The organism is Proteus sp. G2300 (genome assembly GCF_009915965.1).
Lineage (GTDB): Bacteria > Pseudomonadota > Gammaproteobacteria > Enterobacterales > Enterobacteriaceae > Proteus > Proteus vulgaris.
This window is the reverse complement of the sequence record NZ_JAABNK010000024.1, coordinates 53660-111330: the sequence shown is the minus strand read 5'-3', so window position 1 is coordinate 111330 and position 57671 is coordinate 53660. Positions and strand designations below refer to the sequence as shown.

52 protein-coding genes and 4 tRNA genes (1 of these 56 cut by a window edge) are annotated in these 57671 nt (G+C 38.7%); 33 read left to right on the top strand and 23 right to left on the bottom strand.

What is annotated here, in order from left to right; translation table 11 throughout:
- Positions 1–78 precede the first annotated feature (78 nt).
- The 6 genes from GWI97_RS14965 to ttrS all read right to left on the bottom strand — a co-directional run bounded on the left by GWI97_RS14965 (position 79) and on the right by ttrS (position 7852).
- Positions 79–858, bottom strand: coding sequence for a PhzF family phenazine biosynthesis protein (locus GWI97_RS14965; RefSeq protein ID WP_036935674.1), 780 nt, complete (start codon positions 856–858; stop codon positions 79–81).
- Positions 859–1021: 163 nt separating this feature from the next.
- Positions 1022–2557: a peptide MFS transporter gene (locus tag GWI97_RS14960; protein ID WP_036935676.1), complete on the bottom strand. Its 1536-nt coding sequence runs from the start codon at positions 2555–2557 to the stop codon at positions 1022–1024.
- Between the two features lie 420 nt (positions 2558–2977).
- A complete protein-coding gene (mdtG, locus tag GWI97_RS14955; protein ID WP_036935679.1) occupies positions 2978–4186 on the bottom strand; it encodes a multidrug efflux MFS transporter MdtG in 1209 nt (402 codons plus the stop codon).
- Positions 4187–4459: 273 nt separating this feature from the next.
- The gene (locus GWI97_RS14950; RefSeq protein WP_036935681.1) at positions 4460–5401 is read right to left on the bottom strand and encodes a Kdo(2)-lipid IV(A) acyltransferase; all 942 of its coding nucleotides are present in this window, start codon (positions 5399–5401) and stop codon (positions 4460–4462) included.
- Positions 5402–5475: 74 nt separating this feature from the next.
- A complete protein-coding gene (ttrR, locus tag GWI97_RS14945; protein WP_036935683.1) occupies positions 5476–6078 on the bottom strand; it encodes a tetrathionate respiration response regulator TtrR in 603 nt (200 codons plus the stop codon).
- Between the two features lie 10 nt (positions 6079–6088).
- Positions 6089–7852: a tetrathionate respiration histidine kinase TtrS gene (gene ttrS, locus GWI97_RS14940; protein ID WP_161752128.1), complete on the bottom strand. Its 1764-nt coding sequence runs from the start codon at positions 7850–7852 to the stop codon at positions 6089–6091.
- Positions 7853–8029: 177 nt separating this feature from the next.
- Between ttrS and ttrB the strand changes: the two genes are divergently transcribed.
- From ttrB to ttrA, 3 genes are read left to right on the top strand one after another with little or no spacing between them, the layout of a single operon-like run.
- Positions 8030–8773, top strand: coding sequence for a tetrathionate reductase subunit TtrB (gene ttrB / locus GWI97_RS14935; protein WP_036935687.1), 744 nt, complete (start codon positions 8030–8032; stop codon positions 8771–8773).
- A complete protein-coding gene (ttrC, locus tag GWI97_RS14930; RefSeq protein ID WP_087802132.1) occupies positions 8770–9798 on the top strand; it encodes a tetrathionate reductase subunit TtrC in 1029 nt (342 codons plus the stop codon). The genes ttrB and ttrC overlap by 4 nt, the downstream gene beginning before the upstream one ends.
- A complete protein-coding gene (gene ttrA, locus GWI97_RS14925) occupies positions 9791–12871 on the top strand; it encodes a tetrathionate reductase subunit TtrA (RefSeq protein ID WP_161752127.1) in 3081 nt (1026 codons plus the stop codon). Before ttrC ends, ttrA begins: the two co-directional genes overlap by 8 nt.
- A gap of 261 nt (positions 12872–13132) precedes the next feature.
- Here the strand turns inward: ttrA and GWI97_RS18490 are convergent, their stop codons facing one another.
- From GWI97_RS18490 to GWI97_RS14895, 6 genes are all read right to left on the bottom strand, one after another.
- Positions 13133–13735, bottom strand: a complete 603-nt coding sequence (locus tag GWI97_RS18490) for a response regulator transcription factor (RefSeq protein ID WP_087802133.1) — start codon at positions 13733–13735, stop codon at positions 13133–13135.
- Between the two features lie 284 nt (positions 13736–14019).
- Positions 14020–14274, bottom strand: coding sequence for a biofilm formation regulator BssS (gene bssS / locus GWI97_RS14915; RefSeq protein ID WP_036935693.1), 255 nt, complete (start codon positions 14272–14274; stop codon positions 14020–14022).
- A 211-nt stretch (positions 14275–14485) separates the two neighbouring features.
- Positions 14486–15538, bottom strand: coding sequence for a dihydroorotase (gene pyrC, locus GWI97_RS14910; RefSeq protein ID WP_161752126.1), 1053 nt, complete (start codon positions 15536–15538; stop codon positions 14486–14488).
- A gap of 199 nt (positions 15539–15737) precedes the next feature.
- Positions 15738–15813 (bottom strand) — tRNA-Asn (locus tag GWI97_RS14905).
- A gap of 290 nt (positions 15814–16103) precedes the next feature.
- Positions 16104–16179, bottom strand: a tRNA-Asn gene (locus tag GWI97_RS14900).
- Between the two features lie 332 nt (positions 16180–16511).
- Positions 16512–16587, bottom strand: a tRNA-Asn gene (locus GWI97_RS14895).
- A 298-nt stretch (positions 16588–16885) separates the two neighbouring features.
- On the opposite strand from GWI97_RS14895, the gene GWI97_RS14890 reads away from it, so the two are divergent.
- Entirely contained in the window at positions 16886–17827 is a 942-nt protein-coding gene (locus tag GWI97_RS14890) for an AraC family transcriptional regulator (RefSeq protein WP_087802134.1), read from the top strand.
- A gap of 89 nt (positions 17828–17916) precedes the next feature.
- Positions 17917–18510, top strand: coding sequence for an NAD(P)H-dependent oxidoreductase (locus tag GWI97_RS14885; RefSeq protein ID WP_036935696.1), 594 nt, complete (start codon positions 17917–17919; stop codon positions 18508–18510).
- Positions 18511–18572: 62 nt separating this feature from the next.
- Here the strand turns inward: GWI97_RS14885 and GWI97_RS14880 are convergent.
- Together GWI97_RS14880 and GWI97_RS14875 are read right to left on the bottom strand one after the other, a co-directional pair.
- Positions 18573–18648 (bottom strand) — tRNA-Asn (locus GWI97_RS14880).
- 157 nt (positions 18649–18805) lie between these two features.
- Positions 18806–19312 carry a YlaC family protein gene (locus tag GWI97_RS14875; RefSeq protein ID WP_036935698.1) on the bottom strand — a complete coding sequence of 169 codons (507 nt, stop codon included), beginning with the start codon at positions 19310–19312 and terminating at the stop codon, positions 18806–18808.
- 455 nt (positions 19313–19767) lie between these two features.
- On the opposite strand from GWI97_RS14875, the gene cspE reads away from it, so the two are divergent.
- From cspE to flhA, 17 genes are all read left to right on the top strand, one after another.
- Complete coding sequence (cspE, locus tag GWI97_RS14870; RefSeq protein WP_004243573.1) at positions 19768–19980, top strand: transcription antiterminator/RNA stability regulator CspE; 213 nt, start codon at positions 19768–19770, stop codon at positions 19978–19980.
- A 110-nt stretch (positions 19981–20090) separates the two neighbouring features.
- Positions 20091–20285, top strand: coding sequence for a protein DsrB (gene dsrB, locus GWI97_RS14865; protein ID WP_036935700.1), 195 nt, complete (start codon positions 20091–20093; stop codon positions 20283–20285).
- A gap of 401 nt (positions 20286–20686) precedes the next feature.
- On the top strand, positions 20687–21385 hold the full coding sequence (locus GWI97_RS14860) for an MgtC family protein (protein WP_036935702.1): 699 nt from the start codon (positions 20687–20689) through the stop codon (positions 21383–21385).
- Positions 21386–24981: 3596 nt separating this feature from the next.
- A complete protein-coding gene (flhD, locus tag GWI97_RS14855; protein WP_036935704.1) occupies positions 24982–25332 on the top strand; it encodes a flagellar transcriptional regulator FlhD in 351 nt (116 codons plus the stop codon).
- 2 nt (positions 25333–25334) lie between these two features.
- Complete coding sequence (flhC, locus tag GWI97_RS14850; protein ID WP_006533207.1) at positions 25335–25916, top strand: flagellar transcriptional regulator FlhC; 582 nt, start codon at positions 25335–25337, stop codon at positions 25914–25916.
- Positions 25917–26050: 134 nt separating this feature from the next.
- Positions 26051–26944 carry a flagellar motor stator protein MotA gene (motA, locus tag GWI97_RS14845; protein ID WP_036935706.1) on the top strand — a complete coding sequence of 298 codons (894 nt, stop codon included), beginning with the start codon at positions 26051–26053 and terminating at the stop codon, positions 26942–26944.
- Positions 26945–26946: 2 nt separating this feature from the next.
- Positions 26947–27993, top strand: coding sequence for a flagellar motor protein MotB (gene motB, locus GWI97_RS14840; protein WP_036935708.1), 1047 nt, complete (start codon positions 26947–26949; stop codon positions 27991–27993).
- Positions 27994–28028: 35 nt separating this feature from the next.
- Positions 28029–30191, top strand: coding sequence for a chemotaxis protein CheA (cheA, locus tag GWI97_RS14835; protein ID WP_103004591.1), 2163 nt, complete (start codon positions 28029–28031; stop codon positions 30189–30191).
- Positions 30192–30212: 21 nt separating this feature from the next.
- A complete protein-coding gene (gene cheW / locus GWI97_RS14830) occupies positions 30213–30713 on the top strand; it encodes a chemotaxis protein CheW (RefSeq protein WP_023581802.1) in 501 nt (166 codons plus the stop codon).
- 384 nt (positions 30714–31097) lie between these two features.
- Complete coding sequence (locus tag GWI97_RS14825; protein WP_036935713.1) at positions 31098–32804, top strand: methyl-accepting chemotaxis protein; 1707 nt, start codon at positions 31098–31100, stop codon at positions 32802–32804.
- Positions 32805–32864: 60 nt separating this feature from the next.
- A complete protein-coding gene (locus tag GWI97_RS14820; RefSeq protein WP_036935715.1) occupies positions 32865–34511 on the top strand; it encodes a methyl-accepting chemotaxis protein in 1647 nt (548 codons plus the stop codon).
- 6 nt (positions 34512–34517) lie between these two features.
- Positions 34518–35408, top strand: a complete 891-nt coding sequence (gene cheR, locus GWI97_RS14815) for a protein-glutamate O-methyltransferase CheR (protein ID WP_036935717.1) — start codon at positions 34518–34520, stop codon at positions 35406–35408.
- The gene (locus GWI97_RS14810; RefSeq protein WP_036935719.1) at positions 35401–36453 is read left to right on the top strand and encodes a protein-glutamate methylesterase/protein-glutamine glutaminase; all 1053 of its coding nucleotides are present in this window, start codon (positions 35401–35403) and stop codon (positions 36451–36453) included. The genes cheR and GWI97_RS14810 overlap by 8 nt, the downstream gene beginning before the upstream one ends.
- A gap of 59 nt (positions 36454–36512) precedes the next feature.
- On the top strand, positions 36513–36902 hold the full coding sequence (gene cheY / locus GWI97_RS14805) for a chemotaxis response regulator CheY (RefSeq protein WP_036935721.1): 390 nt from the start codon (positions 36513–36515) through the stop codon (positions 36900–36902).
- Positions 36903–36911: 9 nt separating this feature from the next.
- On the top strand, positions 36912–37568 hold the full coding sequence (gene cheZ, locus GWI97_RS14800; RefSeq protein WP_036935723.1) for a protein phosphatase CheZ: 657 nt from the start codon (positions 36912–36914) through the stop codon (positions 37566–37568).
- 421 nt (positions 37569–37989) lie between these two features.
- A complete protein-coding gene (gene flhB, locus GWI97_RS14795) occupies positions 37990–39138 on the top strand; it encodes a flagellar biosynthesis protein FlhB (protein WP_036935728.1) in 1149 nt (382 codons plus the stop codon).
- Positions 39131–41221, top strand: coding sequence for a flagellar biosynthesis protein FlhA (gene flhA, locus GWI97_RS14790; RefSeq protein WP_036935730.1), 2091 nt, complete (start codon positions 39131–39133; stop codon positions 41219–41221). The genes flhB and flhA overlap by 8 nt, the downstream gene beginning before the upstream one ends.
- A gap of 393 nt (positions 41222–41614) precedes the next feature.
- On the opposite strand, the gene GWI97_RS14785 is transcribed toward flhA, so the two are convergent.
- The 3 genes from GWI97_RS14785 to flgA all read right to left on the bottom strand — a co-directional run bounded on the left by GWI97_RS14785 (position 41615) and on the right by flgA (position 43470).
- Positions 41615–42052 (bottom strand): flagella synthesis protein FlgN, encoded by a 438-nt coding sequence (locus tag GWI97_RS14785; protein ID WP_036935731.1) that lies wholly within the window; start codon positions 42050–42052, stop codon positions 41615–41617.
- 16 nt (positions 42053–42068) lie between these two features.
- Positions 42069–42368 (bottom strand): flagellar biosynthesis anti-sigma factor FlgM, encoded by a 300-nt coding sequence (gene flgM / locus GWI97_RS14780; protein ID WP_036935733.1) that lies wholly within the window; start codon positions 42366–42368, stop codon positions 42069–42071.
- 445 nt (positions 42369–42813) lie between these two features.
- Positions 42814–43470, bottom strand: coding sequence for a flagellar basal body P-ring formation chaperone FlgA (gene flgA, locus GWI97_RS14775; protein WP_036935735.1), 657 nt, complete (start codon positions 43468–43470; stop codon positions 42814–42816).
- A 209-nt stretch (positions 43471–43679) separates the two neighbouring features.
- Here flgA and flgB point away from each other — a divergent pair, with 209 nt between their 5' ends.
- The 11 genes from flgB to flgL all read left to right on the top strand — a co-directional run bounded on the left by flgB (position 43680) and on the right by flgL (position 53826).
- Entirely contained in the window at positions 43680–44090 is a 411-nt protein-coding gene (gene flgB / locus GWI97_RS14770) for a flagellar basal body rod protein FlgB (protein ID WP_006533174.1), read from the top strand.
- 10 nt (positions 44091–44100) lie between these two features.
- The gene (gene flgC / locus GWI97_RS14765) at positions 44101–44505 is read left to right on the top strand and encodes a flagellar basal body rod protein FlgC (protein ID WP_036935737.1); all 405 of its coding nucleotides are present in this window, start codon (positions 44101–44103) and stop codon (positions 44503–44505) included.
- A gap of 12 nt (positions 44506–44517) precedes the next feature.
- Positions 44518–45348 carry a flagellar hook assembly protein FlgD gene (locus GWI97_RS14760; RefSeq protein ID WP_087802136.1) on the top strand — a complete coding sequence of 277 codons (831 nt, stop codon included), beginning with the start codon at positions 44518–44520 and terminating at the stop codon, positions 45346–45348.
- Positions 45349–45375: 27 nt separating this feature from the next.
- The gene (flgE, locus tag GWI97_RS14755; protein ID WP_036935739.1) at positions 45376–46602 is read left to right on the top strand and encodes a flagellar hook protein FlgE; all 1227 of its coding nucleotides are present in this window, start codon (positions 45376–45378) and stop codon (positions 46600–46602) included.
- Positions 46603–46623: 21 nt separating this feature from the next.
- Complete coding sequence (locus GWI97_RS14750) at positions 46624–47379, top strand: flagellar basal body rod protein FlgF (RefSeq protein WP_087802137.1); 756 nt, start codon at positions 46624–46626, stop codon at positions 47377–47379.
- A gap of 19 nt (positions 47380–47398) precedes the next feature.
- The gene (gene flgG / locus GWI97_RS14745) at positions 47399–48181 is read left to right on the top strand and encodes a flagellar basal-body rod protein FlgG (protein WP_036935743.1); all 783 of its coding nucleotides are present in this window, start codon (positions 47399–47401) and stop codon (positions 48179–48181) included.
- A gap of 63 nt (positions 48182–48244) precedes the next feature.
- Positions 48245–48988 carry a flagellar basal body L-ring protein FlgH gene (locus GWI97_RS14740; RefSeq protein ID WP_036935745.1) on the top strand — a complete coding sequence of 248 codons (744 nt, stop codon included), beginning with the start codon at positions 48245–48247 and terminating at the stop codon, positions 48986–48988.
- A 14-nt stretch (positions 48989–49002) separates the two neighbouring features.
- Entirely contained in the window at positions 49003–50109 is a 1107-nt protein-coding gene (locus tag GWI97_RS14735; RefSeq protein WP_036935747.1) for a flagellar basal body P-ring protein FlgI, read from the top strand.
- Complete coding sequence (gene flgJ, locus GWI97_RS14730; protein ID WP_036935749.1) at positions 50109–51095, top strand: flagellar assembly peptidoglycan hydrolase FlgJ; 987 nt, start codon at positions 50109–50111, stop codon at positions 51093–51095. Before GWI97_RS14735 ends, flgJ begins: the two co-directional genes overlap by 1 nt.
- A gap of 118 nt (positions 51096–51213) precedes the next feature.
- On the top strand, positions 51214–52857 hold the full coding sequence (flgK, locus tag GWI97_RS14725) for a flagellar hook-associated protein FlgK (protein WP_036935751.1): 1644 nt from the start codon (positions 51214–51216) through the stop codon (positions 52855–52857).
- A gap of 24 nt (positions 52858–52881) precedes the next feature.
- On the top strand, positions 52882–53826 hold the full coding sequence (gene flgL, locus GWI97_RS14720; protein ID WP_087802138.1) for a flagellar hook-associated protein FlgL: 945 nt from the start codon (positions 52882–52884) through the stop codon (positions 53824–53826).
- Between the two features lie 457 nt (positions 53827–54283).
- Here the strand turns inward: flgL and fliR are convergent, their stop codons facing one another.
- The 6 genes in view from fliR to fliM are tightly spaced (at most 14 nt apart) and all read right to left on the bottom strand, a layout consistent with a single transcriptional unit that may run on beyond the window.
- On the bottom strand, positions 54284–55066 hold the full coding sequence (fliR, locus tag GWI97_RS14715) for a flagellar biosynthetic protein FliR (protein WP_036935755.1): 783 nt from the start codon (positions 55064–55066) through the stop codon (positions 54284–54286).
- Positions 55067–55071: 5 nt separating this feature from the next.
- Positions 55072–55341 carry a flagellar biosynthesis protein FliQ gene (fliQ, locus tag GWI97_RS14710; RefSeq protein ID WP_036935757.1) on the bottom strand — a complete coding sequence of 90 codons (270 nt, stop codon included), beginning with the start codon at positions 55339–55341 and terminating at the stop codon, positions 55072–55074.
- Positions 55342–55355: 14 nt separating this feature from the next.
- On the bottom strand, positions 55356–56126 hold the full coding sequence (fliP, locus tag GWI97_RS14705) for a flagellar type III secretion system pore protein FliP (protein ID WP_087802139.1): 771 nt from the start codon (positions 56124–56126) through the stop codon (positions 55356–55358).
- Positions 56126–56572, bottom strand: a complete 447-nt coding sequence (gene fliO, locus GWI97_RS14700; protein WP_036935761.1) for a flagellar biosynthetic protein FliO — start codon at positions 56570–56572, stop codon at positions 56126–56128. Before fliO ends, fliP begins: the two co-directional genes overlap by 1 nt.
- Before the next feature lie 3 nt (positions 56573–56575).
- The gene (fliN, locus tag GWI97_RS14695) at positions 56576–56986 is read right to left on the bottom strand and encodes a flagellar motor switch protein FliN (protein WP_006533153.1); all 411 of its coding nucleotides are present in this window, start codon (positions 56984–56986) and stop codon (positions 56576–56578) included.
- Positions 56979–57671, bottom strand: the 3' portion of a protein-coding gene (gene fliM / locus GWI97_RS14690; RefSeq protein WP_023581831.1) for a flagellar motor switch protein FliM. Its footprint extends 339 nt past the window's final position; 693 of the gene's 1032 nt are visible here — the last part of the coding sequence; its start codon lies off the right edge, out of view; its stop codon occupies positions 56979–56981. The genes fliN and fliM overlap by 8 nt, the downstream gene beginning before the upstream one ends.

Here is a 57671-nt window from a genome sequence, read left to right as displayed (position 1 = left end):
TGTAGGGAAATTCCCCACAGTATAAAATAGAGTAAATTGAAAGCAAAGTAGATGAATAGCTGATTATGCCGTCAGTAATTAAAAGGTAATTTTACCGGTTAGAAAAAGAGTAGCATCACCTGTCAGTAAAAGACGATTATTTTTTAATTCGCAGTTGATATTTCCACCTCGTTTTGAGACTTGTCTTGCATATAACTGTGTTTTATTGAGTTTGTTACCCCAAATGGGCGCTAATACACAATGTGATGTGCCTGTAACGGGATCTTCATTCACACCTTTTACGGGGGCAAAGAAGCGAGAAATAAAGTCAAAAGGAGCATGACCGTTAGCGGTAATAATAACGCCAGGTAAAGGCAACTGTGCAATCTGAGTGAAATCCGGTTGGTAGTTAATGACAGTCTCTGGATCAGACAAAAAGCAAACATAACGATCATGCGCTTGCCAAACTTCATCTATTTGTAAGGCTAATTTTTCTTCAAGCGATGGTTTTATATCGTTATTTAATGTTGCAGGAATGGTTGGAAAATTAAGTGTAAAGAATGTGTCTTGGCAAGAGACCGTGAGCTCACCTGAAAGCGAATGAAATTTAAAGAGATTATCTGGGGCGTGTTTGACCGTCTTTAATACAAATGCAGTGGCTAATGTGGCATGTCCACACAGAGGTACTTCAATTTTTGGGGTAAACCAACGAATGTGATCACCAACTAAAAACGCAGTTTCGGGTAAATTAATCTCATTAGCGAGAGTAATTAAGGTGGTATCGTCTAACCATTCCTCTAACAAAACGACGGCTGCAGGATTTCCTGAAAAAGGTGTAGAGGAAAAGGCATTAACATAATAAATGGGAAGAACAGTCATCGCATTACCTTAATGATAAACTATCAATAAATCGAAGATAATCAGATTAAGTGTTTTAAATTCTAGGTGCAATACATAAAAATTCCTTTTAAATAACAAAGACAAAAAACAAAAAGCCATGCCTAAATGAATGAGGCATGGCTTCAATAATGAACGCGTAAAATTAAGCTTGTGCTTTTTCTTTGTTATCTGCGCTTTGTAAAATCTTACGAACAGGAATAATTAGTGCAGCCAGAACAACAGCACAAATAACCAGAGCGATAGAAACATGAGAGAAGAAATCAGGCATTACATCAAGTTTATCAGGGCGAATATTTCCTCCCATTAAACCTGCTGCTAAATTACCTAACGCACTTGCACAGAACCATAATCCCATGACCTGGCCACGCATTCTTGCTGGGGCTAAAATAGTCATTGTCGCAAGCCCTATTGGGCTTAAGCATAATTCACCTAATGTCAGTAATAAGATGCTACCAATTAACCAAAGTGGTGAAACACCTTGTCCTGTTGCGATAACGCTTTCAGAAGCAAACATCATGACCGTGAAGCCACCTGCGGCAAATAAAATGCCAATTACAAACTTAGTCATACTGCTTAAGTTTATATTCTTACGTGCCATCATTGGCCATAACCAACTAAAGACCGGTGCAAGAATAATAATAAACAGGGCGTTAACGGACTGGAACCAAACCGCTGGGATCTCAAAGCCCATAAAGTTTAAGTCTGTATAGTCATTCGCAAATAAGTTAAATGATGTCGGTTTTTGTTCGAATGCAGACCAGAAAAGGGCTGCTGAAACCAATAATAGGAAACAAACAAATAAGCGAGAACGGTCACTACTACTTAATCCAGCAAATAGGAATAAATAGATAAAATATGCGATAACACTCCCTGAGATCACATAAACCATAAAGTTAGCAACCATAACCGGGTTAAATGGAATAACGCCTGAAATGATAAGACTAACAATCGCAATAAGAACAACGGATAAAGCTAAAATCCATTGACCGACATTACGACGAACAACCGTAGGGCGATCCCAGCTTGAATCTAACCCAACTTCACTATCAAAACGACGCATTGTGGGTACTGCATAGAAGCGAAAGATCAGTAACGCAACAAGCATACCAATACCACCAATACCGAAGCCCCAGTGCCAACCGTAATCACGAACTAAGAAGCCTGTGATGAGTGGTGCAATAAATGAGCCCATATTTATGCCCATATAAAATAAGGAGAATCCGCCATCACGGCGAGTATCATCCCTTTTATATAAGGTTCCTACCATCACAGTGACACATGTCTTAAATAGCCCTGTACCTAAGACAATCAGCAGTAGGCCGATAAAGAATAGGTTTTGTGACCAAAAAGCAGAAAGTGCAATAGAAAGATGCCCTAAGGCGATAAAGATAGATCCATACCATACTGCTAGGCGTTGACCTAACCAGTTATCAGCGAGCCAACCTCCTGGTAACGATGTTAAATACACACCGCCCGCGAAAATCCCCACAATAGCAGATGCCTGCTCTCTGGGGATTTCCATGCCACCTTCATAAACGGTAGCTGCCATAAATAAGATTAATAATGGGCGAATACCGTAGAAAGAAAAGCGTTCCCACATTTCAGTAAAGAAAAGGGAGCTTAATGGATAGGGGTGGCCAAAGAAAGTTCGGCTAGATTTTGAGTGAGTAGATTGCATCTTAAATTCCCAAAAAAAACCTCTACAGGTCGTTTGCAAGTAAAAAGAACAAAATAGTAGCAGGTGGCTAAACAGAGGTGTTTCATTCTGTTATCATTTTCCACTGCATTTAATTAATATATTTTTAACATACTTTTGTCAGGATTTAGTGACTAAAAGCATATTTCATACTTTATAAACCATTTTTTGGTGCAAAAGTCGATAAAAATCTCATTTTACAATAGTTAACCTTGCATTTTTTTGAAAAAATAGGACAAGTAAATTTTACTAGACTTAACAAATGGGTGTTGGGAATATTCTTAATAAACAGTGAATTACAAAAAATAGAATAAAAAAAATAACAATTAGGCCTTTAAATGTAAAAGTGTAATTTTTTGAAGAAAAAAAACTATTAACTGATCTTATTTGTGGATTTTTTGACTACTTTTCTTGTGGCGTTCTAAAGCTTAACCAAGAATAAATGAGATTAAAAAAGACAACCGCGGCGGTGAAATAAAAAACAGCTCTAAATCCATAACTTGCTGCAACAAAAGCCCCCATTAACGGTCCTGTAACATTACCCACATCCCTTAATGCTTGGTTATAGCTAAAAATTCGTCCTGCAATTGCTGGGGTAATATTGTACAAAATAAGGGTTTGTACCGCAGGTAGCATGGCCGCATTTACGGCACCTAATAAAAATCGTAATGCACCTAATTCCCAATAATTGCTGACAAGTGCCATCGGAATTAGCATAAAAATAGAAAGCCCAAGCGTAAAAATAAGGACTTTATCGGGGCCAATTCTGTCACCTAATTTACCGAAGCGAGGGGCGCTAATGAGGGCTGCAATACCAGGTACTGACGCAATAACACCACTGATAAAAGCAAGATTGCTAATAGAGCCCGCTAACTCGCGGATATAAAGTGTCAAAATAGGTGTGACAGAGCCTGTTGCAACTTGAATAATCATGGTGGTAAAAAATAAGCAAACAACCAGCCTTTTGTTTTTTAGTGATGAAAACACTTGTTTTGTCGTTAGTGCATCTTTTTTAGAGACAGGTGTAAAGTTTTCACTCACAAAAAAGAGGGTAACTAAAAAGCAAATAAATAAAACGGCAGAAGTAATAAAGAAGACGGGACGTAACCCATAGAGATCAGCAAGCATTCCTCCAATTAAAGGGCCAATTAATGCACCACTCACCGCGCCTGTTGAAAGCGTTCCTAATGCCCAACCACTTTTTTTCACTGGAACTTGTGTAGCGATTAATGCATTCGCATTAGGAACAAAACCACCTAATACACCCAATAAGGCGCGTAACACTAATAACTGCCATATATTTTGTGCAAAACCAATTAATACCATAACAATTGCCATGCCCAGTGCAGAGCGCAATAGCATTAATTTACGGCCTTTTCTATCTGATAGTTTTCCCCAAAAAGGGGCGGCAATTGCGGAAAAAAGGAAAGTAATACTAAAAGCGACACCTGTCCAAAGATTAAGCTCTTCATGGTCTGTTATGCCGAGTTCTTCTACATATAAAGGGAGGAACGGCATAATTAAACTAAAACCGGCGCCGGTGAGAAAACAGCCAAACCAGACAATATAAAGATTTCGTTTCCAAGAGTTATTTCGGGGCTTGAGATCCATGTTACTCCTTTAGCCGAGAAAGAGAGAGTAAACCAAGAAAATAGATTAAATATAACCGTAACGATGTTGACAGCGACAACAGCGAGTCGGTTTTCTTCTTTTTATAGAGAATAAGAATATAGCCATGATACAGAATAAGTGCGATAGGTCTTGCTCTTATAATGTGTTTTGCAGGAGTCTACAGCTTATGCTGTTATTTATTGGTATTATTATTTTTTATATTGTTTAATGCGTAGTGTGTGGCTGTTTATGGTTAAAACAGCCACTTGGTTATCAATGTACTTTTTTTATCTCGTTATATAAAGACGGTTCACCTTCAGGACGAGTTTTAAAACGACGATGTAGCCACATATATTGGTCAGGAGCACGTAAAATTTCTTGCTCTATCACTTTATTCATTGCATTAGCGGCATTTTCTTCACTATCAAGTGGAAAGTCAGCTACAGCCGGTGAAATGATCAATTCATACCCTTTGGCTTCTGGTAATCGCTTAGGGGTAAATGGAATTAAAGCCGGGTTTCCTGTTTTTGCTAGAATATAGGTACCTGTTGTTGTGGCTGCTTTATCAACAGCAAATAATGGAACAAAAACACTTTTACGCGGGCCATAGTCATGATCTGGTGCATACCAAAGGATTTCACCAGCCTTGAGATTGCGGATCATTCCTTTTAGATCTTTTCTATCAAGCATAAATTTGTTGGAGCGTAACCGGCCCCAAGTCTGTAGCCAATCCATAACAGGATTATCATTTGGACGATAAACACCAATACCAGGATTTAACATACCAAAAATACGTGCGCCTAATTCTAAAGTCAGAAAGTGGATCCCAACAACAATAATTCCTTGGCCTGTTTCTTGTACTTTTTGGATATTCTCTCTACCACTGACTTTAAACCAGCGTCTTACACGCCAATCCGGCCAAAACCAAGCCATGCCTGTCTCAAATACCCCCATCCCCACAGACTCGAAGTTTTTATTTACTAAAGCTTCGCGTTCGCTTTTTGGCATTTGTGGAAAACAAAGTTCGAGATTACGTTCTGCTATTTGGACGCGTTTTTTGAGAAAAACTTTAGATAAACGACCTAGTCGTGTGCCTAGCCAATAAATGACAGGATAAGGAAGTAGAACCAGAATATAGAGTAATCCGATCCCAAACCAAGTCAGCCAATATTTAGGCTGCAAAAATGATTTTTTAAATGGAGGTGACTTTATCATAAGCCTATCTATTTACTATTTTTCCAATGAATATCTTATATTGTGACACTTTTTGGTGCAGATAAGAAATTTTGTCATAAATTAGGTGAAATTATTTCAATGCCTTGTAAAGCAGTCACTAATTCAGCAATATTTTTAACGGCCATCTTATCCATCACTTTGGCTCGATGAACTTCAACAGTTCTTATTGAAACGCAAGCAACTTCAGCAATTTCGCGATTCATTAAACCTTGAATAACATAATAAGCAATATCTTTCTCTCTTGGGGTTAATGAAGCATAACGACGGCGAATATCATGAGCTGTAAAACGGGCCTTTGTTTCAATAAATGCTGTATCTAAAGCGGATAACAGCGCATTGCTATCAACGGGTTTTTGTAAAAAATCAATAGCGCCTTTTTTGATTTCTTCAACGGCCATCGGAATATCACCATGGCCGGTTAAAAAAATCACAGAAAGTGTACTGTGTTTATCAATTAAATGCTGGTGGACTTGCCTACCATCGGGGTTTGGCATACGCATATCTAATAATACAACCCCTTGTTGATAGAGATTGACATTATTGATAAAGAATTCGCTATCATTCCAAACATGGGCTGAATAACCTAAACTTTCTAATAAAAACTGACAAGCATCAGTGACAGCAAGGTCATCATCAACAAGATGAATCGTGGGCATTTTTTCTCCATTATTTATTTTTATTAGGGAAAATAAGCGTGATTTTTAATCCAACGTTATTTTGCTCGTTTTGTTGATTTTCAATATGAATATCCGCACCTTGAGAATGCAATAATCTCTGGCAAATTACTAAGCCTAATCCAAGCCCTTCTGTTTTGGTTGTTTGGAAGGGGGAAAAAGGGTGTTCAAGCTGATTATGACTCATTCCTCCAGCATCATCTTCAATCACCACAAGCAATCTATCAGGTGCTTTATGTGTACTTATTTTCAGGTTTTTCGCACCCGCTTGCAGGCTATTAGTAATTAAGTTTGATAAAATTTGCTCTAATAAGGTTTCAGGTAAATACAGGCTATCATGCTCATTAATCTCAGTTTTTAGTGAAACATGAGGGTATTTATCTTCTACGCGTAATAGTTTCCAAATATGTTGGATACATTCCGCAATATTTTGATGAGAAAGCGGAATAATATCTGTGTTAGGTGTTTGTTTTCCAACCCATAAGCGTAGATTTCTAATGATATCAGCCCCTCGTTGTGCTTGCTTGTCTATTTGTTGCAATGCGGGTAACAGGGGGTGTGACTCATTTTCTTTTTTAAGGCGAATAACACTGCCTTGTGCGTAACTTTTAATGGCAGAAAGAGGCTGGTTAAGTTCATGAGCAAATCCAGACGCCATTCCTCCCAATATATTTAAGCGTTGAGCATGTTCTAATTCTTCTTTTTGCTGTCTTAATCGATTATGTGCATGCTCTAATTGTCGACTGCGACGCCTCACTAAATAGCTTATCCACACTTGGTTTAAAATAAGGAAAAGAATCGCCATCAATGAAAGGCCAATTATAAATTGATGCTGAATCGCCCAACTTTTTGCATCTTGCCAAAGTTGTCTTTGTCGAGGATGTTGGTTGACTTCTCTGAGTAAGTTTTCAACCTGCGTATGTGATGCAGGTGCTCCCCATTTCATCGGTTTGCTATCATCAGTGAGTAAAATACGAGTGACTTTATCAACTAACTCATCAGGGACGGTATCTAGTGCTGCAAATGACCAATTAGGGTAAAGCGGTGTACTGGTTAAACAAGGTGTATTGGTTTGATAGGAAATCACCGGTCGGTAATCACTCTTTTTTATTAATCCTTCACTGTCCATATTTTCCAACAAACAGACGGGGATAATTGCGGCATTAATATCTCCATCTCGTAAAAGATAAAGCAAAGCATCAGCCGGAAAACCAGTGAAACGTAGTGTGAAATCTTTATCTGGATCGATACCTTCTTCGCGCAACGCTTTATAACCTAAAAGATAGCCACCAAAAGCATCGGGTGCTATGGCGCCTACTCTTTTTCCTATTAACGCTTGAACGGATGTAATCGGGCTGTCATTACGAACTAAAATCAAGCTACCAATCACATTTCGTGTTGTGTTATCAGGCTCATAGCCAGAGTGTAAAGAGAGTAACCAACGTAATGGGAATGCATTATCTAATTGAATAAATTGCGCAGGATTTGTCAGTAAGAAATCAACGTTTTTTTTTGCTACTGCTAATTTCATTTCTTCAAGATTTAAAGGAACTAATACAAAGTTTTCTGTCGGGAGATGTTTATTCAATGTATCAACAAGTGGGGACCAATGCCTTTGAGTTGATGCATCTCCTCGTAGTGCTAAAACGCCGATCGTCCACACTTTTGCTGTGGCTTGTAAAGGAAGCATAAAAAAGAGCAGTAATAACCCGATGTTTACTGCTTGTTTTATCCCAATTGTCTGTTTTATCGTCATAAATATCTAATGTTAAATATTGTTTTGGATCAAGTTCACACTGGGTATGTGGTAAACCACAATAGGTGTCGTCTTCAGTAATTTTTACAATGCCCTTATAACAAAACACATACTTTTTACTTTCTATTTCCTTCACTCATTGTGAGATTGGGTTATTGAGTGATACTGGAGACAAATATGGATCTTGGAAAACGAAAATTTTTACAACAATTAGGGGTCCTTACTGCAGGTGCTTCACTAGTTCCTTTAGCGGAAGCAGGCATTAAATTATCACCTGAGCGTCGTGAAGGCTCGGAGGATAAACGCTATGGCATGCTGATTGATTTACGTCGTTGTGTAGGATGCCAGTCCTGTACTGTGAGCTGTAATATTGAAAATCAAACACCTCAAGGGCAATTTAGGACGACAGTAAACCAATATCAGGTTGCTATCAAGGGGCAAGAAGGGATAACCAACGTCTTACTGCCTAGACTATGTAATCATTGTGATGAGCCACCATGTGTTCCAGTTTGTCCTGTTCAAGCGACTTTTCAACGTAAAGACGGCATTGTTGTTGTTGATAATGAACGTTGCGTAGGTTGTGCTTACTGTGTTCAAGCATGCCCTTACGATGCACGTTTTATTAATCATTCGACTCAAACTGCGGATAAATGTACTTTCTGCGCACATCGTCTTGAAGTCGGTTTATTGCCTGCTTGTGTCGAATCTTGTGTTGGTGGTGCACGTATTATTGGTGATATGAAAGATCCAAATAGCACTATCAGCAAAATGCTACGTACCCATGAAAAAGAGCTGAAAGTATTAAAACCTGAAAGTGGTACGTTGCCACAAGTTTTCTATCTCGGCTTAGATGATGCATTTGTACAACCATTAGTTGGTCAGGGGCAACCCGCATTATGGCAGCAGGAGGTTCACTCATGATCCCGCAAGTTTCTCAAATTCAAGAAATCATGGCGATCCCGCAAGAATATTTTTGGTTACCTTGGGCTGTACAGTACTTTTTTTTCATTGGTATTGCTTGCAGTGCAACACTTTATGCATGTTGGCAGTGTTGGAAAGGTCGTTCAGGTAATCAACGTTTAGAAGCTGTTGCGGTATTTATTGCTGTGACAGCAGGGATCACGGCGCCTCTTGCTTTAACGGCTGATTTACATCAAACAGCACGTGTGTGGCATTTCTATGCTTACCCAACACCATGGTCATGGATGGCATGGGGCTCATTATTATTACCACTATTTTCAGTCTTTAGCATGCTTTACTTTGTGGCAATGGTTGTTCGCTTAGTCTGGAAACGTGAATATAAATTAACGCGCTGGGTTGCATTAGCGTGTTCATTAACTGCGATAGGTCTGCTGTTATACACAGGGCGCGAAGCTTCTATTTTGAAAGCCAGACCGGTGTTGTACACATATTGGCTACCCATCTTGCTGTTCTTTAGTGCAATGCAAGTTTTACCAACATTGTTGGCGTTAGGAACGCGTCGTGAACCCGCTCACCAACGCGAACTGGCGATGTGGTTTGTTAGCTCCTTGATACTATTGGCAGTATGTACCGGTTTTTGGCTTGCTGGTAATACGATTTCAGGCCAAGCAATTCGTCAACAACTTGCAATAGGAAGTCTTGGCTGGTGGAGTGCTATGGGGGTAATTATTCTGTGGATCATCTCTGTTGTCATGGGACTTTTGATGGCAAAACAGGCACGTTCAGTGGCATTTATTACCATTATGGCATTTGTATCAATGGGGCTTGCATGGGTATTACGTTGGTTAATGTTGATAGGTGCCCAATACATTCCAAAATATAACATAATTACAAACCCTTATGAGTTTACGCTCGGTAATGATGGGCTGATGGCAATTGTTGGTACATTTGGATTGTGGATAGCATTAACCATTATATTTAGAGAAAGTATTCGTTGGGTTGTCAGGAGAGTGCAGCATGGCTAAGTTTACAAGACGTCAATGGCTTAAAGGTGGGTTAGTTATCGGTGGTATTGCCGCATTTGCTGCCAGCTACCGTGATGTTGCTAAACGTGCCGTAGATGGCTTAGTTGATGGCACATCAGGCAAAGTGACACTTGATAGGATCAATGGCAATTCATTATTACCTGAAGGTAAGGTTGTAAAAGAGGCCAAATGGCAAGCGAATACCGCCCAATCTGTTTGTATGACGCAATGTTTTGGTTGCTGGACACAATGCGGTGTTCGTGCTCGTGTTGATAGAGCAAACAATAAAGTATTACGTATTGCAGGTAATCCTTATCATCCCCTTTCTCATGATCATCACTTTGGCTACAACATGCCAATTAAAGAAGCATTTGAAAAAATGGGAGGAGAAAGTGGGTTAGAAAATCGTTCTACAGCTTGTGCTCGTGGAGCAACCATGATGGAAAGCCTTGATAGTCCAACACGTATTCTTGAACCAATGAAACGTGTAGGTAAACGTGGTGAAGGCAAATGGAAACGCATCAGTTTTGAACAATTGATCCAAGAAATTGTTGAAGGTGGTGATTTATTTGGTGAAGGTCATGTCGATGGTTTACGTGCTATTCGTGATTTAGACACGCTGATTGACCCAAAACAACCTGCATTAGGCCCTAAAGCTAATCAGTTATTAATGACAAATGCGGGTGATGATGGACGTGATACTTTTATTCGTCGTTTCGCTCAAAATTCATTTGGTAGCAAAAATTTTGGTGCTCATGGATCTTATTGTGGATTAGCATACCGTGCTGGCTCTGGTGCGTTAATGAATGATTTAGATAAAAATGCCCACGTTAAACCAGATTGGGATTATGTTGAATTTGCTTTGTTCTTAGGAACTTCGCCAGCACAATCAGGTAACCCATTTAAACGCCAAGGTCGCCAACTAGCTAATGCGCGTATTCGTGATTCATTTAACTATGTTGTTGTAGCGCCTGCATTACCGTTAACCACTACACTAGCGAACGATCATGGTCATTGGGTTCCTGTTCAGCCTGGAACAGATGCCGCTTTAGTCATGGGAATGATCCGCTGGATCATTGAAAACAAACGCTACAATGCAGACTATCTGTCTGTACCTAGCGAAGTTTCAATGAAAAATGTTGGCGAAAAAAGTTGGACAAATGCAACGCATCTTGTGATCAGCGATGAAAATCATCCACTTTCAGGACAAATGCTCACAACGGCACACTTTAATGATGTTGCTGAAGGGGAAGCGCAAAATTTAGTGTTATCACAAGGTGGTGAATTAGTTCCTGCAACACAAGTTGATAAAGCACAATTATTTGCTACGTATAAAATCACTTTAAAAACGGGCGCAGAAGTCACTGTGAAATCAAGTTTTCAATTACTTGATGAAGCTGCTAAACGTATGACATTGGCAGAATATAGTGAGCGTTGTAAAGTACCAGAAACGACCATTGTCGCATTAGGTCGTGAATTTACCGCGTATGGACGAAAAGCTGCGGTTATCTCTCATGGCGGTATGATGGGAGGAAATGGGTTCTATACAGCGTGGAGCGTTGTTATGCTCAATGCACTAATCGGTAACTTAAACCTTAAAGGTGGGGTATCTGTTGGTGGGGGTAAATTTAATGGTGCAACTGATGGTCCATGTTACAAAATGGAGAGCTTTAAAGGTAAAGTGAAGCCAAAAGGCATGGTGTTATCACGTAGCAAAGCTGCATATGAGAAATCTGATGAATACCGAGAGCGTGTTGAAAAAGGAGAGTCACCATATCCTGCAAAAGCACCTTGGTATCCGTTTGCTGCCGGGCAGCTAACTGAGCAATTAGGATCTGCATTAGCAGGTTATCCTTATCCATTAAAAGCATGGATCACGAATATGACCAATCCTGTTTATGGGATTGCGGGGATTCGTCAAGTGATGGAAGAGCGTCTTAAAGATCCGAAGCATCTACCTTTAATTATTGGTATTGATGCCTTTATGAATGAGACAACGGCACTGGCAGATTATATTGTTCCTGATACACATAATTTTGAAAGTTGGGGATTTAGTGCACCTTGGTCTGGTGTTCAAGTCAAAGCCAGTACTGCACGTTGGCCGATTATTGAACCTCGTGTTGCTAAAACAGCAGAAGGCCAACCTATCTCAATGGAAACATTCTGTATTGCTGTGGCAAAAGCCTTAGATTTACCAGGTTTTGGTAATAAAGCGATTGAAGATATGGATGGGAATTTCTATCCAATTAACTGTGCAGAAGATTACTATTTACGCGTTGCGGCTAATATGGCATTTATGGGGGAAAAACCTGTTTCACCTGCGACTAATGAAGATATTTTGTTGAGTGGGGTGGATAGAATTCTACCAGCAATGACTTCTACGTTAAAACATGAAGAAGTACTGCGGGTTGCATATATTTATACCCGAGGCGGTCGTTTTGCGCCTTATGATAAAGCATGGAATGGCAATGAGACTGGGCCTCAGTGGAAAAAACCATTACAAATTTGGAATGAAGAAGTTGCGAAAAACCATCATGCGATAACGGGTGAACGTTATAGTGGTTGTCCAACTTATTATCCACCACGTCTCTCAGATGGTAGTGATATTCATCAGTACTACCCTGAAAATCAATGGCCATTAAAACTAATGTCCTTTAAGTCTCATGTGGTGAGCAGTTCAACCGGTATGATCCAACGATTGAGAATGGTGAAACCGAGTAACTTGGTCGCAATTAACCCGCAAGATGGTAAAAAATGGGGTGTGAGCCATGGTGATAGGGTTCGTATTGTAACACCGGGAGGGCAAGTCGAAGCTGAGATTAGTTTACTTGATGGTGTTATGCCTGGTGTTTTAGCCATTGAACATGGTTATGGCCATCAAGAATTAGGCTCTCGCCAACATTACTTAGATGAACAACCTTTGCCGATGGACAAAGGCATTGGCAAGGGTATCAACCTGAATGATTTGGGATTTGCGGATCCAACAAGGGAGATAACTAATACTTGGTTAGACTGGGTATCTGGCGCTTCTGTTCGGCAAGGTTTGCCCGCTAAAATTGAACGTATTGCCTAATTATTGACCTCCAGTTTTAAAGCATTACTTCACTCTTCAAAATGGAGAGTGAAGTAATGACATAATAAATAAGCTGTTTTTATATTATAAAATAGATACAAGATTAGTTTAATTATTTTAATATCATATGTACCCTACCTACATAATATTATAATAAATTTAAGGTGACAAACACGCCTATTAGTCACCATATTTACAGAGAGTAATAATAGGAATCGGACTCCTTTTTCTTTTTTTATTTTATAATGTAAAGATATTAGACTACTTTTCATATATGTATTTTAAAATGTTATATATGAAAAATAATTCAATTCTATTTTTTACGTTAATTTTTTCAGTAATATGCCTTTTATGTGAATATACTGTACTGCTACTGATACATAGTTTTTTAGCTATTTGGTGGTTTGGTAATTCATTCATCCAGTAATTAATGATTTTTTGCTCTTGTGTACTGAAAATAGAACACAAAGAGTGTTTATAGGTTGGAAAAAAAACTTGGCATCGCGAGGTAAATAAAGCGGTTTTTTCTAGCACCCACGGAAGTATTCTCTTTGGGAGAATAAAACAGTTATTTGTCAATGCGATAGGCCTTTCTTTATCGGGGTAGTTCGCATCAAGATAAAGATAAAGTCGGCAATTTTTTGTTGAAATGAAAAATAATTGTAAATGTTGGCAGTGTGCTATTTCTCGGCAATATCGGGTAAGGTCAATGAATATAATATCAGGCATAGAATGATTAATATAATTATTTGCTTCTTGTATAGATGATATATCAATAATTTCATGTCTTATATTTCTTTTGGCAAAATAATGTTTTATACCATTACGAGTAAAGAAACACTCATCAATAATTAATACTTTCACAAATAACTTCCTTGTTTGCCATTATTTTATTAATTTATTAAGTTAAAGATAACTTGATTATGTGTCAATTCGGCTTATATATTGTTTTTTTTAAGATATATCGAATAAAATCATCATTATTGCTCTTGTATTAAATAATGTTTTACTTATTAATATAATTAATTATTTTTCATGATATGAGTTTGGCAAATGGATAAAATTAAAATATTGTATGGAGTTATAAAAGAGAACAGGAGTACATTGTACTCCTGCTTTGCGTTCGCTATCTTTTGTCGATCTTTTTATTAATGCTTGGTGTTGTCTGAAACAAGATCTTCAGATGATTCAATTTTATCAATACCAGCTTGAAGAATATGAATCAGCTGTTTAGCTATATCTGTTGTTAGCCAAAGTGTTTTATCTACAACGGCGTTTTCAGGATGATGCTCATTTTCAGGAAGATAATGTAAACGCAGCATCATAGCATCGTAGATATCAACAGTACTGATGTCCCAGCCTACAACAGGGTGTGTCTGAATAACTTCATTTTTTCTACTCATAATACCTCCTAATCATACAACCGGTTTTGACTAAGAGAGAAGTTCCCACACAATGTGGTTACTTTTCAGTATACGAGATTTATCGTGATTAAAAAGATAAATTTTTGTTGTAACAAAAAAATGTGTACTAGCTCTGATAAAAGAGTAATGCACCATTAACAGTCGAACAAGTGTTATATGGTGCATTTTAGATAAAAATCAAGGGGCGAGATTAATCAACAGTAATATCCCAGTGAATATCTTCATTGGCTAAGAACGGGATAAGCGCTTCATTGCCACAAAGAATTTGAGCCGGTGCTTCAACCGTTTTTTCTGTTAGTGTAATAGTACCTTCATTTATAGGTAATCCATAAAAACGTGGCCCATTGAGTGAACAGAATGCTTCAAAGTGCGCTAATGCATTAAGTTCTTTAAAAACAGTTGCATAGGCTGCTAATGCTGTAGGGGCGTTAAATACACCCGCGCAACCACAAGAGGACTCTTTTCGATGTTGTAAATGTGGTGCAGAGTCTGTCCCTAAGAAAAAGCGAGAATTGCCTGATGTGACAGCTTGTCTTAAGGCATCTTGATGAACATTACGCTTAAGAATGGGGAGGCAATAGAGGTGAGGTTTAACACCTCCGACTAACATATGATTGCGGTTAAACATCAAATGTTGTGGAGTAATGGTGGCACCGAGAAATTCATTTCCTTCTAACACATACTGAGCGGCTTCTTTGGTTGTGATATGTTCAAAAACTATTTTTAGCTCAGGAAATTGTTTGCGTACAGGAGACATAACGCCATCAATGAAACGCGCCTCTCTATCAAAAATATCAATATGTGAAGCAGTCACTTCGCCGTGAATAAGCAATGGCATGCCGATTTTTTCCATCACACTTAAGATAGGATAAATCTTTGTAATATCAGATACACCATGGCTTGAGTTTGTTGTTGCATTTGCAGGATAAAGTTTACAAGCAGTGAAAACACCTTGTAAAAAACCTTGTTCTACTTCTGAAGGCAGTGTGCTATCCGTTAAATAGCAAGTCATTAAAGGGTCGAATTTATCCCCAGCGGGGATAGCCGCTTTTATACGATCACGATAAGCGCGAGCAGCGTCAATGGTTGTAACTGGTGGGACAAGGTTTGGCATAACAATAGCTCTGCCAAAATAACGACTGGTATAAGGAACAACAGTTTTTAGCATGTCATCATCACGAAAGTGAACATGCCAATCATCAGGACGGCGAATAGTGAGGGTGATAGGTTGTGCAGTGGTCATATACCGGCTCCGTGTGTCTTAGGAAAATCGAAAGATCAAGGATTGGATTGGACTAAATAGTCAAGCCGGAAACGAATGCTAATACGAAAACGATTAAATAGCTACCATTTAATCGCATTTTTTTATTATGTATTAAAGAGTGGTGTAAGGGAAAACAGAGAATAAAATCAAATGGTTACGAGGGTGACACAAATAGAAATGGCTCCTCCAACTGGACTCGAACCAGTGACATACGGATTAACAGTCCGCCGTTCTACCAACTGAACTATGGAGGAATAACACTAAGTGGCGTGTATCATATAGCGGTCGTTTTGAGATGTCAAAGGACAATCTGCGATATTTGTTTAAGTGCGTAGATAAGCAACATTTTGTGTATTTCTAAAACAGATGCTCTAATAAAGCGGTGAGATTTTCAGCAATAAGGAATAAAAATAAAGAGACAACACATTTAATAAAAAAGTGGAGATCTTAAAAAAGACAAATTAACGAAAAAAGAGCGATGTGAATCATACAGAGTAGAGAAAGCAAAAAGCCCGCACTGTAATAGCGCGGGCTTTTCTAAATTTGGCTCCTCCAACTGGACTTGAACCAGTGACATACGGATTAACAGTCCGCCGTTCTACCGACTGAACTATGGAGGAAGCGAGTTCTCGTGAGAACGGGGAGAATAATAGCGAGAGTGATGAACTTTGTAAAGTAAAAAAAGTGAAAAAACAGTTTAAGTGGCTAAAAAATAACTAATTTATAGGCTTAAAATTAAATCAGACACTTCAAATTGAAAAATTATTTAATAAATCATATTGGGTAAAATAAAATACGTAAAAATTGGCCTTGAGATTGATGACAGAGTTATGAAAAGTTATTGATAAAACTCAGAGAAAAAGGCAAATAAAAATAAAGAGAAATACCGCAGGAGAACAAAAGACTAGAAAGCAAAAAGCCCGCACTGTAATAGTGTGGGCTTTTCTAAATTTGGCTCCTCCAACTGGACTTGAACCAGTGACATACGGATTAACAGTCCGCCGTTCTACCGACTGAACTATGGAGGAAGCGAGTTCTCGTGAGAACGAGGCGAATAATAGCTATCCTCGCTCACCTTGTAAAGTAAAAAAATGAAAAAAAACACCGTTTGCTCAAGAGTGCATCAAGTTGTTTCTTTTTTGATGAAAATGTATAAAAAATAAATAGTTATCAGGAGATATTATGCTTCAATAGGACATTTCTATTATGCGGTGTAATTCTAAAGTCGATAAGAAGCAATAAGAGGTCTTTTCAAAAGAAAGTTTTTCATACTATTTAATAATACAATGTAAGGAATGCAGAGGTTAAATAGAAGATCCAGAGATAATGAACACTACCGATTTATCAACGCCGATTTTAATTGAGTTCGATGAATTTAAAAAAACGCTCCTTTCCCATACGAAAGATAAAGAAGGAGGTTGGGATACGGCTGTTTCTGGATTAGCGCTGTGTCACTATACAACAACGACAGAATCAGAAGGGTGGATGTATGAGCCAAGTTTGGCTATTGCTGCTCAAGGTGCAAAACAAATAACAATAGGTTTAGAAACAAATTGTTATCGCCCCATGAATATGCTTTTGACATCGTCTGACATACCTACTTTTGCTAAAGTATGTGAAGCATCTAAAGAGGCACCATTTTTAGCTATCTTACTTAAATTAGATCTCTCTTTATTACCTGAGTTGTTAGCTGAGAATAAATTTGAATTATTGCAAGAAAGTAATCAACATAGAGCTCAACAAGTCGTTCCCGCCACTGCACCAATATTACAAGCAGTCACTAGACTTATTAAACTGATTGATACACCAGAAGATGTGCCTTTTATTGCTCCTTTGATCCAAAAAGAGATCCTTTATTACTTATTACGATCAAATGATGGGGCAAGGCAGCAGTTATTGGCATCGCAACATCCTCAATGTCGCCAAATTAATCATGCTCTTGATTGGGTTAAGCTGCATTATCGAAACACTATTCGTATTGAAGATTTGACCACGTTAGTAGGAATGAGTACCTCTTCATTTCATTTCCACTTTAAAAATCGAACGGGGATGACACCATTACAATATCAAAAATGGCTACGTCTTAATGAAGCCCGACGCATTATGTTAATTGAAATGGCAGACGTTTCTGAAGCTGCATTTAGAGTGGGATATGAAAGTCCATCACAATTTAGTCGTGAATATCATCGATTATTTGGCTTTGCCCCTTTAAAAGATATCCAACGATTAAAAGAATCTGACACTGAAAGGGTATCTTTGGATAATTAGGCAAGAATAATGGAGAAATGAGTTAAAGCAATAATGAGTCATTGAGTTACAGTCAAGCTATTAGATATCTGTATATAAAGGAGTTTGACGTGGCTAATGTATTTATTATTAATGCCTCAAAAGAATTTGATGGCTCTGAAGGAAAACTCAACGATTATTTAACGCAAGTTGCTACCACTTTGCTGTCTTCACATCAGATAAATGTGCAATCAACTCGTATTGATGATGGCTACGATAATGATGACGAAGTTGATAAATATTTATGGGCTGACGTTATTATCTATCAAATGCCAGCTTGGTGGATGGAAGGGCCTTGGATCTTAAAAAAATATATTGATGATGTCTTTAGTGCAGGCCACGGAAAATTATTCATAGATGATGGTCGTACACGAAAAGATCCTTCAAAAAAATATGGCTCGGGTGGGTTGCTACAAGGTAAAAAATATTTACTCTCCGTGACTTGGAATGCACCCTTTGAATCTTTTGAAGAACAAGAACAGTTCTTTGATGGGAAGGGGATTGATGCCGTGTATTTTCCATTCCATAAGGCAAATCAGTTTTTAGGGATGGAGGGATTAAAAACCTTCGGAATGTTTGATGTAGTGAAACAACCTCAAATTGAAAAAGATATTGGGGCATATAAAAAACACTTAGAACAAGAAATTGTGGTTTTGCATCGCTAATTTTAATAGGGAAATATAATAGCAAAAAGCCCGCACTGTAATAGCGCGGGCTTTTCTAAATTTGGCTCCTCCAACTGGACTCGAACCAGTGACATACGGATTAACAGTCCGCCGTTCTACCGACTGAACTATGGAGGAAACGTGTTCTTCTTGAGAACGAGGCGCATAATAACGATGATATATCAGAGTGTCAACGCTAAAAGTGGATTTAATCTCTATTTGGTTGGTTTATCGACAAAGTGGTTAAATAATAGAAGTTATTCTCCGTGTTTTTGTCATCAACACGGAGAATGAATCAGGCTTGGGGGGATAATTGTGACGCTGAAATCGATTGTTGGACAGGATCGAACGCCATTAAATACACATCATAAAAATGTATTTCTTGTTTTTTGCTAATAATCTCACGAATGTCTTCTTTTATTTGTGGTGAGATTGCGGGGTGTTGCTGAATTTCATTTACTGCTTCATCAGAAAGTTTTTCGAAGGTATACCATTCACCGTTATAGCAAACTCTTAAATCAAGTACGCCAATATCTTCAAATTTATAGATAGGTTTAATATCAAATAGCAATACACCAGCCATAACAAGGAACATTACAGTGAAAAGAACCAGTGAAATAATGCCAAAATAAGGAGAGTAGATGAGTAATGCTGCAAGCAATATATAAGAAAGAACCATGCTGATGCATAACCAGATATGGTTTTTTAAAAATTGACTATTAAAATGTGGTTTTCCGTCTCTTTTTTCCGCTTTATTGATCCGGTCTAAATCACGCTCTAAGATTTCTTTTAATACATTCATTGTAAACACCTTAAGAGATGAATGTTGCAAACTTGTTTCTTGTTACTAGATTATCACGGAGACGAGATAAGCAGGTAGAACAGTTTTTTTAAATTCGGGCATTAACTGTTATTGTGATGCCATTAAGACTATTCTTAGTTGCTGTTAATAATAGAGATAAAATATCAAATAAATTTTATACACAGTGATGAAAATAGAGGAAGAATTGTATTTTTAATGTGCAATTCGCATTTTTTTAATCTTTAGATGCATAAAACTATTGCTATTAAACTTGTCTCATGCGTTAATGAGTAAGGCCTCAATACAGACCTGATTTATGATTGACATTCTAAGTTAATGAGTTTTAAACAGCATCGCTTTTTGACCGTTTTCTTCATGTGTGCCCATAAGTTATAGGTAGTTCAGGCCAGTAGATGCCGAGAAGGCAACGTTTTATTGATATATAGGAAAGTCACATGTCTGACAAAATGAAAGGTCAAGTTAAGTGGTTCAACGAGTCTAAAGGCTTTGGTTTTATTACTCCAGCAGACGGAAGCAAAGACGTATTCGTTCACTTTTCTGCCATTCAAGGTAACGGTTTCAAAACTCTGGCTGAAGGTCAGAACGTAGAATTCACAATTGAAAACGGTGCAAAAGGTCCAGCAGCAGCTAACGTAACAGCTCTGTAATTTAAAGCCTTTTAAAAATTTTCTTCAAGCCTGTCACCTTATGGTGGCAGGCTTTTTCTTTATGGGTAAAATAAATAAAAAGAGAATGATAATATTTATCAGGAGAAAAGATGCAGATTAATGATAGGGTTGTTGTGAAGACGGATGGTATTGATGATCGTGAAGGGATCATCCTGCTTATTGAAGAATTTCATGAAGGTATTATGTATTTAGTATCACTTCCCGAGTATCCAAAAGGAATTTGGTTTTTTAATGAAAAAGAGGGCGGAGAAGGTACATTTGTTAGACCAATACAACAAAAGTGATTTGTGTTTAGGTTCGGTTCATTTACATTTTTAAACTGGCTACTTATACTTTTGCTAAATTTTAGTGAGGAGAAGTCATTTTGGATACGCAAAGTTGTCGGTTAACAACAAATCAGTTAACTCAAAATAAATTTATTCCAATCAGTAGGTAGGCTGCTTTTCTTCAGTAAAACTGCTTACCACTTTTGGTGGGCAGTGCATCGTAATATTCCTTTCTTATATATTTCTGTTTTGCACTCACCCAAAAACCCTTTATGTAACTAACAAAAAAGGTATAGGTATGTGCTACATTTTTTTCTCCTTATTTCCTCCTCCTAGGTCGATACGTTAATTTCAATACTCTGAACTTTTAGAAAGTATTTTTCAGATTTATTTTTAATCATCATGTAGAGGAAATAAACATGACGATGACACCTTATATTTTAAATTTGGTAATTGCCATGTGTCTTGGTGCATTGATTGGTGCCGAACGTCAGTGGCGACAGAGGATGGCTGGTTTAAGGACGAATGCATTAGTTGCCACTGGAGCCGCTGTTTTTATCTTAAGTTCAATCGAGACTTCACCGGATAGTCCTGGCCGAATAGCCGCTCAAGTGGTTTCGGGGATAGGGTTTCTTGGCGCAGGTGTAATTATGCGAGAAGGAATGAATATTCGAGGACTGAATACAGCGGCAACACTTTGGTGTTCAGCAGGAATTGGCGTGTTGTGTGGTTTAGGGCTGTATCAATTGGCGACGATAGCAACACTTCTTATTCTTTGTGCCAATATTTTATTACGAGAAGCCGCTCAGCGCATTAATGCTCAACCACAATCTCAAGCAATAGATATTGAGCAACGTTACTCTATTCGAATTATTTGTGATGCTGAAGATGAGGTTTTAGTCAGAACTCTTATTTTGCAAGCAATAAATGGTTTACATGTTCGATTACAATCTTTGAGTAGTGCTGATACATTAATGCCTAGCCAATTAGAAGTTTGTGCTGAGTTGCTTGCAACGCCTATTGAACAAAAAGAGATAGAAGCCATTGTCTGCCGAGTTAGTTTAGAGAAAAGTGTAAGTGCTATCAATTGGAAAATTGCATCTGAGCACCCAGCCTAACTAACAATAGTTTGAATTAAATACACTTCTTAAGATTACTCTCTATATTCTATATAGGGAGTTTTTTTATCATTGTCATACTGGAGAGATATTAAATACCCAAAATTAGCTTAAAAAGAATATGAATATTAAAGAAAGTTATAAGCGATATAGTCTTATCGTTTGTGAGCAAATAAACGTAGTGGCTGATTTTAAAACTCAGTGTCTCATTGCTGATAGTGAGATCTGCATCATATATTAAGTATTATTACTAACATATAGAAATAAAGTATTTTGTTATCGTAATTATTATTTTTGTAACTATTACTTTATGGAATAAAAATAGGGATTTTATTCATAGTGAACCAATTAAAAATACACAAGAAAGGCGGAATTGATTTTCGTTTTATTTTAAACAACCATTTTTACGTAATTTGATTAATATGCAATTATTTGTATTGTGGTTAACCCGTATATTGTGAGCTCAGAGTGGAAATGACTGAATAGAGTTTAAGCATATTTGATATGGTTTCTCTTTTTTATTCATTATTGCTTTCAGATTGTTTTGACTTACTGCTGTTTATTTTGAATAAACGATGAACATTAAAATCAAGTGAGCATTGGCCATGAGGCGTTTACTTATAAAATGAGGTGCTTAGGTGTATTGTAGGGCAAAAAGTCGTTATTAAGGGGCTTAGTGTAGTATAGAATTTTGTGGCATAAAGCGTGTTTTCTATTGATTATAATAGCATTTTTTTTAATATCTAAATTATACTCTCAAATTATTTCAATGTATTTGGTGAAATATATATCAATATTTTTCATCTGGTTTCGTTTAAGTGTTAATTTTTGAGTAATATTTTTAATTTAACCAAATGAGTGCCCAGAAAAAGAGAAGCAAGTGTAGTGAAATAGCAAGTTTAGTCCGCTACAGTAAAGCTGATGAATGGTTGACGAATGTTGTTTGTCATTGTTCATCCGTGATGTGCAAAAAAATTGAAAAAATGTAATATTTTTTGTAAAAATCATGTAGAAAAAATGATACTAATAAGTAATCTTACAATGAGAATAGAAAAATCATACCAAGCATTTCTTTGTATAAAATAATAATTTCATGATTATATTATTTATAACTTTGTCAAGGATGTAAATCTGACTTATTACAGAAAGAGAATTATCTTAGTATGAAATAGGTATGCCATTACCATTTATCCTGAAAATAAATATAAAGGATAATTGTGATATTGACCTTTTTTGATTAACTTAAAAAGATAAAAACAAGCTCATACAACCATTAATTAAAAAAGTATACCATCAGAAAAAGACGACAAACATTTCACGATAGCTAGCTCAAAAAAGAGAGCGCTCATTTCAATAGAACTGAAAGCAATACACAAAGTATTTGTATTCACGCCATGAATAGTCTCAATTATTCTCGACTTAAAAAATACAGTTACAATATTTTTCCGATCCTTCTTTTTAGAAAAAACAGAACACTTTGGAAACGTAAAGTATGAAACCCAGTTATTGCTTTTTAAGCATAATCTAATAAATGAGATATAGATCTAAATTGCTTAGATATATCAATATTTTTATTACTCTTTTATGGAGAGGAAATGTCTTTTTAAGCTCAGAATGACTCAAAAAAAGGGTAATAATACGGACTAAATCAGTGATAAGAAGAGAGGAATATTTAGATATGTATTTTTTAGTTATCTAAATAAAAATATAACGATATTTAAATCTTTGTCTGTGGCCCATCCCGTCAATATCAACTTTTGTTAAGCAATGGTGTTACTAAAAGTCAGCATCTTGGGTTCTGTAATACTTTGAGACTTGTGTTAACTAGGTTGAAATGAAGTAACTGAATATTGAAGGGGAAGAAAAGTGAAACAATGCTCATGATTTGTAGCTGTAAAACAAATCACGATAAAAATTAGTTTCGTTGATAAAAAGTAACATATGATATTTTATGGTTTGTGTTGATGCTAATAGAGTAATCAATAAGATGTTATTTTGATCATATTTATTTTTCTTTGTTTACATTAAGGTAGTGAGAGTATACAAGTGTTAAGTGTTGCTCAGGGTGTTAGTCTGCTCGGAAGCTTTTGGTGTTCAATAGCAATCAAAAGTAGAAAAAACAGAATTTATATTCAATCTTGTTTTTTTATGAATTAATTACTTTATATTGAGGGATCTCTAAATTTTTTTTTAGAAAATTGAAATTAATATTTCAATTTTAGCCTATTATTTTATAGTAAATGAAGTTGGTTTTATACTTTAAAAATTTAAAATTAACTCGATTTTTTTATTTGTTTCATTAAAGATAATATCTATAATTAATTTAAATGTATTTTATCAATATGGATAATTATTTTTTATTTCTTCATTTTTTAACTGTTCTTTTTTATTTTTTATTAAATGAGGCTAAATTTTATAAATTAATTCTTTGTTTTTTATATTTTACTTAAGCTAAATGTTGTATTATGTTTATATTCTGAATGATTATTAATAGTGAGTTTAAAGTTATTGGTTATTAATTTTATTTTTTCTTTTATTTATCTTTAATATTAAAAAATAAATTAATACAAATATTTACTGTTCATAAAATGGACTATAATTCATAAATAAAACTTATTTATATGAGTATATTATTTAGTGGTGATTAATTTACAGTCAATAAAACTCCTATTAAGAGTTCTGTAATTTAAGTGTTAAAAGCACATCCTAAATCATAAGTATATTTTTATTATTACGAAAGAAACTTTAATGCTGTTGAAAAAAATATTCAATAATTTAAGGGAGAAGATGCATAACTCAGAATTTAATTTTAGATGACTTATCTTTATGATACATAAGTGAGTGTTTGTATCATTATGATTTTAAAGAAAAAAATTATTCTTTAAATCATGATAAAAAAAGTAATAACTATAAATAATTATAATAGTCTATTTATTGAACAAATTGTAAATAAAAAGTGATCATTTCTGAGGTTTTAAGTAAATGATGAAAAAAATAATATCTATAGAAATATTTATTAAACAGAAAGGGATTGTTTAGATAAAGATGAGGAGTAGATATAGCAATATATGTTACTGTGATCAAAAAAATCTTCAATTTTAGATTTGTCAATTTTTTATGCTGTATTTTTAGGTTTATAAGTTTAATAGATCGTATAAAATAAAAAATTATCATTAATATTTTAATTTGGGTAGATTAGCTTATTAATTTACACCAAGTTTTATTACTTTTATCACTTGAATAGTTAATGAACTAATTCCATAATAATGATTATCTTTTTGTGATGTGACTCACATAGTATTTAAATTAGACTACTTTATCCGTTGAATAACTTAATAGTTAAGGAGTAAAGTTGTTGCGTTAGGATTATTCTTAACGAACTATATTGGCGAGCATTTAAAGTTTACTTTTAATTTAAATGTTTTTTTCGCTACTTTTGAAAATGACCGTATCAAAGTAATACAAGGTAGTGTTACTACGCGTCATGTTCATAAAATGGGGCCTGGAGATTTAATATTACATTTATATTAATTTCCTCGGGATCTTTCATTAGGAAGATCCTCTTTGTTCAATATAATCGGACGGGATGTAAAGAGATGAGTACGGTTGAATTGCTTAAGCATATTTATGACATAAATTTATCGTATTTGCTTTTGGCGCAAAGGTTAATTAACCAAGAAAAGGCTTCAGCAATGTTTAGGCTTGGTATTAGTGATTCCATGGCTGATGCTCTTGCAGAGCTTACATTGCCTCAATTGGTTAAGTTGGCTGAAACAAACCAACTAATCTGTAATTTCCGGTTTGAAGACAGCGAAACAATAGAACAACTCACTAAAGAATCTAGAGTGGATGATTTGCAACAGATCCATACAGGTATTCTTCTTTCTTCAAACTTGTTTCGTCAGTTAGCGGAACAAGATACATCTGCAACAAAGAAACGGGCATAACAATGAGTGAGAAAAGTATCGTTCGAGAAGCGAAAGATATTCGCTTAGCAATGGAATTAATCACCTTGGGTGCCCGCTTACAAATGCTTGAAAGTGAAACTCAATTAAGTCGGGGGCGTTTAATTAAATTATACAAAGAATTAAGAGGGAGCCCCCCTCCAAAAGGAATGTTACCTTTTTCAACGGATTGGTTTATGACATGGGAACAAAATATCCATTCCTCAATGTTCTATAACGCTTACCGTTTTTTATTGAAAAATGGGGGTTGTGTAGGGGTTGAGGCAGTTGTTAAAGCTTATCGTTTATACCTAGAACAATGTCCACCTGTTAAAGATCAAGAACCCATTTTAGCACTAACAAGAGCATGGACATTAGTACGCTTTGTTGAAAGTGGTATGTTACAACTTTCAGTTTGTACCAAATGTAATGGTTCATTTATTACACACGCACACCAACCTGCTAGCAATTATGTTTGCAGTCTTTGCCAGCCTCCTTCTCGCGCAATAAAAAAACGTAAACTTTCCGCCAATCCTGCCGATATTAACTTACAACTGTTGGATGGTCTTGAACAGTTTGCAATGTGATTCGAGATTGAAAGTTAAATATCAGGTTATAGAGCTTAGTTATCTATAACCTGAGCCGTTTCCTCTCCCCCTCCTATCTCTTGCTGCTATGTTCGCCATTCTCTCTATAACGAAATTAGCTAAAGGGATATCGCGTGTTAGTACTCTTAGGATATATCGTGGTTATGAGCGCCGTCATCGGGGGATATCTTCTCGTCGGTGGTAGTTTAGGCGCCTTGTACCAGCCAGCCGAATTTATAATCATTTTTGGTGCCGGTATCGGTGCTTTTATTGTGGGTAATAATGGTAGAGCAATTGTATCAACAATGAAGATCCTACCGAAATTACTTCGTAGTACAAATTACAATAAAGCGATGTACATGGATTTGATGGCTCTCATGTTTCGTTTATTGTCAAAAGCACGTCAAAACGGAATGTTGGCATTAGAGAGAGATATCGAAAATCCACAGCAAAGTGATATTTTTTCCCAGTATCCTCGCATTATGAAAGATGTCTATATGCTCAGTTTTATTACGGATTATATGCGTCTCATGGTGACTGGGAATATGAATCCTTATGAAATTGAATCTTTGATGGATGAAGAGATTGCGACTTTTGAGGAAGAGAGTGAAGTTCCCGCTACAGGGTTATCTGCCATGGGTGATTCTTTACCCGCGTTTGGTATTGTAGCTGCTGTGATGGGCGTTGTTAATGCGTTAGGTGCGGCGGATAGACCTGCTGGTGAAATGGGGGTTCTCATTGGACACGCAATGGTCGGAACTTTTTTAGGTATTTTATTAGCGTATGGTTTTATTTCACCATTAGCTTCCCGACTCAGACAACGCTCTAGTCAACAAATGAAAATGATGGAGTGTATCAAAACAACACTGTTATCTAGCATGAATGGATATGCGCCACAGATAGCGGTTGAATTTGGACGTAAAACCCTCTTTCTGGCAGACAGACCTTCTTTTATTGAATTGGAAGAACATGTACGTCAGGTACGGACACCGATGCAGGCAAATCCTGATGCAATGAAAGAAGAGTAATTATGAAGAGTAATTCACAAATCATTCGAGTTAAAAAGCGAGGGAGAAAGCAACATTACGCTCACGGTGGTGCATGGAAGATAGCTTATGCTGACTTTATGACTGCAATGATGGCTTTCTTTCTGGTGATGTGGTTACTTTCAATCTCTAGCCCACAAGAATTAACTCGTGTAGCAGAATATTTCCGTACGCCGTTAAAAGTCGCAATTGAAAAAGGGCGATTTAGTGGAGATGCAACAAATCCTATTCCCGGAGGAGGACGTGATCCTGTCTATAATGAAGGGGATATTTTGCCAAAAGGCGAGGAAGATAAACAGCTTAATGAAAAGCAACAATTCCGCCGTTTAAAAGATAATTTAGAACAAGTCATTTTAAATGATCCTAGATTAAAAGATCTGAAGCCTCATTTATTAATCGACATGATGGATGAGGGTTTACGAATTCAAATTATCGATAAAGCAAATCGACCTATGTTTAGAGTCGGTAGTGCCACCGTTGAACCTTATATGAAGGATATTTTAACGGCTATTGCACCTATTTTAAACGATACACCATACAAAATTAGTTTATCGGGTCATACCGATGATATTCCTTATGCAAGTGGTGCTTTTAAATATAGTAACTGGGAATTGTCTACAGATCGTGCTAATGCCTCTCGCCGTGAGTTAATTGGTGCAGGATTAAGGGAATGGAAAGTACTTCGTGTCGTAGGTATGGCATCAACGGTTCATCTCGTTAAAGAAGATGGTTTTGCAGCGGCTAACCGACGGATCAGTATTCTAGTCTTAACGAAGCAAGCAGAACAAAAAATTGTACAAGAAAATGAGCGGGTTGCACCGACAGTAACTGAGGCTATTGAAATAGAGCCTCTACTTTCAGGGCAAGAAACCCCACAAGAAAAAGCAGGAAATACACAGACGGGTTCGTCTGTGTCTTCTGCATCTGAGCTTCCCGAATCAAAAAAGGAAAATGTTGAAACAGGAGTTTCTGGGGAAAGTTTGCCATCACAATCGACAAATATTACTACAAAACAGGGAACAGCCCCCTAATTTGTTAGTAATCGCGTAAAGGTGAATGAGTAACGATGGATATTACTGAGTTTTATCAAACATTTTTTGATGAAGCAGATGAGTTGTTAGCTGATATGGAACAGCATTTACTGTTACTTGATCCAGAAAATCCAGATCAGGAACAGATGAATGCGATTTTCCGTAGTGCACACTCCATAAAAGGAGGAGCTGCAACATTTGGCTTCGTTAAACTTCAACAGACCACTCATGTGCTTGAAAACTTGCTCGATAGTGCAAGACGTCATGAGATGGCGCTCACCGACGACATTATTAACCTGTTTCTGGAAGCGAAAGATATTATGCAACAGCAATTGGATGCACATAAAAACTCACAAGAACCTGATGAGGAAACATTTAACTATATTTGTGAGAAGTTGCGTCAGCTGGCTCTCGATGTAAAAGAAGAACAATCAGCTCCTAATGTTGAGGCCGTTGCTGGGCCTGAAGCTTCCGTTTCACACGTTATTGAGACTGAAACTTCTGTTCCATCATCTGATGCTGAAAATGTGCAAAATGACGCCACTGTAGAAGAGATATCGAAAATGGCGACTGATGGACATTATTACCATCACATTATTTTGTCTGATCTTAAAGAGACTGATATTGATTTAATGCTTGATGAATTAAAACATCTTGGTGATGTGAGCCAAGTTGAAAAACAACATCATGGCCTTGAAGCAATATTAAAAACAACCGCGACAGAAGAAGATATTAGTGCGGTACTCTGTTTTGTGATTGAGCCTGAACAGATCTCATTTAGACAAAATACGGCTACAGAAAAACGGATGGCACAAGAAGAGAGTAAACCCTCTATTGATGATACTCATACTGAAAGCCAAGCAGAACAATCAGCACCTACTCAATCTGTTGTCGCTGAAAATGCACCGTTATCAGAACCAGCAAAAGCACCCGTTGCGACGGTATCAACACCGACCAAAAGACCTGCTACTGCTCCAGCGCCTAAAACAGAATCAACCAGTATTCGTGTTGCCGTTGAAAAAGTTGATCAACTCATCAACTTAGTCGGTGAATTGGTTATCACACAATCTATGTTAGCTCAACATAGCGATAGTCTAGAACCGTCTATATACAGTGATTTATTAAGTTGTATTGCACAACTACAACGTAATTCACGTGATCTGCAAGAATCTGTTATGTCGATTCGTATGATGCCGATGGAATATGTATTTAGTCGATTCCCTCGAGTTGTGCGCGATTTAGCAGGTAAAATGAATAAAAAAGTTGAGCTTAATATGATTGGTAGCTCGACTGAACTTGATAAAAGTTTAATTGAAAAAATTATCGATCCGCTGACTCACTTAGTTCGAAACAGCCTTGATCATGGTATTGAAATGCCAGCAGATCGCGTTGCTGTTGGTAAGCCTGAAGCCGGGCAATTGACATTATCTGCAGAACATCAAGGTGGCAATATTTGTATTGAAGTGACTGATGATGGTGCAGGATTAAATCGTGAACGAATTTTGAAAAAAGCCATTTCTTCAGGACTTTCAGTTTCTGAGAATATGAGTAATGAAGAAGTTGCTATGCTTATTTTTGCTCCTGGATTCTCAACTGCAGAAGTCGTGACTGATGTGTCTGGACGTGGTGTGGGTATGGATGTTGTGAAACGAAATATCCAAGAAATGGGGGGACAAATTCAAATTAGTTTTGAAGTGGGTAAAGGGACTCGCATTCGTATTTTACTCCCACTCACGTTAGCTATTTTGGATGGCATGTCAGTTAAAGTACAAGATGAAGTCTTTATTTTACCATTAGGTACAGTGGTCAGCTCTTTACAACCTGAAGAGGATGATATTTATCCATTAGCGGGTGATGAGAAATTATTGCAAGTCAGAGGAGAATATTTACCTCTCATTGAATTGCATCGTACTTTTAATATTGAAGGTGCTCAAACCGATATTACTCAAGCTATTGCGGTTATCGTACAAAGTGCCGGACGTCGTTATGCTTTATTAGTGGATAAATTAGTTGGCCAGCATCAAGTTGTTGTTAAAAATATAGAAAGCAATTACCGAAAAGTACCAGGTATTTCTGCCGCAACAATTATGGGCGATGGTAGTGTGGCTTTAATTCTTGATGTACCAGAATTACAACGTTTAAGTCATACACAAATGACAAATAAGAAAAAGACTACAACTGCAAGCGCAGTCATTTAATAGTGAGGATAAAATAAGATTATGGCTTCGGAACATTTCGAGAAATTATCCGGTGAAACTGTTGGACAAGGATTTCTAATTTTTACGCTGGGCGACGAAGAATATGGAATTGACATTTTAAAGGTTCAAGAAATTCGTGGATATGATCAAGTTACTCGTATTGCTAATTCACCTAGCTTTATTAAAGGGGTAACAAATTTACGGGGCGTTATTGTTCCCATAGTTGATCTGCGTATTAAATTTTCACAAGAAAGTGTAACTTATAATGACAATACTGTTGTTATTGTGGTTAACTTATTAAATAGAATTGTGGGAATTGTTGTCGATGGCGTTTCTGACGTTCTTACGTTAAAGCCAGAACAAATCTGCCCTGCGCCAGAGTTTGCAGTCACAATGTCTACAGAGTATTTAACGGGGTTAGGTACTTTAGATGAAAGAATGCTTATTCTTGTTGATATTGAAAAATTACTCAACAGTGAAGAAATGGAATTAGTTGATAGCGCAACAATTCAAGCTAAATAAGTTTTTATTTTTTAAAAAATAATATAAATACTGTTCCGGTACATTTGCCGGAATAGCTATTTCTGTCTTTTTTATTTTATTAATGAGTGCTAAAGCATTAAATTAACTTTAAGGTAAATTTAAAAATAAAAAAGAACTAATAATTTGAGTTAAGTTCTATTTTATTATTTATTACTTTATAAGTAGCTATCAACAAGTTGTAATATTTTTCTAGTGACGGAAATAACTATAAAGTTTTTTATACTTATAATTTTAATTAAAAACAGTATTACCACCGCTTTTTAATGGGGCAAAAAACATGACTAAGATGAAATGAAACCTATAAAGTTTCTCTTAAGTCTGCCGATAACTTGCTCATTACCATTTATTATAAAAAGGGAAACTATGTTTAGCCGAATGAAAATAGTGACTGGATTATTATCCATTCTTCTGTTGTTTGGTGTTTTGCAATTTATCTCTGGGGGTGTTTTTTACTCAAATATTGTTGAGACAAGAAATGACCTGAATAAAACACTTACAATACAGGATCAACGTGAACGCCTAGACGAAAGCTGGGCTAACTTACTTCAAGCTCGTAATAATATTAATCGTGCTGCGATTAGTTTTCTATTACAAGATAAAAACTTAAATGTGGATGGCTCTCTGTCTGTGGATTATCTTACGGGTCTTGCTCGTAAAAATATGTCTCGTGCAGATGAGAAGTTTAAAGAGTTTGAAAAGAATATTACCGCTTATCAAGTTCACTCCGAAGATGATGTTCGTAGCCTAAAAGGGCGTTTTATCGAATATTTCTCTGCATTAAATCAATTAGAAATTCTACTTCAAGATAGAAATTTAAAAGACTTTTTTGAGCAACCAACTACGGGTTATCAAGATGCTTTTTATAAAGAATATCTTGCCTACGTTATGCGTAATGAGAAGTTTAATCATGAATTAAATGTAGCATTAGAAGCTTCTCACCAACGTACTGTCATCACCATGGTTGTTTTAGCCATTATCGTTATCTCTGCATTAATTTTATGCTGGTTTGCGTTACGTAATGCCTTGATTAGACCATTAAATTCGCTTCTATTAAGCATTAAAACTTTCTCTGAAGGGGATTTACGCCCCAATATTGAAGTCAATGGCCGTAATGAAATGAGCTTGTTAGCAAATGGCTTAAAGCATATGCAACAAGAGCTTATTCAAACCGTTCGTGGGGTCTATCAGAGCACAGAAAATATTTATAACAGCACAAGTGAAATAGCTGCTGGAAATAATGATCTGTCCGCACGTACAGAAGAGCAAGTAGCTTCCTTGGAAGAAACTGCCGCCAGTATGGAACAGTTAACTGCAACTGTAAAACAAAACGCAGATAACGCACGTCAAGCGAGTAACCTTGCTAATGACGCCTCAGATATCGCCCGCCAAGGCGGAAAAGTTGTTGCTAATGTGGTGCAAACAATGCACGACATAGCCGGAAGTTCTCAGAAAATCACCGATATTACTGCGGTTATCGATGGTATTGCATTTCAGACCAATATTTTGGCACTGAATGCAGCCGTGGAAGCTGCAAGAGCCGGTGAGCATGGTCGCGGATTTGCGGTAGTTGCCGGTGAAGTTCGTAACCTTGCGCAGAGAAGTGCAGAAGCTGCTAAAGAAATAAAAACACTGATTGAAGATTCTGTAAGCCGTACTGAAACGGGCTCTGTGCTTGTTGAAAGTGCAGGAGAGACGATGACGCGTATTGTGGACTCAGTAACGCGAGTTACTGATATCATGGGCGAAATCGCTTCTGCATCAGATGAGCAAAGCCGAGGTATCTCACAAGTTGGCCTTGCGGTTTCTGAAATGGATCGTGTCACTCAGCAAAATGCCTCTTTAGTAGAACAATCTGCAGCCGCGGCTGCTGGTCTTGAAGATCAAGCAGTTGCATTAACCCGCTTAGTTTCAATCTTCAAATTACCGGGTCAGGAAGAAAAAACGCTAGAAAGAAAGGAATCGGATGCAACCCCTGTAGTTAAAGCCGCTGCTCCACTTATAAAACCAGGAACCTCAGAAAAGAAAAAGAGCAGCAGTGTTGAAGATCCCGCTAATTGGGAAACTTTCTAACAACAACAAGTGGCTGACAAGCGGTGGCTTTTTTACCACCGCTTTAAACGAGGTGAAGGCATGTTTAGGTTTCGCAAATTAAAGATATCCACCAGTCTCTATTTATTACTGATGATGTTTTGCGTTATGCAGATGATTTCTAGTGGTATTTCGCTAGGGATTGTCCATTTGAATAACGAACAGATCACCAGAGTTGATTTAGATACATCTAAGCGAGATGAGTTAGGATTAAGTTGGGCATCTTTAATACAAACACGCAATGCGATTAATCGTGTTGCTATCGCAGTGAAAACTGAACAGTCAACGGATTATATTCAATCTATTGAATCAATTGCACTTTCACGCTTGGAAACAGCGAATACTCATTTTCAAAATTTCCTTGCTGAAATAAATAAAGAGGCAATACCGACAGAAGAAAAAGAAATCGTTGAAACGGTGAAAAATAATTATCACGTTTTATATGGTGCCTTAACTGAATTACATAGCATGTTAAAAAATGATAATTTCCAAGGTTTTTTAGACCAACCAACGGAACGTTATCAAACGGCAATGGAAAATTCATTTAACACTTATATGAATTACGTGCAGACAGAAATAACAGAATCTATAGAGCAAGGACATCGCTCTTATACTATTGCTATCTTGATGTTTATCGGTGCAATAGCAATGGTTATTGTTGTGTCAATCGCAGCTCACCGTTGGCTAAATTTTAATATCATTAAACCTTTTGCGAGTTTAAGTCGTTATTTTAATGATGTTGCAACCGGTAAATTAAATCGTGAAATTCTTGTTTTTACGGATGATGAAATAGGGGATGTATTTAGACAATTACGAGATATGCGGGGTGAGCTTGCTCGTTCTATTCGTATTGTTCGAGATAACAGTCACGCTATGTATTCTGGTATTCAAGAAATTTCAAAAGGAAATACGGATTTATCCTCAAGAACTGAACAACAAGCTGCTTCATTAGAAGAAACTGCGGCAAGCATGGAAGAGTTAACGGCAACAGTAAAACAAAATGCTGATAACGCTTTACAAGCAAGTAAGCTTGCGGAATCTGCTTCTGAAACAGCCATGCGTGGTGGCCAAATTACGCATAGTGTTGTTGAAACCATGGATGCGATTACACAAAGTTCTCAAAAGATAGGGGCTATTATCAGTGTGATTGATGGTATTGCGTTCCAAACCAATATATTAGCACTTAACGCGGCGGTTGAGGCTGCGCGTGCCGGTGAACAAGGACGAGGATTCTCTGTTGTTGCTGGAGAAGTTCGTAACCTTGCTCAGCGTAGTGCTGATGCTGCTAAAGAAATCAAATTATTGATTGATGAATCTGTTTTACGCGTCTCTCAAGGTTCTCAACTCGTTAATAATGCAGGGCAGACAATGGAGGAACTCGTTACATCAGTAAACAAAGTCACTGAACTAATGGCAGAAATTGCCTCTGCTTCTGATGAACAAAGTCGAGGTATTCACCAAGTCGCTGATGCAGTCAGTCAGATGGATCAGGTGACACAGCAAAACGCTGCTTTGGTGGAGCAATCAGCATCTGCTGCCGCAGCATTGGAAGATCAGGCTAATAACCTTGTTGATGCTGTATCGGCATTCGAGTTGCCTGATACGGATGAGAGTAATACCTCTTCATCCCTAGAAGGTAATGGGTTGAAAAAAGCAGATAAAAAATCATTTTTTAAAAAGACCCATTAAAAAACAATGAAACGTAATGTTACTGAAGTCTTATCAGATATCGCTGCTCAACCGTTGGATATTTTTACTCAACGGTTCATGTTGTCCGATGATCAGTTCCAATCTATATGCCAATTGATTTATCAAAAGGCCGGTATTGTGCTGACTAACAACAAAAGGGAGATGGTGTATAACCGTCTCACGAGGAGGTTACGTGAATTACGGATGAATAACTTTGGTGACTATCTTGCGTTTCTTAAAAGTGATGTACGCAACCCTGAATGGCAAGAGTTTGTTAATGCACTAACAACCAATCTCACGGCATTTTTCAGGGAAGCGCATCATTTTCCTATTTTGGCAAAACATGCCAGAAAAAGAGCAGGAGGTGTCTACCGAGTATGGTGTGCAGCAGCATCGACTGGAGAAGAACCTTATTCAATTGCGATGACTTTACGCGATGTTTTTGGGAATAACCCTTATAAAACCAAAATTATTGCCAGCGATATCGATACAAATGTGTTGGATAAAGCACGAAAGGGTGTTTACCGACAAGAAGAGCTTAAAACATTAAATGATGAATATTTGAAAAAATATTTTCTCAAAGGTGTCGGCGATTTTGAAGGATACGTGAAAATTAGACAGCAAATTAGCGAGATGGTCTCTTTTCAGTATTTGAATCTACTCGACAAGCAATGGGATTTAGAAGGTAGTTTTGATGCAATATTTTGTCGTAATGTGATGATTTATTTTGACAAAGCAACACAACAAACTTTACTTAATCGCTTTATCTCATTACTTAAACCAGACGGAATGCTGTTTGTTGGGCATTCCGAAAATGTAAGCCAGCTTAGCAAGGATTTCTACTTGCATGGGCATACCGTTTACGGGCTGACACCAGCAAGGAGAGGTTATGAATAAAATAACGGTACTCTGTGTTGATGATTCGGCGCTAATGCGTCAAATCATGCGAGAAATCATCAACAGTCATAGTGATATGGAAGTTGTTGATTGTGCACCAGATCCTATAGTGGCTCGTGACTTGATAAAAAAGTACAACCCACAGGTATTAACGTTAGACGTTGAAATGCCACGTATGGATGGTATTGATTTCTTGGAAAAATTGATGCGATTAAGACCAATGCCTGTCGTTATGGTCTCATCACTAACTGCAAAAGGTTCAGAAGTCACGCTAAAAGCGCTAGAACTGGGTGCGGTTGATTTTGTGACTAAACCTCAGCTTGGTTTGCGTGAAGGTATGCTTGCTTATAGTGAACTGATTGCAGAGAAAATTCGTGCGGCTGCTCTTGCACGGATTAGTCGGCGTGAAGTTCAAGTCGTACCTTCTAAATCATTGTCATTTACACCGATGATTTCGAGTGAAAAGTTGATTGTAGTTGGTGCATCAACAGGTGGCACAGAGGCTATTCGTAATTTTCTAGAACCATTACCCGTTACCAGCCCAGCGGTGTTGATCACACAACATATGCCAGCAGGGTTTACACACTCATTTGCAGAACGTTTAAATCGTTTATGTCAAATCAGTGTAAAAGAAGCTGAAGATGGAGAACGTGTATTACCTGGGCACGCTTATGTTGCTCCCGGTGATTATCATATGGAGCTTCGTCGGAATGGTGCTAACTACCAAATACACATTAATAAAGAGCCTGCTGTAAACCGCCATCGTCCTTCTGTCGATGTATTATTTCGGTCAGTCGCAAAATATGCGGGACGTAATGCCATTGGCGTTATTTTAACCGGAATGGGAAGTGATGGTGCTGCGGGGTTATTAGAAATGCGTCAAGCAGGAAGTTATACCTTTGCACAAGATGAAGCGAGTTGTGTCGTCTTTGGTATGCCTCGTGCTGCGGTTGAAATAGGCGCAGTTGATGAGGTGAAAAGCATAAGCTCAATGAGCAAAGCGGTACTGATGAAAATCAGTAGCACGCAATCATTGCGTATCTGATTAAGTTCAGTTTAAAAAGCAACACAGTAATTTGCCGATATATTTTGAAGGAGTTTTCAATGGCAAGTAAGGATCTGAAATTTTTAGTGGTTGATGATTTTTCAACAATGCGCCGCATAGTTCGTAATTTGCTAAAGGAATTAGGATTTACGAATGTAGAAGAAGCAGAAGATGGTGCTGACGCGTTAGCTAAATTACGCAATTCGGCAATTGATTTTGTGATAACAGACTGGAACATGCCAAACATGGATGGTCTAGAGCTTCTTAAAAATATTCGTAGTGATGCGGGATTTGCAGCAACACCTGTATTAATGGTGACCGCTGAAGCTAAAAAAGAAAATATCATTGCAGCAGCGCAAGCTGGTGCAAGTGGGTATGTTGTTAAACCTTTTACAGCAGCAATTCTTGAAGAAAAACTAAATAAAATTTTTGAAAAACTGGGCATCTAAGGAGTCGCAATGAGTGGGAATCCAATTATGCCGAAAGATAATATTGAAATGACATCTGATATTATCAGCCGGATCGGACAATTGACGCGGATGTTACGCGACAGTTTGCGAGAATTAGGATTGGATAAAGCAATAGCCGAAGCAGCAGAAGCCATCCCTGACGCTAGGGAACGATTGGATTATGTTGCTCAGATGACCGCTCAGGCAGCTGAGCGTACATTGAACTGCGTCGAAGCTGCGCAACCTAAACAGGATGCGTTAAGTGCCGATGCGACTAAGCTTACTGAACGTTGGGACCAATGGTTTGAACAGCCAGAAGAGCTGAAAGATGTACGCTCTCTTGTAACCGATACCCGCAATTATTTGCGGGATATCCCTGAGAGTACGGCTTTTACTAACAGTCAGTTATTGGAAATTATGATGGCACAGGATTTCCAAGATCTGACCGGTCAGGTAATTAAACGTATGATGAGTGTGGTTCAAGAAATTGAGAAACAACTTGTCATGGTATTAATGGAAAACCTGCCACCAGAGCAACTTGAAAAGTCTAATGTGAAAAAAGAGACTGATTCTTTATTAAATGGTCCACAAGTGAATAAAAACAGTGCTGGCGTGATCAAAAATCAAGATCAAGTTGATGATTTACTAGAAAGTTTAGGATTCTAACCTTCTAATGAGTTTTAGGGCGATAAGGACGTTGAGATATGCAGGACGCATTCGCTCTATGCTCTGCTCTTTTAGGATGGTGTACTTTATGGATAAAAAATTACGTAATAATACTTTGATAGCTCACGCTATCGAAGAAAATGTAAGCCGCTTTTTTTAAGCGGCTTTCGAAGTTGCTTAAATCAGCATCAATATGAAAGGTGTATGATTTGCTGTTAACTTCGCTGATTTCTTTATAGTTGGCGTCAAGATCACTTTTATTCTTATTTTTATCATTAGGTTGGTTTCTAAGCACCGACTGTCATAGCCCAAAAAGCCCCGTAAATTTGCGATTGTTCAGCCCATCAATTTCCTCTGAATTTGTCATGCTTAGAGTCATTTCATTCATGCTTTTAATCTCATTATCTAAATCGGACAGACTGTGGCTGAAGATAGCGATCTCGAAAAAACAGAGGAACCCACACCCCATAAACGGGAAAAAGCTAAAAAGGATGGGCAAATTGTCCGTTCTAAAGAGCTTTCATCCGTTTTAATGGTCTTAGGTGGTGTGAGTTTACTGTGGATGAGTGGTGGATTTATCACTCGTGGGTTACATGCCATGTTAACGGAAGGATTTACATTTAATCATCACCTGATTGGTAATGAGAATTTGTTGATCCCTCGATTTGGTAGCTTGATTAAGCAAGCTGTTTTTGCGTTATCGCCAGTGTTCTTTGGATTAGTGCTGGTGGCAATAGGTGGCTCGGCGTTATTAGGTGGGATCAATTTTAGTAGTAAATCAATTAAATTTGATGCAAAAAAATGGAATCCCATCTCTGGGCTAAAGCGTATTTTTTCAATGAATGCGTTGGCTGAATTATTTAAAGCGATACTAAAATCGACCTTTGTGGGACTGGCGGCAACCATTTTCTTATGGCACAACTGGAACGATATTCTTCATTTGATCACGCTTCCACCACTGAATGCGCTTGCTAATGCGATGCAATTGTTGATTTTTGCCGTCTACATCACGGTTTTTATGCTGATCCCCATGGTGGCCTTTGACATTATTTTCCAAATTCGTAGTCACCTGAAAAAACTACGTATGACGCGCCAAGAAATTAAAGACGAATTTAAACAGCAAGAAGGTGATCCTCAACTTAAAGCACGTATTCGTCAGCAACAACATGCGATGTCTCGCCGTCGAATGATGGCGGATGTACCGAAGGCTGACGTCATTGTTACGAACCCAACACACTATGCTGTCGCATTGCAATATAACGACAAAATGACCGCACCAAAAGTGTTAGCGAAAGGTGCAGGTGCTATTGCGTTAAAAATTAAAGAAATTGGTGCAGAACATCGAATTCCGCTTCTAGAAGCGCCACCGCTTGCTAGGGCGTTATATCGTCACAGTGAAATAGGTCATGCAATACCTTCAACCCTCTACGCTGCGGTTGCAGAAGTACTTGCGTGGGTTTATCAACTGAAACGATGGAAAACCGAAGGTGGTTTAAAACCTAAACAACCTATGAACTTGCCAGTGCCTCCCGCACTGGACTTTGCTGGAGAAGATAATCGTCATGGCTAATTTGGCCTCATTACTCCGCTTGCCGGGAAATTGGAAAAGTTCTCAGTGGCAGATACTGGCAGGGCCAGTGCTTATCTTGTTGATACTGTCAATGATGGTATTGCCATTGCCACCTTTTCTATTGGATTTATTATTTACCTTTAATATCGCACTTTCCATTATGGTGCTGTTAGTAGCAATGTTTACAAAGCGTACTTTGGACTTTGCTGCGTTTCCGACTATTTTGCTATTTACCACGTTGTTACGTTTATCATTAAACGTTGCTTCAACGCGTATCATCTTAATGGAAGGGCATACAGGATCAGCGGCTGCAGGGCGTGTTGTTGAAGCCTTTGGTCATTTCCTTGTTGGCGGTAACTTTGCGATTGGTATTGTGGTCTTTATCATCCTTGTATTGATTAACTTTATGGTTATCACTAAAGGGGCAGGACGTATTGCTGAAGTCGGTGCACGTTTTGTGTTAGATGGTATGCCAGGTAAACAGATGGCCATCGATGCTGATCTTAACGCCGGTATTATCAACGAAGATGAAGCAAAAAAACGCCGTAAAGAAGTCTCATTAGAATCTGATTTTTATGGTTCTATGGACGGTGCGAGTAAATTCGTTCGTGGTGATGCCATCGCAGGCTTAATGATCCTCGTGATTAACGTAGTGGGGGGCTTAATTGTCGGTGTTGCTCAACACGGTATGCCACTGAATGATGCCGCGAGCACTTATACCCTATTAACTATCGGTGATGGCCTGGTTGCTCAAATCCCAGCATTGATTATCTCAACGGCTGCGGGGGTTATTGTGACTCGTGTCGCGACCGATGAAGATGTTGGGCAACAAATGGTGACCCAACTCTTTGATAACCCTCGTGTATTGATGCTAACAGCTGGTGTATTAGGCCTGTTAGGTTTAGTACCAGGCATGCCAAATTTTGTTTTCCTTTTCTTCACCGCAGCATTAGGCGGATTAGGGTGGTATATCTTACGACGTAACGCCAACCCGCAAGTGCAACAACAAAAAGAGATGGAAGAAGTTGAGAAGCAAAATCGTGTTGTCGAAGCATCATGGGAAGATGTGCAACTGGAAGATCCTCTTGCTATGGAAGTGGGATATCGCTTAATTCCAATGGTAGATAACCGCCAAAATGGTGAGTTATTGGGGAGAATTAGCGGTATTCGTAAGAAATTTGCTCAAGAGACAGGATATCTCCCACCTGTTGTTCATATTCGTGACAATATGGAGTTAAGACCTTCTTCTTATCGTATTCTTATGAAAGGGGTTGAAATTGGTCATGGAGAAGCGCATCCGGGTCGTTGGTTAGCGATTAATCCAGGGAATGCGGTGGGTTCTTTAGAAGGCGATATCACGCAAGAGCCTGCCTTTGGTTTACCTGCGGTTTGGATTGATGACAGTTTAAGAGAACAGGCACAAGTTCAAGGCTATACCGTGGTTGCTGCGAGTACAGTAATTGCAACACACTTTAACCATGCATTAGCAAAATACGCATCAGAATTATTTGGTCGTCAAGAAGCGCAAATGTTGTTTGATAGGGTGAGTAAAGAGCTCCCTAAAATGACAGAAAATATGATCCCAGATATGCTGTCACTCACTGTATTGCACAAAGTATTGCAAAATCTGCTGTCTGAACAGGTGCCTATTCGTGATATGAGAACCATATTAGAAGCTTTAGCCGAGCATGCGCCAGAGCAAAAAGATCCTGCTGAATTAACAGCTGTCGTTCGTGTTGCACTTCGTCGTGCGATTACACAACACTGGTTTGGTGATCAAGATGAAATCCAAGTCATTGGGTTGGATGCAAGCTTAGAGCGTATTCTTGTTCAAGCAATGCAAAGTGGTGGTGGATTAGAGCCAGGGCTTGCTGAAAATATTGAACAACAAGCCTCTGATGCCGTACGTCACCAAGAAATGTCAGGTGGGGCACCTGTATTATTAGTCAATCATACTTTACGTTCATTATTATCACGTTTCTTACGCCGTAGCCTGCCACAATTAGCCGTATTATCAAATATGGAAATTAGCGAAGGTCGTCGTATCCGAATGACATCGATGATAGGTGGGCAACCTCATTAATCATTCTTGTTGATATGCCCTCATCTAGAGTTAAGGCCACTGTATTAAGTGGCCTTTTTTATGTTTATAGCATAGGAAAAGAGATAGGAGCGTCTAGTCATTTACTCTGTTTGATAAGCACAGAAGGCATCAGAAAGTGCAATTGTCTATTGATGAAAAAAGTGAAAAAAGAATGATAAATAAAGCCCTAGATATAATGAAAGGTGCATGCTGATAACGTGATAAGTCAGAGAAATAAAGTAAAGAGAACGCTTAAGGTGAGAGAGAGTCAGAGTACTCGATGTATATTTATATTGTCGAAAACGAGGTGTTACTTGTGTTTAATCGGAAAAACAAAACGCCATCATGATTGATGGCGTATCGTGAGAATTTAGGGCTTACTACCCAGAAAAGCTAAACCTGAATTTTACGTCCAGCCAGTGTTGAACGCTGAGCTTGCCCATCAGAACCATAAAGCGTTGGGCTGTGATTCTTCTGTAAAAAACGGATAGCATCACTATTACGAGAAATATGTTGCTCTAATAGTAATCCGTTATGCTGATTAAGGTGTTTTAGCTCCGCCGTAATATCTATTATCTGTATCCATAAATCAGATAAGAATGCTAGACCTGTATAAGGTTTTTCTATACCAGCTTGTAAGCTTAGCGTATGACGCTGTTGGTCTGTATGACCTAAAGCCGATAAGACAAAATTCTTCTGTTCAGTAACTTCGTGAAGTGCATTGATATCAATGTTGCCTGCACACAATAACTGCTGTTCAGCGCGTAGAATACCTGCAATGGTATTGAGCTGTGATAATTGAAGATCTAAAGTCTGGCGGAGTTCTTCCATCATAATCATTAAAATATTATTGAGTTATGCTTTCAGCAGCTTCACGGAAAAGAGCATCCGCAATTTTACCGCTGTCCATGGTTAATGTTCCGTTGGCAATTGCTTCTTTTAGGCGAGCAACTTTCTCAACGTTAATGTCTTTGTTTCCAGGTTGAACAAGTTTTTTCTGTGCTTCACTGAGTTTTACAGAAGTGTCACCTGTCGCTGTTTTTTGTTCAGTTGTTCCCGATTTACGTGAGCCCTGCGTGACTTCACCTGGGTTACGTTGTGCAATTGCGTTAATCGGAAGCAGTGGATTTGCGCGTTCAATACTCATAGGAAAATCCTTTGTTAGGCATCAATTAGTCGTCAGATGAAGCCATTGTAAAACAACCTATGTGTTTTCGCCTATCATCTTGGTTCTTTATATCGGCTGTAGAATCAAAAACTTTAATCTTAGTCGTCATACTTCAAGTTGTAGCGTTGTTAGCTGCATTCACTCTCACTAGTCCCATTACTCGTCATATTTCAAGTCGTAGCGTTGTTGACTGCATTCACCCACACTAGTCACATACTTGTGTATGCTTCTAGCGATTCGTTCATTTGTCGCCTAGCTACATCTTGAATTATTTAGAGTATGTATATGGTTGTATTTTTAATACACCTTGAATTATTTAGAGTAAAAACTGTAGCGCAAGAGAGTTTACCTCTGCTTGCCATAACTGAAACGGGTAACAAGCAATTCAATATAGGCTTATTCGGCTTATCAGCTTTTTAATCGGTTAAAGAGGGATGCGAACTGCACCATTTTCAAGTGCTTCACCCGTGACGATTTGCCCTGATTTTACTCTCACTCGAATGGTTTCATTGGCCACGGCGTTGTTTACTGCCTTACCCTCATAACGGATCTGAAAGTGAGGACCTTGCGCAAATACAGTGACTGTTTGTCCCGCCAAAATAGCCCAAGGGCGACGAACCATTGTCGAAGTTAAAGGTTTTCCTGCGGATATTTGTCGCATTGCGATCGCATTTTTAATGAATATCGGATCGCGTAATACATCATAAGGTAATTTTTCTAATTCGCCCGTTGCCATGCTAACGGCAGAAGTTTCAATAATGTCATCACGATTAATGTCTTTTTTCGCAATTAAGTATTTGCCCTTCACGCTAACATCAACTTGAATAAAACGGCGTTGTTTATCACATTGAATGGGAATCGAAAGGCGCCCCCAATTGCGAGAGCCTGCATGGCGTTGGATCTTTTGTATTTGGCACACAGGCCATTTCTCTTCAGGTGTTAAAACGGTCACAGTGACTTTATCGCCTGGTTGATGAAGTGCAACAAAGAAATCTTGTAGTTCTTCAGGGAGTGATTTAGCTAGACTCACATTCACCATAAAGAAAAAAGAAAATAGACCGATAAGAGTTTTAACTAACATAGTTTGTACCACCTTACAGCGTTGATGCTAATTGTGCATTTGTACTTATTTAGCCAGCACAGTGTACATCGCCTTTACACGCCTTAAACGCATAAATAGCAATCCAATTTACGCCTATTCCTCCAATCATCTTTTTTTTGAGCGTTTATTCTGTCAACTGAAATTGTTTTATCAGCTGAGGTAAGTGGCTTAGCCACCAAGGATAGAAGATGCTCGATAAATTAGAAAATACGTTTCATTTTCAACAAGAAGCGCTCTCAATACGTAATAAACGCCAAGAAATTCTTGCTGCGAATATCGCTAATGCAGATACCCCAGGCTTTCAGGCTCGTGATATTGATTTTGCTTCTGAATTGAAAAAAACCATTGAAAACGGACGCACTGGCAGTCATGGCATGCAATTAGCAATGACATCAGAGCGCCATATCCCAATTAAACCCGGTTACCGCTTAGAAGCGGACTTGTTGTATCGCGTACCTCATCAGACCGCGATGGATGGTAATACCGTGGATATGGATATGGAACGTAGTAATTTTGCTGACAATAGCCTTAAGTATCAGGCTGATGTGACATTTATTAACTCGCAAGTTAAAAGCATGATGGCTGTATTGCAACAGTAAGGTAAAGAGCATGTCTTTATTTAGTATTTTCGATATTTCAAGTTCAGCACTTTCAGCGCAATCACAACGCTTAAATGTGAGTGCCAGCAATATGGCAAACGCCGACAGTGTTGCGGGTCCAGATGGCGACCCTTATCGTGCAAAACAGGTTGTTTTTCAGGTAAATGCACCTGCTGGCCAAGAAATTGGCGGTGTGCGTGTTACTGAAGTTGTTGATGATCCTGCCCCATTTCGTATGGAATATCAGCCAGGACATCCTTTTGCCGATGAAAAAGGTTATGTACGTATGCCGAATGTTGATGTCGTGGGTGAAATGATTAATACCATCTCTGCTTCTCGTAGCTATCAAGCTAATGTTGAAGTGATGAACACGGCAAAAACGCTGATGCAAAAAACACTGATGATAGGTCAATAGGGAGAATAAATTGTGGGTATTTCCGCCTCAATGAATGAACCTTATGATAATACCATTATCGGGGATGCACCTTCTTCATACCATACGAAAAAGAGTGGTAGTGAAGATATTAAAGGGAATTTTCTGACACTTCTCATCACCCAGATGAAAAATCAAGACCCAACAAATCCAATGCAAAATAATGAGTTAACGTCTCAGTTAGCTCAGATTTCAACCGTTGAAGGTATCGAAACACTGAATAAAACAGTGAATAACATTGTTGGGCAAATTGACCAAAGTCAGGCGTTAAAAGCCTCTTCATTGGTTGGTCGTGGAGTTATGGTCTCTGGGAATAAAATCGTTGTCTTTCAGCCAACCGACGGTAAAGGTGAGGCTGAAAAACCCGGTGATGGGAGTGATACCATGCCAACACCCGACACTCAAAATGAAAAAACACGTCAGCAAATGGGGGCGTATAAAGCAGATGATGCCGACCCAAATACCTCTGGCGATGAACACCTTTTTTCAACACCTTTTGGTTTTGAATTACTCAGTCCAACCGATTCTCTTACGATAAACATCACTAATGGCAGTGGTGTCACCGTTCGTACAATCAAAATGGACAAAAAGATGCTACCGGATGTTTATAACTTCTCTTGGGATTGCACTGATGAAGATGACAATCCCGTTCCAACGGGAAGCTATAAATTCACCGTTAACGCCACGCTTAATGATGCTCAGGTCCCTGTTAAGACACTGAATTATGCGCTGGTGAATAGTGTGTCCATGGTGGATGGTGGTGCCCGCCTTGATGTTGGCTTAGGTAATACCGTTTCATTGGATGAAATTCGTCAGGTTCTTTAACTAACACATATTCAACTTGGAGGGCGCATGTCCTTTTCACAAGCAGTAAGTGGTTTAAACGCAGCAGCCGCTAACTTAGATACTATCGGTAACAATATTTCTAACTCCGCAACCTACGGTTTTAAAGGTGCAAACGTCTCTTTTGCTGATGTTTTCGCCGGTTCAGGCGCAGGTTTGGGCGTTAAAGTGGCCGGTATCAGCCAAAACTTTAAAGACGGTAGTATTACCACAACTAACCGTCCAACAGACGTGGCGATTTCTGGCGGCGGTTTTTTCCGTATTGAAGATCAAAACGGTGGTGTTTTTTATTCACGTAATGGTGAGTTTGGTAAAAATAAAGATGGTTTCCTGACTAATATGCAAGGTATGCGTGTAACAGGTTATCCAGTACAAGTTGTTGATGGTAAAAACGTTGTTCAAAAAGGGGCGACACCAACACCTATCGTTATTCCTACCGATATGATGAATGCCAGTGCAACAGACAAAATCAATATGGCGGTTAACCTGAATTCAGGTGAAGAGAAACCCGCTAAAGCGCCATTTAATGCTAAAGATGGTGATACTTATAACTTCAGTACTAACGTTACCACTTATGATAGTTTAGGTAATGAACATAATCTGAACTTATTCTTTGTAAAGGCGAATGACAATGAATGGAAAGTTTATGGGCAAGATACTTCAACTAAAACTGCGGGTGGTGCGCCAACGCCTCATCAAGATTTAGGTACTTTAAAATACACCAATGCAGGGGTGCTAGAGAGTTATACAAAGACCGATATGAATATTGCCTCTTTGAATGGCTCTGCTGCGGGTACTATCGAATTGGATTTCACCGGTAGCACTCAGCAAAAAGTCTCTGAATCCAGCGTATCTAAATTAGCGCAGAACGGTTACCAAGCGGGCGAATTTACTAACTTCCGTATCGAGCAAGATGGCTCAATTATGGCGACGTACTCAAACCAACAAAGCCAAGTTGTCGGCCAAATCGCATTAGCTAACTTTGCAAACGCGGGCGGTTTAAGCTCACAAGGTGACAATATGTGGTCTGAAACGAACGCGTCAGGCTCACCTATCGTGGGTGTTGCAGGCGCAGGCGTGTTCGGTAAATTAACCAATAACGCATTAGAAGCGTCTAACGTAGATATGAGCCAAGAGTTAGTCAACATGATCGTTGCTCAACGTAACTATCAATCAAACGCACAAACCATCAAGACTCAGGATCAGATCCTGCAGACTCTGGTTAGCTTGCGCTAATAACGCTGGAAATAATCTGTTATGGATCATGTGATTTATACCGCGATGGGCGGCGCCAGACACTCGATGGAAAATCAAGCTGTCGTGGCGAATAACTTAGCAAACGCATCAACGCCGGGATTCAAAGCGCAGCTTAGTGCAATGCGAGCCGTACCTGTCAATGGCGATACCTTACCGACTCGTACATTAACGGTAGCTTCAACGCCTGGTAGCGATCAGAGTCAAGGAACGATGAACTATACCGGCAGATCAATGGACGTTGCGTTAAGTGATAACGGCTATTTGGCTGTTCAGCTTGATGATGGCACTGAAGCGTATACCCGAAACGGAAATATCCAACGTAACGCAGATGGCATGTTGATGGTACAAGGGCGTTTGTTAATGGGGGATAACGGTGCGATTGAAGTACCTCCTCAAGCAAATGTCAGTATTGCCAATAACGGTATTGTGACAGCGCATGTGCCGACTGATCCGCCAAAAATGTTGGGGCAGATTGGTCGTTTGAAAATGGTAAAACCAGAGCCAAACGACTTAGTTCGTGGTGATGATGGTTTATTCCATTTATCCCCTAAAGGGACAGCACGTGCTGGTGAGGAATTACCTGCGGATGATAGCGTGAAGGTGTTAGCTGGTGTGTTAGAAGGCAGTAATGTTAATCCAGCAGAAGCCATGGTCGATATGATAGCAAACGCAAGACGTTTTGAAATGCAAATGAAGGTTATTCATAGCGCTGACGATAATGCGCAACGAGCTAACCAATTGCTATCACTGAGTTAAATAGTGTAAGGGGAAAACCATGATCCGTTCTTTATGGATTGCTAAAACTGGGTTGGATGCACAACAGACAAACATGGATGTGATTTCCAACAACCTCGCGAACGTCAGCACTAATGGTTTTAAACGCCAACGTGCGGTTTTCGAAGATTTACTGTATCAAACAATTCGCCAGCCTGGTGCGATGACGTCTGAACAGACTAATGCACCTTCAGGTCTACAAATTGGTACAGGGGTTCGTCCGGTTGCGACTGAGCGTCTACATAGCCAAGGTAATTTGGCTCAAACGAATGGCACTCGTGATGTGGCTATCAAAGGACAGGGTTTTTTCCATGTCCAGTTACCTGATGGTACAGACGCTTATACCCGTGATGGTTCTTTTCAAATGGATCAAAATGGGCAATTAGTCACCACCAGTGGTTTCCAAGTTGTGCCTGCAATTATTCTTCCTGAAACGGCGAAAAAGGTCATGATTGGTCGTGATGGTACTGTTAGTGTTGAGATTGAAGGTTCTCCTGCGCCACAACAAGTAGGTCAATTAACACTAACTACCTTTATTAATGATAGCGGATTAGAAAGTGTGGGTGAAAACTTGTACTTAGAAACGGCAAGCTCTGGTGCACCTACTGAAAATGCCCCTGGTATCAACGGCGCAGGCTTGCTGTATCAGGGATATGTTGAAACCTCTAACGTTAACGTCGCAGAAGAGCTGGTTAATATGATCCAGACTCAACGTGCTTATGAAATTAACAGTAAAGCGATTTCAACATCTGATCAGATGTTACAGAAACTAACGCAACTCTAATTTCGTTTGTTCATTAGCCTGACAGGGTTTCCTGTCAGGCGTATTACTAAAAGAGTATCGAAGATGGATACAAAGGTCATTACTGACAATTCTGGGGCAAGAACGCTTAGTGTCAGATGGCGTCGTCATCAACGTTTAGGTACCGCCCTGTTGGTACTGACACTGACCGGATGCGCATATATACCCAAAAAACCGTTAGTAGAAGGTAATACCACTGCGGTTCCAACGGCACCAACAGCACCTGCACCTAATGGCTCTATTTTTCAGTCCACTCAGCCTGTTTATTTTGGCTATCAACCTTTATTTGAAGATAGACGTCCTCGAAATATCGGCGATACGCTGACGATTACATTGCAAGAGAATGTCAGTGCAAGCAAAAACTCATCTGCAAATGCCAGCCGTAATGGTAAAGCAGGCTTCCTTGCTGCGATTACGCCGGGATTCTTAGAAGGGATATTTGGTAATAAACGTACAGATATGAGTATGGAAGGAAACAGTGACTTTGGCGGTAAAGGTGGCGCAAATGCGAACAATACCTTTAAAGGCACCATTACAGTTACCGTCGATCAGCTCCTTGCCAATGGAAACCTGCATGTTATTGGCGAAAAGCAAATTGCTATCAATCAAGGTACTGAATTTATCCGTTTTTCAGGTGTGGTGAATCCAAGAACAATTAGTGGAGCTAATACTGTAAATTCAACCCAAGTTGCTGATGCTCGTATTGAATATATCGGAGACGGTTATATTAATGAAGCGCAGTCTATGGGATGGCTACAACGCTTCTTCTTAAATGTGTCACCTTTTTAATGAGTAGGATCCAGATGAAAAAAATAGCGATGAGCCTTTTCTTTATCGTGATGACATGTGTCGGTTTTTCCGCCCATGCCGAACGGATCAGAGATCTCACCTCTGTCGAAGGGGTAAGAGAAAATGCGCTGATTGGTTATGGTTTAGTGGTGGGATTAGACGGAACGGGCGACCAAACAATGCAAACCCCGTTTACCACGCAAAGTCTGAATAACATGCTCTCACAATTGGGGATCACCGTACCACCCGGCACCAATATGCAATTGAAAAACGTTGCTGCGGTGATGGTAACAGCAAAATTACCGCCTTTTGGTCGTACAGGGCAATCAATCGACGTCGTTGTTTCATCATTAGGTAATGCAAAAAGCTTACGTGGTGGTACGTTGCTGATGACTCCACTTAAAGGGGTTGATAACCAAATTTATGCATTAGCACAAGGCAATATTGTGGTTGGCGGAGCGGGTGCTTCTGCGGGCGGAAATAGTGTCAAAGTCAATCAATTAGCCGGTGGGCGTATTAGTAGTGGCGCGATTATTGAACGTGAATTACCGTCTCAATTTGGTCAAACAGGCCTATTAAACTTACAACTGAATGAAGAAAACTTCACGTTGGCACAACACATTTCAGATGCAGTTAATAAATTACGCGGTGTGGGAACAGCCATTCCATTAGATGCACGTACGGTTCAATTGCGCGTTCCTATTGGTAAAAGCGAACAAGTGCGTTTCTTGGCAGAAGTTCAAAACCTTGATATTAAGCGCGTTGTTGCTGATGCAAAAGTGATTATTAATGCAAGAACAGGTTCAGTTGTTATGAATCGGGATGTGACATTAGGAAGTTGTGCTATTGCACAAGGTAACCTCTCTGTCACGGTTGATAGCCAAGTTAATGTGAGCCAGCCTAATACCCCATTTGCTGGAGGAAGTACGGTTGTAACGCGTAACACCAGTGTGAATATGAGTGAACAAGGTGGTTCATTACAACAAGTGAATGCAAGTGCTAGCCTAAATGAGGTTATTCGTACATTAAATGCTCTTGGTGCAACACCAACAGATTTAATGTCAATTTTGCAGGCAATGGAAAGCGCGGGTTGCTTACGTGCGAGATTGGAGATTATCTGATGAAAGATTTATCTCTGCTTTCTTCAATGCCGACAATATCAACACCGGCATATGACAGTAATGCATTGAATAAACTTAAATATCAGGTTGGACAAAACGCTGATCAGCAAGGGCTGCGCCAAGTGGCGCAGCAGCTTGAAGGTGTTTTTGTTCAAATGATGTTAAAGAGCATGCGTGAAGCGATTCCTCAAGAGGGCATGTTTAACTCAGAAAGTACCAAGATGTACACCTCTCTTTATGATCAACAAATCGCTCAAGACTTATCACAAAAAGGCTTGGGCTTTGCTGACATGATAGAAAAACAACTTTCTGCCAAGGTAACAATGGAGCCTAGTGAGATGGCAGGAAAAACACCAATGCCATTAGATGGCAGCGATATTTTTCAATCCATGCCAACGCAAGCATTGGGGCAAATTTATCGTGCTATGCAGCCGTATCAAAATGCAGTTGAAAGTACGATAGGCAAGCTTAAAGGTTTATCTGAAAGTAGTGCTACTTTTGCATCAAAATTGTTAGGGCCAGCGAAAAAAGCGACAGAAGGTACAGGTGTACATCACCTATTAGTTGTTGCTCAAGCTGCGCTTGAATCAGGCTGGGGAAAACGTGAAATCCTAACAGGTGACGGCAAGCCAAGTTATAACCTCTTTGGTATTAAAGCAGGAAGTAGTTGGAAAGGGCCTGTTACGAATATCATGACCACAGAGGTTATCGAGGGTAAGTCAATTAAGATGCGTGATAATTTCCGTGTTTATGGCTCATATGTTGAAGCTATTCAGGATTACCTCAGACTGATTACTGAAAGTCCTCGTTATGCGAAAGTACCTCAAGCTCAAACCCCAGAACAAGCCGCTTACCGTATCCAAGAAGCGGGTTATGCCACTGATCCCGGGTATGCGAAAAAATTGGTTTCAATTATTGGTCAATTAAAAGGAAGCGGTGAGCAAGTTGCTAAAACTTATACTCACGATTTAAGCGATTTATTTTAATTATTTTCCCCTCAAGTTTAGAGGGGAAGAACCGATAATAAAGACCAGAGCATTCATATCAATTGCCCAGTTATGCTCCGTACATACGGGAGATGACTAAACGTAAAAGGATAGACAAATGTCCAATAGTTTAATTAATACAGCGATGAGCGGACTTAATGCGGCACAAGCTGCGATGAGCACTATCAGTAATAACATCGCTAATCAGAAAGTTAGTTGGTATAACCGTCAAATGACAGTATTTAATGAAAACGGGGGTACGATGACCGGTAATGGCTATATCGGTAATGGCGTAAACGTCAGTCGTATTCATCGTGAGTACAATGAATTCCTGGCTGGTCAATTGAATCGTGCCGTGACTAAACAAAGCGCCCTAAATAGCTATACTAAAAACATCTCACAAATTAATGATTTGTTAGCAGATAAAGGGAATGATGTTTCGAGTGCAATTGACGAATTCTTTACTAGCTTACCAAACGTAACAAATAATGCAGAAGATAATCCTGCACGTACGACAGTTATTGGTAAAGCAGAAGCCATGGTTAATATGTTTGCAAAAGCAGACCAATCATTGCGTGATCTGGAAAAAGATATCAATAGTCAGGTAACGAATACCTCTAAAAACATCAATGAATACACAAAGCAGATCGCCAAATTAAATAACGAAATTAGTCGTTCTAAAGGCTTTAATGGTGCTGATCCGAATGACTTATTAGACCAACGTGATCGTTTAGTTCAAGAATTGAATACATTAGTGGATGTTCAAGTTACACAACAAGACGGTGGTTTTGTTAACGTGACATTTGCTAATGGTTTACCGTTAGTTTCTGGTACACGCGCTTATGAAGTGTCCGCTATTCCATCAAACAAAAACAGTGAACGCCTTGTTATCGGTTATAGCAATGGTATTGATGAAGTTCGTGAAGTGGATGCAAAACGCATTAAAGGCGGTGAACTTGGCGGTGCATACCGTAGCCGTAACGAAGTATTAGATCCAAGCCGTAATCAATTGAATCAATTAGCATTAGTGTTGGGTGATCAATTTAATAAACAACACAAAGAAGGCTATGATTTAAATGGTGACAAAGGTGAGGATTTCTTTAAGTTAGGTGGTGCTCATGTAATGACGAACGGTAAAAACAAAGGTGATGCTACCTTTGATGTGAAATATACCGATTCTAAAGAAGTGAAAGCTGCTGACTATACCGTTACATATGAGGGTGGCAAATGGAATGTCACAGTAGAACCTGGTGAACGTAAATTTCAAGCCACACCTGATGCGACAACGGGCGAATTAAAATTCGAAGGTATGAGTATCAAAGTTAATGGCACACCACAAGAAGGTGATTCTATTGTGGTTCAATCTGTGGGTAATGTGATTGCAGGTATGGAAGTAGCTGTGACGGATCCAAGTAAGATTGCGGCTGCTGGCTCTAAAGATACAGGCCCAAGCGATAACGAAAATATGAAAAAATTGTTTGAGTTACCTGATGAAAAAATTATTGATGGTAAAACAACAATTGCTGGTGGGTATGGCTCATTGATTAGTATGGTGGGTAATAAAGTCAATACAGCACAAGTTGATTTTGATGCACAGACCTCAATCACCAAAAGTATTCAGTCTCAGCAACAATCTGTTTCTGGTGTGAACTTGGATGAAGAATACGGTGAAATGTATCGTATCCAAGAATATTACATGGCAAATGCTAAAGTTATCCAAACAGCAAATACCATGTTTGATGCGATTATGCAGGTTTTATAAGCCTCACGAATTAAGGAATAAATTGTGCGCTTAAGTTCAAATCAAATATTTTCCCAGCGAATGGATAATATCACCAGTTCGCAAAGCAAATGGATGACTGAAGGAAATAAAATCTCCAGTGGTCGTCGTGTTGAAAAACCATCAGATGATCCAATGGCGGCTTCTCAAGCCGTTATGGTTAAGCAATCTGAATCACGTAACCAGCAATATGCAACAGCGCGTGGGTTTGCAAAAAACAGTATGTCTTTGCAAATGAGTTTAGCCAGTCAAATGGTTAATATTACAACTAAAATTCAAGAAACGCTGGTTGCTGCGGGTAATGATGCAACATTAAGTGATGAAGACCGTTCATCTCTTGCTGATCAATTACAAGGTTTAAAAGATCAGCTAGTGGGTATTGGTAATACAAAAGATGGTGTGGGTCGCTATATTTTTGCTGGTTTCCAATCAGATAAACCGCCTTTTGTGGCTGATGCAACAGGCAAAATCACCTACCAAGGTGGTGATAAACAAATTACCCAAAAAGTAGATAGTAATATTGAAATGGTCACTAACTTCACTGGGATTGAAACATTACAATCTTCAGGGAGTAAAGGAACAGCACCGGATATTTTTGAAGCATTAGATGGTGCTATTACTGCATTACGTGAACCGTTAACAGGTAAACCACAAGCAGATCGTGATGCAGCATTAGAAAAAATTGATGCTGCAAACCGTGTTAACCGTGCAACCTTAAATAATATTTCAAGTGTTGAGGCCAAGTTAGGTTTACAACTTCAAGAACTTGATAATTTGGATGATTTAGGGGCAGATACGTCGTTAAGAAACGCAAAACGTTTAAGTGAATTACGCGATTTAGACTGGACGCAAGCCATTTCTGATTATTACCAAGAAGAGTCTGTATTACAGGCTTCTTATAAAGTCTTTAATGATATGAAAGACATGTCGATGTTCAAAATGTATCGCTAATTATTTAGTACTGTTTTAAGATATTTTGATATCACCCCTGGTATTTATTTATCAGGGGATTTTTTTATTTAATGTAAGCACCAGCCATAACATTATGCTTTTTTTCTAGCTGAGTATCTGCATCCCAGTTGGGACGATTAGAATTTTATTTATTTGATTCAGTTATTTTTTGCTTAATTTTACTAGGTGTAATATTGCGTAATTGAGCTACTAAAATATATTTTCTTGCTACACTTTCAATCGTTTCTTTTGCCACTCTGTTAAGGCAATACCATTATCTTCACTCTTTTATAAGTTAGCTTTGATCATGAAATCAATAATTTCTTCATATTCACTTTGGATTGATGCTTGATGCATAACGGTTAATAGTTGTTCGTGTGGAGATGTGTTTGAGCTTTTGTTTTTATAGTGCTTAGTATTTATATATTATACAAGAATAGGTAACTTGATTTAAATCTCAAGAAATCAACTGGTGTAATATTAAAGTGATGCGATTAAACGTATCGCTAAAGACGCGCTCTGTAAATACAGGTAATGCGGGCATAATCATCGATAATGCTAACATGCCTATGGTGAGGGTAAGCGGAAAACCAACCACAAAGACAGATAGTTGTGGTGTCATACGGTTTAGAATACCTAATGAAAGATTAAGAACAAGGAGTAGGGTGATTAATGGCATGGCTAGCATCATACCGTTAATAAAGATTGTGCCTCCACTTTGAACTAAAGTGAGAATGCCGATTGAGTTAAATGTTTGATTTCCAATAGGAACGACATAAAATGTATCTACTAATATTGATATTAACCATAAATGTCCGTCAAACACTAAAAATAGTAACATCGTCAACATATTAAAGATACGTGCCAAAATAGGCATGTTAGGGCCACCCGATGGATCGACGAAGGTAGCAAATGAAAGCCCCATTTGTAAACCAATCACTTCACCGGCATGACGAACAGAAGCGAATGCCAACTGCATCGATAGCCCTAGAATTGTACCAATCAAAATTTGCTGCAACAGAACCCAAAAGGCAATAAGCGAGAATAAAGGCACATTACTTTGTGGTAAGCCAGGTGCGACTAATGCTGTAATTAAAAAAGCGAGTGCAATACGGAATTTCTTCGGTGTCTGCTTTTCACTAAATAGTGGCGCAGTACTAAAAAGTGCAAGAATACGCACAAATGGCCAGAAAAAATCACTCATGTAGCCGTTAAGCATTTCACTGGTCAGAGTTATCATTGCAATTAACCAATCATTCCAGGAATGCCTGTAAATAAGTTATGCATATAATCAATAAGCAAGCTTAACATCCAAGGTCCTGCGACTAAAATAGCTACTAATACCGCAAGAATTTTAGGGATAAACGATAATGTCATTTCGTTTATCTGCGTTGCTGCTTGAAGCATACTGATCACAAGACCCGTCACAAGTGCTGACAATAAAAGAGGGCCAGCGAGAGATAAAGCGATTTTCATCGCTTCTGTACCTAGTGCTAAGACAGATTCTGGTGTCATAGATTACCTCTGCGCTAATTAAAAAAGCTTTGTGCGAGCGAGCCTAGTATTAATTGCCAACCGTCAACTAACACAAAAAGCATGAGTTTAAAAGGCAATGAGACTGTTGCAGGAGGCACCATCATCATACCAAGGGCCATTAAGACACTAGCAACGACTAAGTCAATGATAAGAAAAGGAATAAAAATCATAAAACCGATTTGGAAGGCGGTTTTTAGTTCACTCGTAATATAAGCAGGCACCAAAATACGCATGGGCACACTTTCGCGAGTTTCAAACGCAGGTGCATCAGCAAGACGAGCAAATAGCGCTAAGTCAGTTTCACGTGTTTGTTGCATCATAAACTGGCGCAAAGGTTTAGAACCATTCTCTAATGCTTGCTCAAAGGTAATTTGATCTTCAGTAAATGGCATATAGGCATCTTGATAAATTTTATCAAATACAGGCGCCATAATGAAAAAGGTCATAAATAACGCCAAACCAAGAACCACTTGGTTTGGTGGTGCTGATGGTGTTCCTAATGCATTACGTAATAACCCTAATACAATGATAATCCTAGTAAAACTTGTCATCATCAGCAAAACAGCAGGGATAAAACCTAATGCTGTAATGAAAATCAAGGTTTGTACTGGCAATGACCAACTTTGGCCACCACCCGGTAAAGGTTGTGTAATAACACTTGGAAACTGAGCAAACGCACTGGTCGGGAACAAGATTAAAACCAGCACACTAGCGAAGAGACGCCAACGCGTTAATGCGTTAAAAAAAGTGACACACTGATGCATTATGAGTTGCCTTTATCTCGCTTTAGCGTTTTTTGTAATAATTGAGTAAACAATGGCGATGTAGATGATGTTGTCGCTTCCTGCGAGGCTTTTTCAGGGATAGGTAACTTATGCAACAGGTTTATCTGTGATGGTGTTACCCCTAACACAAGCCATTCCTGTTCAATTTCAACCACCACCACACGTTCTTTTGTACCCAATGAACAACTTGCCTTAACGTTAAGCTGTGTTGTTGTGCCTTTTAATGAGCCACGGGCAAAACCAAAGCGACGAAATAACCACATAGCAACAATAATAAGAACGATGATGCCTGCAAGCGCCGTGCTGACTTGAGCAAGACTTTGACTGACAGGCAAGGGTTGTGTAGTGGGTTGAACGGTCTGTGTTATAGCGGGCGCGGTAGTATTTACCGCACCTTGGCTGGAAAAGGAAGGAAGCTGTTCCATAGATTAACGACTCAGACGACGCATACGTTCTGATGGTGTAATAATATCGGTAATACGAATACCGTATTTATCAGAAACAACGACAACTTCACCTTGAGCGATTAAATAGCCATTAATAAGAATATCAAGAGGCTCACCAGCTAAACCATCCAGTGAAACGACAGAACCTTGAGATAGGCTGAGTAATTTTTTAATGGTCATTTTGGTGCGGCCTAATTCTACCGTTAATTTGACTGGAATATCCATGATCAAATTGATATCGGATAGGTGATTAAGCGTATCGTCTTCAGGTAAAAGATGTTCAAATAAATCGGAACTATTATCCTGGCTTTTCCCAGTTTGCTGTTCCATTGCATCAGCCCACATATCCTCAGCCGATTGTGAATTATCAGTTGGGCGATTTGCATCACTCATTGGTTTGTTCCTCATCCAGAGCGTTTAAAACAGGGTTAATTAGGTGTTCAACACGAAGGGCATATTGCCCATTTACTGTACCGTATTGGCTTGTTAATACGGGCACACCATCAACATGTGCAATCAATCTTTCTGGTTTATCAATAGGGATAACATCCCCTTCTTTAAGTGTAAGCACTTTTGATAAACGCAGTGGGATGTCAGTAAAGTTTGCGACCAGTTCAAGTTCTGAATGCTGAACCTGGTTGACTAAACTATCTAACCAAACCCCATCTTCTTGACGAACATTTTCAATTGGTGGATTAATCAGTCGTTCACGTAATGGTTCAATCATGGCAAATGGAATACAAATGCTAAATTCCCCGACCATTGAACCGATCTCTACCTGAAAAGGTGTCGTAACAACAATGTCATTCGGTGATGAGGTGATATTGGTAAACTTCACTTGCATCTCAGAACGAACATATTCAACTTGAATTTTGAAAATGGAATCCCAAGCATCACGGTAGGCATCCAGTGCCAACTTCAACATTTTGTTGATGATCCGTTGCTCTGTGTTGGTAAATTCACGTCCTTCCACAGGGATTGGAAAACGGCCATCACCACCAAACAGGTTATCTACCGCGATATAAACCAGATTCGGTTCAAAGGTAAATAACGCGGTGCCTCGTAATGGTTTTAAATG

What these genes read in the sequence shown, in the direction of transcription:
- flgK (WP_036935751.1), top strand. Translation starts at nt 51,214, where the DNA reads ATGTCCAATAGTTTAATTAATACAGCGATGAGCGGACTTAATGCGGCA.
- GWI97_RS14740 (WP_036935745.1), top strand. Translation starts at nt 48,245, where the DNA reads ATGGATACAAAGGTCATTACTGACAATTCTGGGGCAAGAACGCTTAGT.
- flgB (WP_006533174.1), top strand. Translation starts at nt 43,680, where the DNA reads ATGCTCGATAAATTAGAAAATACGTTTCATTTTCAACAAGAAGCGCTC.
- flgJ (WP_036935749.1), top strand. Translation starts at nt 50,109, where the DNA reads ATGAAAGATTTATCTCTGCTTTCTTCAATGCCGACAATATCAACACCG.
- GWI97_RS14735 (WP_036935747.1), top strand. Translation starts at nt 49,003, where the DNA reads ATGAAAAAAATAGCGATGAGCCTTTTCTTTATCGTGATGACATGTGTC.
- mdtG (WP_036935679.1), bottom strand. Translation starts at nt 4,186, where the DNA reads ATGGATCTCAAGCCCCGAAATAACTCTTGGAAACGAAATCTTTATATT.
- cheW (WP_023581802.1), top strand. Translation starts at nt 30,213, where the DNA reads ATGGCTTCGGAACATTTCGAGAAATTATCCGGTGAAACTGTTGGACAA.
- motB (WP_036935708.1), top strand. Translation starts at nt 26,947, where the DNA reads ATGAAGAGTAATTCACAAATCATTCGAGTTAAAAAGCGAGGGAGAAAG.
- bssS (WP_036935693.1), bottom strand. Translation starts at nt 14,274, where the DNA reads ATGAGTAGAAAAAATGAAGTTATTCAGACACACCCTGTTGTAGGCTGG.
- flhA (WP_036935730.1), top strand. Translation starts at nt 39,131, where the DNA reads ATGGCTAATTTGGCCTCATTACTCCGCTTGCCGGGAAATTGGAAAAGT.
- flgA (WP_036935735.1), bottom strand. Translation starts at nt 43,470, where the DNA reads ATGTTAGTTAAAACTCTTATCGGTCTATTTTCTTTTTTCTTTATGGTG.
- flgC (WP_036935737.1), top strand. Translation starts at nt 44,101, where the DNA reads ATGTCTTTATTTAGTATTTTCGATATTTCAAGTTCAGCACTTTCAGCG.
- flhD (WP_036935704.1), top strand. Translation starts at nt 24,982, where the DNA reads ATGAGTACGGTTGAATTGCTTAAGCATATTTATGACATAAATTTATCG.
- flgM (WP_036935733.1), bottom strand. Translation starts at nt 42,368, where the DNA reads ATGAGTATTGAACGCGCAAATCCACTGCTTCCGATTAACGCAATTGCA.
- ttrB (WP_036935687.1), top strand. Translation starts at nt 8,030, where the DNA reads ATGGATCTTGGAAAACGAAAATTTTTACAACAATTAGGGGTCCTTACT.
- flhC (WP_006533207.1), top strand. Translation starts at nt 25,335, where the DNA reads ATGAGTGAGAAAAGTATCGTTCGAGAAGCGAAAGATATTCGCTTAGCA.
- ttrS (WP_161752128.1), bottom strand. Translation starts at nt 7,852, where the DNA reads ATGACGATAAAACAGACAATTGGGATAAAACAAGCAGTAAACATCGGG.
- GWI97_RS14820 (WP_036935715.1), top strand. Translation starts at nt 32,865, where the DNA reads ATGTTTAGGTTTCGCAAATTAAAGATATCCACCAGTCTCTATTTATTA.
- cheA (WP_103004591.1), top strand. Translation starts at nt 28,029, where the DNA reads ATGGATATTACTGAGTTTTATCAAACATTTTTTGATGAAGCAGATGAG.
- GWI97_RS14860 (WP_036935702.1), top strand. Translation starts at nt 20,687, where the DNA reads ATGACGATGACACCTTATATTTTAAATTTGGTAATTGCCATGTGTCTT.
- fliN (WP_006533153.1), bottom strand. Translation starts at nt 56,986, where the DNA reads ATGAGTGATGCAAATCGCCCAACTGATAATTCACAATCGGCTGAGGAT.
- flgG (WP_036935743.1), top strand. Translation starts at nt 47,399, where the DNA reads ATGATCCGTTCTTTATGGATTGCTAAAACTGGGTTGGATGCACAACAG.
- ttrR (WP_036935683.1), bottom strand. Translation starts at nt 6,078, where the DNA reads ATGCCCACGATTCATCTTGTTGATGATGACCTTGCTGTCACTGATGCT.
- fliO (WP_036935761.1), bottom strand. Translation starts at nt 56,572, where the DNA reads ATGGAACAGCTTCCTTCCTTTTCCAGCCAAGGTGCGGTAAATACTACC.
- cheZ (WP_036935723.1), top strand. Translation starts at nt 36,912, where the DNA reads ATGAGTGGGAATCCAATTATGCCGAAAGATAATATTGAAATGACATCT.
- GWI97_RS14890 (WP_087802134.1), top strand. Translation starts at nt 16,886, where the DNA reads ATGAACACTACCGATTTATCAACGCCGATTTTAATTGAGTTCGATGAA.
- fliR (WP_036935755.1), bottom strand. Translation starts at nt 55,066, where the DNA reads ATGATAACTCTGACCAGTGAAATGCTTAACGGCTACATGAGTGATTTT.
- GWI97_RS14810 (WP_036935719.1), top strand. Translation starts at nt 35,401, where the DNA reads ATGAATAAAATAACGGTACTCTGTGTTGATGATTCGGCGCTAATGCGT.
- cspE (WP_004243573.1), top strand. Translation starts at nt 19,768, where the DNA reads ATGTCTGACAAAATGAAAGGTCAAGTTAAGTGGTTCAACGAGTCTAAA.
- GWI97_RS14965 (WP_036935674.1), bottom strand. Translation starts at nt 858, where the DNA reads ATGACTGTTCTTCCCATTTATTATGTTAATGCCTTTTCCTCTACACCT.
- GWI97_RS14875 (WP_036935698.1), bottom strand. Translation starts at nt 19,312, where the DNA reads ATGAATGTATTAAAAGAAATCTTAGAGCGTGATTTAGACCGGATCAAT.
- flgE (WP_036935739.1), top strand. Translation starts at nt 45,376, where the DNA reads ATGTCCTTTTCACAAGCAGTAAGTGGTTTAAACGCAGCAGCCGCTAAC.
- dsrB (WP_036935700.1), top strand. Translation starts at nt 20,091, where the DNA reads ATGCAGATTAATGATAGGGTTGTTGTGAAGACGGATGGTATTGATGAT.
- pyrC (WP_161752126.1), bottom strand. Translation starts at nt 15,538, where the DNA reads ATGACCACTGCACAACCTATCACCCTCACTATTCGCCGTCCTGATGAT.
- cheR (WP_036935717.1), top strand. Translation starts at nt 34,518, where the DNA reads ATGAAACGTAATGTTACTGAAGTCTTATCAGATATCGCTGCTCAACCG.
- GWI97_RS14750 (WP_087802137.1), top strand. Translation starts at nt 46,624, where the DNA reads ATGGATCATGTGATTTATACCGCGATGGGCGGCGCCAGACACTCGATG.
- GWI97_RS14785 (WP_036935731.1), bottom strand. Translation starts at nt 42,052, where the DNA reads ATGGAAGAACTCCGCCAGACTTTAGATCTTCAATTATCACAGCTCAAT.
- fliP (WP_087802139.1), bottom strand. Translation starts at nt 56,126, where the DNA reads ATGCATCAGTGTGTCACTTTTTTTAACGCATTAACGCGTTGGCGTCTC.
- cheY (WP_036935721.1), top strand. Translation starts at nt 36,513, where the DNA reads ATGGCAAGTAAGGATCTGAAATTTTTAGTGGTTGATGATTTTTCAACA.
- ttrA (WP_161752127.1), top strand. Translation starts at nt 9,791, where the DNA reads ATGGCTAAGTTTACAAGACGTCAATGGCTTAAAGGTGGGTTAGTTATC.
- ttrC (WP_087802132.1), top strand. Translation starts at nt 8,770, where the DNA reads ATGATCCCGCAAGTTTCTCAAATTCAAGAAATCATGGCGATCCCGCAA.
- GWI97_RS14825 (WP_036935713.1), top strand. Translation starts at nt 31,098, where the DNA reads ATGTTTAGCCGAATGAAAATAGTGACTGGATTATTATCCATTCTTCTG.
- GWI97_RS14960 (WP_036935676.1), bottom strand. Translation starts at nt 2,557, where the DNA reads ATGCAATCTACTCACTCAAAATCTAGCCGAACTTTCTTTGGCCACCCC.
- GWI97_RS14950 (WP_036935681.1), bottom strand. Translation starts at nt 5,401, where the DNA reads ATGATAAAGTCACCTCCATTTAAAAAATCATTTTTGCAGCCTAAATAT.
- fliQ (WP_036935757.1), bottom strand. Translation starts at nt 55,341, where the DNA reads ATGACACCAGAATCTGTCTTAGCACTAGGTACAGAAGCGATGAAAATC.